General features: G+C 63.5%; 54 protein-coding genes, 1 other RNA gene and 1 pseudogene (1 of these 56 only partly in view). 10 read left to right on the plus strand and 46 right to left on the minus strand.

Features of this window, described 5'->3' with window-relative positions; all coding sequences use genetic code 11:
- The coding region (locus A7D16_RS07120) for a transposase (RefSeq protein WP_153043136.1) at positions 1-222 on the plus strand (222 nt) is incomplete at its 5' end.
- 348 nt (positions 223-570) lie between these two features.
- Here the strand turns inward: A7D16_RS07120 and A7D16_RS07125 are convergent.
- The 17 genes and pseudogenes from A7D16_RS07125 to A7D16_RS07205 all read right to left on the minus strand — a co-directional run bounded on the left by A7D16_RS07125 (position 571) and on the right by A7D16_RS07205 (position 19,434).
- Positions 571-4,068 (minus strand): glycosyltransferase, encoded by a 3,498-nt coding sequence (locus A7D16_RS07125; RefSeq protein ID WP_064631201.1) that lies wholly within the window; start codon positions 4,066-4,068, stop codon positions 571-573.
- A 244-nt stretch (positions 4,069-4,312) separates the two neighbouring features.
- Positions 4,313-5,836, minus strand: a complete 1,524-nt coding sequence (locus tag A7D16_RS07130) for an FkbM family methyltransferase (RefSeq protein ID WP_064631203.1) — start codon at positions 5,834-5,836, stop codon at positions 4,313-4,315.
- Positions 5,833-6,077, minus strand: a pseudogene (locus A7D16_RS24045) (UDP-3-O-(3-hydroxymyristoyl)glucosamine N-acyltransferase); the annotation flags it as partial. The gene A7D16_RS07130 and the pseudogene A7D16_RS24045, both read right to left, overlap by 4 nt.
- A 406-nt stretch (positions 6,078-6,483) precedes the next feature.
- Positions 6,484-7,677 (minus strand): FkbM family methyltransferase, encoded by a 1,194-nt coding sequence (locus A7D16_RS07135; RefSeq protein ID WP_239686956.1) that lies wholly within the window; start codon positions 7,675-7,677, stop codon positions 6,484-6,486.
- A 207-nt stretch (positions 7,678-7,884) separates the two neighbouring features.
- The gene (locus A7D16_RS07140) at positions 7,885-8,826 is read right to left on the minus strand and encodes a hypothetical protein (RefSeq protein WP_239686957.1); all 942 of its coding nucleotides are present in this window, start codon (positions 8,824-8,826) and stop codon (positions 7,885-7,887) included.
- Positions 8,827-8,858: 32 nt separating this feature from the next.
- Positions 8,859-9,482, minus strand: coding sequence for a UDP-3-O-(3-hydroxymyristoyl)glucosamine N-acyltransferase (locus A7D16_RS07150; RefSeq protein ID WP_064631205.1), 624 nt, complete (start codon positions 9,480-9,482; stop codon positions 8,859-8,861).
- On the minus strand, positions 9,472-10,617 hold the full coding sequence (locus A7D16_RS07155) for an aromatic ring-hydroxylating oxygenase subunit alpha (RefSeq protein WP_064631207.1): 1,146 nt from the start codon (positions 10,615-10,617) through the stop codon (positions 9,472-9,474). The genes A7D16_RS07150 and A7D16_RS07155 overlap by 11 nt, the downstream gene beginning before the upstream one ends.
- 3 nt (positions 10,618-10,620) lie before the next feature.
- On the minus strand, positions 10,621-11,271 hold the full coding sequence (locus A7D16_RS07160; protein ID WP_064631209.1) for an acetyltransferase: 651 nt from the start codon (positions 11,269-11,271) through the stop codon (positions 10,621-10,623).
- Positions 11,271-12,023 (minus strand): SDR family NAD(P)-dependent oxidoreductase, encoded by a 753-nt coding sequence (locus A7D16_RS07165; RefSeq protein ID WP_064631211.1) that lies wholly within the window; start codon positions 12,021-12,023, stop codon positions 11,271-11,273. The genes A7D16_RS07160 and A7D16_RS07165 overlap by 1 nt, the downstream gene beginning before the upstream one ends.
- A complete protein-coding gene (locus A7D16_RS07170; RefSeq protein WP_064631213.1) occupies positions 12,020-12,793 on the minus strand; it encodes an SDR family NAD(P)-dependent oxidoreductase in 774 nt (257 codons plus the stop codon). The genes A7D16_RS07165 and A7D16_RS07170 overlap by 4 nt, the downstream gene beginning before the upstream one ends.
- Entirely contained in the window at positions 12,790-13,830 is a 1,041-nt protein-coding gene (locus A7D16_RS07175; RefSeq protein ID WP_064631214.1) for a ketoacyl-ACP synthase III, read from the minus strand. The genes A7D16_RS07170 and A7D16_RS07175 overlap by 4 nt, the downstream gene beginning before the upstream one ends.
- A 5-nt stretch (positions 13,831-13,835) precedes the next feature.
- A complete protein-coding gene (locus tag A7D16_RS07180) occupies positions 13,836-14,060 on the minus strand; it encodes an acyl carrier protein (protein ID WP_064631215.1) in 225 nt (74 codons plus the stop codon).
- A gap of 64 nt (positions 14,061-14,124) precedes the next feature.
- Complete coding sequence (locus A7D16_RS07185) at positions 14,125-15,234, minus strand: DegT/DnrJ/EryC1/StrS family aminotransferase (protein ID WP_064631216.1); 1,110 nt, start codon at positions 15,232-15,234, stop codon at positions 14,125-14,127.
- Between the two features lie 118 nt (positions 15,235-15,352).
- Positions 15,353-16,837, minus strand: a complete 1,485-nt coding sequence (locus A7D16_RS07190; RefSeq protein ID WP_064631218.1) for a sigma-54 dependent transcriptional regulator — start codon at positions 16,835-16,837, stop codon at positions 15,353-15,355.
- Complete coding sequence (locus A7D16_RS07195; protein WP_005997154.1) at positions 16,830-17,213, minus strand: response regulator; 384 nt, start codon at positions 17,211-17,213, stop codon at positions 16,830-16,832. Before A7D16_RS07195 ends, A7D16_RS07190 begins: the two co-directional genes overlap by 8 nt.
- An 8-nt stretch (positions 17,214-17,221) precedes the next feature.
- A complete protein-coding gene (rpoN, locus tag A7D16_RS07200; RefSeq protein ID WP_064631220.1) occupies positions 17,222-18,625 on the minus strand; it encodes an RNA polymerase factor sigma-54 in 1,404 nt (467 codons plus the stop codon).
- Between the two features lie 221 nt (positions 18,626-18,846).
- Positions 18,847-19,434 (minus strand): response regulator, encoded by a 588-nt coding sequence (locus tag A7D16_RS07205; protein WP_221205632.1) that lies wholly within the window; start codon positions 19,432-19,434, stop codon positions 18,847-18,849.
- Between A7D16_RS07205 and A7D16_RS24050 the strand changes: the two genes are divergently transcribed.
- The gene (locus tag A7D16_RS24050) at positions 19,369-19,506 is read left to right on the plus strand and encodes a hypothetical protein (protein WP_239686961.1); all 138 of its coding nucleotides are present in this window, start codon (positions 19,369-19,371) and stop codon (positions 19,504-19,506) included. The genes A7D16_RS07205 and A7D16_RS24050 overlap by 66 nt on opposite strands.
- A 43-nt stretch (positions 19,507-19,549) precedes the next feature.
- Here the strand turns inward: A7D16_RS24050 and A7D16_RS07210 are convergent, their stop codons facing one another.
- The 19 genes from A7D16_RS07210 to A7D16_RS22980 form a co-directional block, all read right to left on the minus strand.
- Positions 19,550-20,116, minus strand: a complete 567-nt coding sequence (locus tag A7D16_RS07210) for a PilZ domain-containing protein (RefSeq protein WP_064631222.1) — start codon at positions 20,114-20,116, stop codon at positions 19,550-19,552.
- The gene (locus tag A7D16_RS07215) at positions 20,116-20,409 is read right to left on the minus strand and encodes a hypothetical protein (RefSeq protein ID WP_064631223.1); all 294 of its coding nucleotides are present in this window, start codon (positions 20,407-20,409) and stop codon (positions 20,116-20,118) included. The genes A7D16_RS07210 and A7D16_RS07215 overlap by 1 nt, the downstream gene beginning before the upstream one ends.
- Before the next feature lie 8 nt (positions 20,410-20,417).
- Positions 20,418-20,831, minus strand: a complete 414-nt coding sequence (fliS, locus tag A7D16_RS07220; RefSeq protein WP_023903949.1) for a flagellar export chaperone FliS — start codon at positions 20,829-20,831, stop codon at positions 20,418-20,420.
- A 150-nt stretch (positions 20,832-20,981) separates the two neighbouring features.
- Positions 20,982-22,307, minus strand: a complete 1,326-nt coding sequence (fliD, locus tag A7D16_RS07225; protein ID WP_064631225.1) for a flagellar filament capping protein FliD — start codon at positions 22,305-22,307, stop codon at positions 20,982-20,984.
- A 268-nt stretch (positions 22,308-22,575) separates the two neighbouring features.
- The gene (locus A7D16_RS07230; RefSeq protein ID WP_064631226.1) at positions 22,576-23,778 is read right to left on the minus strand and encodes a flagellin; all 1,203 of its coding nucleotides are present in this window, start codon (positions 23,776-23,778) and stop codon (positions 22,576-22,578) included.
- 318 nt (positions 23,779-24,096) lie between these two features.
- Complete coding sequence (gene flgL / locus A7D16_RS07235; protein ID WP_064631228.1) at positions 24,097-25,302, minus strand: flagellar hook-associated protein FlgL; 1,206 nt, start codon at positions 25,300-25,302, stop codon at positions 24,097-24,099.
- Entirely contained in the window at positions 25,302-27,176 is a 1,875-nt protein-coding gene (flgK, locus tag A7D16_RS07240; RefSeq protein WP_064631230.1) for a flagellar hook-associated protein FlgK, read from the minus strand. The genes flgL and flgK overlap by 1 nt, the downstream gene beginning before the upstream one ends.
- An 11-nt stretch (positions 27,177-27,187) precedes the next feature.
- Complete coding sequence (locus A7D16_RS07245; RefSeq protein WP_064631232.1) at positions 27,188-28,366, minus strand: flagellar assembly peptidoglycan hydrolase FlgJ; 1,179 nt, start codon at positions 28,364-28,366, stop codon at positions 27,188-27,190.
- 1 nt (position 28,367) lies between these two features.
- Positions 28,368-29,486 (minus strand): flagellar basal body P-ring protein FlgI, encoded by a 1,119-nt coding sequence (locus A7D16_RS07250; RefSeq protein ID WP_064631234.1) that lies wholly within the window; start codon positions 29,484-29,486, stop codon positions 28,368-28,370.
- Positions 29,487-29,496: 10 nt separating this feature from the next.
- Complete coding sequence (flgH, locus tag A7D16_RS07255) at positions 29,497-30,189, minus strand: flagellar basal body L-ring protein FlgH (RefSeq protein ID WP_064631237.1); 693 nt, start codon at positions 30,187-30,189, stop codon at positions 29,497-29,499.
- A gap of 38 nt (positions 30,190-30,227) precedes the next feature.
- Positions 30,228-31,013 (minus strand): flagellar basal-body rod protein FlgG, encoded by a 786-nt coding sequence (gene flgG / locus A7D16_RS07260; protein ID WP_064631239.1) that lies wholly within the window; start codon positions 31,011-31,013, stop codon positions 30,228-30,230.
- Between the two features lie 763 nt (positions 31,014-31,776).
- Positions 31,777-32,532, minus strand: a complete 756-nt coding sequence (flgF, locus tag A7D16_RS07265) for a flagellar basal-body rod protein FlgF (RefSeq protein ID WP_064631241.1) — start codon at positions 32,530-32,532, stop codon at positions 31,777-31,779.
- A 122-nt stretch (positions 32,533-32,654) separates the two neighbouring features.
- Entirely contained in the window at positions 32,655-33,878 is a 1,224-nt protein-coding gene (flgE, locus tag A7D16_RS07270) for a flagellar hook protein FlgE (RefSeq protein WP_047696172.1), read from the minus strand.
- 31 nt (positions 33,879-33,909) lie between these two features.
- Positions 33,910-34,575 carry a flagellar hook assembly protein FlgD gene (locus A7D16_RS07275; RefSeq protein WP_064631243.1) on the minus strand — a complete coding sequence of 222 codons (666 nt, stop codon included), beginning with the start codon at positions 34,573-34,575 and terminating at the stop codon, positions 33,910-33,912.
- Between the two features lie 34 nt (positions 34,576-34,609).
- Entirely contained in the window at positions 34,610-35,017 is a 408-nt protein-coding gene (flgC, locus tag A7D16_RS07280) for a flagellar basal body rod protein FlgC (RefSeq protein WP_005914451.1), read from the minus strand.
- A gap of 3 nt (positions 35,018-35,020) precedes the next feature.
- Positions 35,021-35,422 carry a flagellar basal body rod protein FlgB gene (gene flgB / locus A7D16_RS07285; RefSeq protein ID WP_064631245.1) on the minus strand — a complete coding sequence of 134 codons (402 nt, stop codon included), beginning with the start codon at positions 35,420-35,422 and terminating at the stop codon, positions 35,021-35,023.
- Positions 35,423-35,535: 113 nt separating this feature from the next.
- Positions 35,536-35,611, minus strand: a non-coding RNA gene (locus A7D16_RS07290) — sX9 sRNA.
- Positions 35,612-35,916: 305 nt separating this feature from the next.
- Positions 35,917-36,861, minus strand: coding sequence for a chemotaxis protein CheV (locus A7D16_RS07295; RefSeq protein WP_064631247.1), 945 nt, complete (start codon positions 36,859-36,861; stop codon positions 35,917-35,919).
- A 145-nt stretch (positions 36,862-37,006) separates the two neighbouring features.
- Positions 37,007-37,204: a hypothetical protein gene (locus A7D16_RS22980; RefSeq protein ID WP_153043141.1), complete on the minus strand. Its 198-nt coding sequence runs from the start codon at positions 37,202-37,204 to the stop codon at positions 37,007-37,009.
- Between A7D16_RS22980 and flgA the strand changes: the two genes are divergently transcribed.
- The 4 genes from flgA to A7D16_RS07315 all read left to right on the plus strand — a co-directional run bounded on the left by flgA (position 37,203) and on the right by A7D16_RS07315 (position 39,969).
- Positions 37,203-37,847 carry a flagellar basal body P-ring formation chaperone FlgA gene (gene flgA / locus A7D16_RS07300; protein WP_039403905.1) on the plus strand — a complete coding sequence of 215 codons (645 nt, stop codon included), beginning with the start codon at positions 37,203-37,205 and terminating at the stop codon, positions 37,845-37,847. The genes A7D16_RS22980 and flgA overlap by 2 nt on opposite strands.
- A 66-nt stretch (positions 37,848-37,913) precedes the next feature.
- Positions 37,914-38,225, plus strand: coding sequence for a flagellar biosynthesis anti-sigma factor FlgM (gene flgM, locus A7D16_RS07305; RefSeq protein WP_064631249.1), 312 nt, complete (start codon positions 37,914-37,916; stop codon positions 38,223-38,225).
- 16 nt (positions 38,226-38,241) lie between these two features.
- On the plus strand, positions 38,242-38,574 hold the full coding sequence (locus A7D16_RS07310; RefSeq protein WP_014503329.1) for a hypothetical protein: 333 nt from the start codon (positions 38,242-38,244) through the stop codon (positions 38,572-38,574).
- A gap of 168 nt (positions 38,575-38,742) precedes the next feature.
- The gene (locus tag A7D16_RS07315) at positions 38,743-39,969 is read left to right on the plus strand and encodes an ATP-binding protein (protein WP_064631251.1); all 1,227 of its coding nucleotides are present in this window, start codon (positions 38,743-38,745) and stop codon (positions 39,967-39,969) included.
- Positions 39,970-40,096: 127 nt separating this feature from the next.
- On the opposite strand, the gene A7D16_RS07320 is transcribed toward A7D16_RS07315, so the two are convergent.
- Positions 40,097-41,818 carry an EAL domain-containing protein gene (locus A7D16_RS07320; RefSeq protein ID WP_064631253.1) on the minus strand — a complete coding sequence of 574 codons (1,722 nt, stop codon included), beginning with the start codon at positions 41,816-41,818 and terminating at the stop codon, positions 40,097-40,099.
- Between the two features lie 3 nt (positions 41,819-41,821).
- Positions 41,822-43,954, minus strand: a complete 2,133-nt coding sequence (locus A7D16_RS07325; protein WP_064631255.1) for a sensor histidine kinase — start codon at positions 43,952-43,954, stop codon at positions 41,822-41,824.
- Between the two features lie 120 nt (positions 43,955-44,074).
- On the opposite strand from A7D16_RS07325, the gene A7D16_RS07330 reads away from it, so the two are divergent.
- Entirely contained in the window at positions 44,075-46,861 is a 2,787-nt protein-coding gene (locus A7D16_RS07330; RefSeq protein WP_193395450.1) for a bifunctional diguanylate cyclase/phosphodiesterase, read from the plus strand.
- A gap of 768 nt (positions 46,862-47,629) precedes the next feature.
- Here A7D16_RS07330 and A7D16_RS07335 read toward each other — a convergent pair.
- From A7D16_RS07335 to A7D16_RS07355, 5 genes are all read right to left on the minus strand, one after another.
- Positions 47,630-47,914, minus strand: coding sequence for a hypothetical protein (locus A7D16_RS07335; protein ID WP_064631259.1), 285 nt, complete (start codon positions 47,912-47,914; stop codon positions 47,630-47,632).
- A gap of 86 nt (positions 47,915-48,000) precedes the next feature.
- On the minus strand, positions 48,001-49,191 hold the full coding sequence (locus tag A7D16_RS07340) for a methyl-accepting chemotaxis protein (protein WP_064631261.1): 1,191 nt from the start codon (positions 49,189-49,191) through the stop codon (positions 48,001-48,003).
- Positions 49,192-49,338: 147 nt separating this feature from the next.
- Positions 49,339-49,953 (minus strand): high frequency lysogenization protein HflD, encoded by a 615-nt coding sequence (hflD, locus tag A7D16_RS07345; RefSeq protein WP_064631263.1) that lies wholly within the window; start codon positions 49,951-49,953, stop codon positions 49,339-49,341.
- The gene (mnmA, locus tag A7D16_RS07350) at positions 49,953-51,089 is read right to left on the minus strand and encodes a tRNA 2-thiouridine(34) synthase MnmA (protein WP_064631265.1); all 1,137 of its coding nucleotides are present in this window, start codon (positions 51,087-51,089) and stop codon (positions 49,953-49,955) included. The genes hflD and mnmA overlap by 1 nt, the downstream gene beginning before the upstream one ends.
- Positions 51,086-51,544, minus strand: coding sequence for an NUDIX hydrolase (locus tag A7D16_RS07355; protein ID WP_064631267.1), 459 nt, complete (start codon positions 51,542-51,544; stop codon positions 51,086-51,088). Before A7D16_RS07355 ends, mnmA begins: the two co-directional genes overlap by 4 nt.
- Positions 51,545-51,794: 250 nt before the next feature.
- Between A7D16_RS07355 and clpS the strand changes: the two genes are divergently transcribed.
- The 3 genes from clpS to A7D16_RS22985 all read left to right on the plus strand — a co-directional run bounded on the left by clpS (position 51,795) and on the right by A7D16_RS22985 (position 54,887).
- Positions 51,795-52,115: an ATP-dependent Clp protease adapter ClpS gene (gene clpS, locus A7D16_RS07360; protein ID WP_064631270.1), complete on the plus strand. Its 321-nt coding sequence runs from the start codon at positions 51,795-51,797 to the stop codon at positions 52,113-52,115.
- Between the two features lie 142 nt (positions 52,116-52,257).
- Positions 52,258-54,540 carry an ATP-dependent Clp protease ATP-binding subunit ClpA gene (gene clpA / locus A7D16_RS07365; RefSeq protein ID WP_064631274.1) on the plus strand — a complete coding sequence of 761 codons (2,283 nt, stop codon included), beginning with the start codon at positions 52,258-52,260 and terminating at the stop codon, positions 54,538-54,540.
- 8 nt (positions 54,541-54,548) lie between these two features.
- A complete protein-coding gene (locus A7D16_RS22985) occupies positions 54,549-54,887 on the plus strand; it encodes a hypothetical protein (RefSeq protein WP_153043142.1) in 339 nt (112 codons plus the stop codon).
- Positions 54,888-54,945: 58 nt separating this feature from the next.
- Here A7D16_RS22985 and infA read toward each other — a convergent pair whose 3' ends face one another.
- The 3 genes from infA to A7D16_RS07380 all read right to left on the minus strand — a co-directional run.
- On the minus strand, positions 54,946-55,164 hold the full coding sequence (gene infA / locus A7D16_RS07370) for a translation initiation factor IF-1 (protein ID WP_064631327.1): 219 nt from the start codon (positions 55,162-55,164) through the stop codon (positions 54,946-54,948).
- Between the two features lie 80 nt (positions 55,165-55,244).
- Positions 55,245-55,994, minus strand: coding sequence for a leucyl/phenylalanyl-tRNA--protein transferase (gene aat / locus A7D16_RS07375; RefSeq protein WP_064631276.1), 750 nt, complete (start codon positions 55,992-55,994; stop codon positions 55,245-55,247).
- Positions 55,995-56,236: 242 nt separating this feature from the next.
- A protein-coding gene (locus tag A7D16_RS07380; RefSeq protein ID WP_064631278.1) for a GNAT family N-acetyltransferase crosses the window boundary here: on the minus strand, positions 56,237-56,430 show its final stretch. 925 nt of this gene lie beyond the right edge of the window; the window shows 194 of its 1,119 coding nt (coding positions 926-1,119); its start codon lies beyond the right edge, outside the window; the stop codon is at positions 56,237-56,239.

The raw sequence follows: 56,430 nt of genomic DNA on the forward strand, positions 1-56,430 counted from the left end.
AGCGGCGCGCGAGAGATTTTAGGCGAGCAGCTCACGGTGCAGATTGCCAAGCGCAGCGAACTGCACACCTTCAAGGTCATGCCCAAGCGATGGATTGTCGAGCGTAGTTTTGCTTGGCTGGAGAAGAACCGAAGGCTATGGAAGAACTGCGAGCGCAAACTCAACACCAGCCTGCAGTTCATCCATTTGGCCTTCTTGGCACTGTTACTCAGAAGATTGTGAACAGGTTCTTACGCGGCATCCATGCCGCGTAAGGTCCCGCGACGGTGGGCGGGCAAGGACCAGCCGAGATGGTTGGTGTACGCGGTATGCGTTGTGTCTCGAGGGCGTCCGCAGTGCGGATAGATCAGTTGCGGAGCGGCGGGATCTGCGGCTTGGCTGCAGGGTCCTTGCCCGCCCACCATCGCAGGACACGCTGCAAGTACGTCCTTGTAAGCTCTTACGCGGCATCCATGCCGCGTAAGGTCCCGCGACGCTGAGCGGGCAAGGACCAGTCGAGACGGTCGGTGTGCACAGTTTCATCAAGGCAGCCGACTAACTCTCTGGCGATGGCACCGCACCCTTGACCAACTAATCCGGCAACCACGCCTTACTCCACCGATCGAGATTGCTGCCGGTCAACATCCAGTCGCGGCGAACGACTTCACGCAATGCCGCGCCCTTTGCCGCCGCAGCGGCCGAGTCGGCCAGGTGCTCGCGGATGGCGCCGATCCAGTCGCGGTAGCGGTTCTTCACCAGCGTCACCGGCAAGCTGCCCTGGTAGCAGCGCACGTCGCTGGCGATGACCGGGTAACCGCAAGCGCCGTATTCGAGCAGCCGCAGATTGCTCTTGCACGCGTTGAACAGGTTCTGCTCCACCGGTGCCAGCGCCAGATCCAGATCCAGCGCGGCCAGCGCCGCCGGGTACTGATCGATCGGCACGCCTGGCTGGAAGTGATGGATGTGCTCGCGCAGCGCGAACGGGTACATGCCCATGAACACCCATTCGACTTCGTCGCCCAGTTCGCGCACCACGTCGGCAATCAATTCCAGATCGCCGGTATGGCTGGCACCACCGGCCCAGCCGATGCGCGGCTTGCCACCCTGGCGTTCGGCGCGCGCTGGCAGCGATTCCCACCAATGCGGCGGCAGACGGTTTTCGGCCACGCGGATGTCGCTGTGCAATCCCGCGAACGCCTCGGCCAGGGCGGGGGTAGATACCACGAAGCGGTCTACCATGCTGAGCCCGCGCCGCACTGTCTTGAGAATGTCCTTGGGCATGTGCTCGCGGTGCGCATTCTTCAGCGGCAGATTGGGCAGGTAATCGTCCAGCTCGTAGACCTTGAAGGCGCGCGACAACGCCTTCATCCGCCGCATCGCCTCCAGCCGTGCCTCGCCGACCTGGCGCTGCAGGATCACCACGTCGGGATCCTGACGCGCCAGCTCGGCAATCTCCAGATAACCGTTGAACAGTACGCCTTCGACCACCCCGGCCTCGCGCAAGGCGCGTAGCGGCTGGATCACCCGATAGTGGCCGCAGCCTTCGATGTCGGCCGGCAGCGCGATCACGCTGGGCAACGGCCGCCAGGATTGCAACGGCCGCCAGCTGGCGCGCGGGTCGGCCAGCGCGAAGCCGGCGCCGGGGTCCAACGAAAACCCCGGGTTGTAGGCCGTGTCGTTGGCCATCACCGGCAGCCAACGCGTGTACATCGCCTCTTCGTCGAGTGCCGTGGCGGGCGTCGCGTCGGGCGGGTCGATCAACAACTGCGCGCGTGCCGCATACACATTGAGATAACCGGCCTGCTGCAGGCGCAGGCACAGGTCGACATCGCTCCACTGCGCCAGCGCCGGCTCCAGCGCGAAGCCGCCTGCGTCGAGAAACAGCTGGCGCGGCAGCATCAGGCATTCGCCACTGAGTGCGCTGTAGTTCTGATCCAGTTGCAGGCGCTGCAGATAGCCCGATTCGTCGAATGCGGCGCCTTCGAATGCCCGTGCCGCCGGTGCCCCCAGGCCCAGCAGCAGCCCGGCGTGGTGCACGGTGCCATCGCCGCGCAGCAGCTTGCCGGCGACTGCACCGACCTCTGGCCGCAGCCCATGGTTGAGCAACTGATCGAGCCAATCGGCCTTCATCACCGCAGCGCCAGCCGACAGCCACAGCAGCACGTCCCCACGTGCGTGCTCCACCGCCGCATTGCACACCGCCTCGCGCGATGGCTCGGCAGCAAAGCGCAGCACGCGGATCTGCTGCATGCCCAGGGTGTCGATGCCGGCCAGCCAGGCGTGCAGCCCCGGCTCGGTGGTGCCGCGATCCAGCAGCAGCACCTCGTAATGCGGATAGCCGGTGTTGGCCAGGATGCTTTCCAGGCAGCGCTCTACCTGCGGCAGGCGCCCATCCACCAGCACCAGGATGCTGACCAGCGGCTGCTGCGCATGGCGGTAGTCCACCGCATGCCGGCCGGGCGCTGCGCTGTGCACCACGGCGTCCACGTAGCCGCGTGCGCTGAGGTGGCGCGCGATGGCCTGGCGTTCGTCTTCGTCGTCATGCTGCGGCTTGGCCGATGCAATCAGCAAAGGCTCGGCGATGTGCCGAATGCAGGCCAACCCGTAACGCTCGACCAGGCCCAGCTGGTAATCCAGTTCGAATGCCGCGCTGGGCCCGCTGGGAAAGCCACCATCGGCCAACAGCGTGCGGTGCCGGAACACCCAGTGCCGCGAAAGCGTCGCCGGCGCGCTCAATAGCATGTCCAGATACAGCGCCGGCCGTAGCGCCAGACCCAGCTGGCCGTTGTCCAGCGTCATCACTTCGTCGGCGTAGACGGCCTGGCATTCGTCGGGCAAGGCGAGCATCTCCAGCGCCAGCATCAGCAGACCGCTGGCAGTGAACAGGCTGCCGGCGTCGACCAGCAGCACCCAATCGATCGCTTCCTGCGCGGCGATGACCCGATTGAGCGTTGCCAGCAGGCCGTGCTCATCGATCAGCACACCGCGCGCGCCGTGCTCGGCAACTTGCTGCGGTGCGCTGCTGATGACCCAGGGTTGATGCTGTCGATAACAGGCCACCGCATCCAGACTGGCCCGCGTTGCCGCGACCGCTGCGGCATCGCCTTGGCGGTCGATCAGCAGTACCGCGATGCGGGGGCCGCCGGCATGCGCCTGCAGGCGTGCTTCGATCAACGCTCGCTGCACTGTGCTCGGCTGGCGCACGCCCAGCCAGGTCGCCGGCGACACCCGCTCGGCCATGCCGGCGCTTTGCATCAACGCATTGACCAGATCCACCGGCTTGAACACCCGCGCCTTGTGCGGGCTGAGCGGGGCCACGCGCACCTGCCGGTTGTCGCCAGTCTCGCGCCGCCAACCCAACTGGCGGATACCCTGGCGGAAGTCTTCATGGCCCTGATCGCCGACCCCGACCTGGTCGCGGCCGGCCTGGCTGAACTGCGCGCTGGACACGCGGAAGTGCGTAAGCGGGCTGGCAAGAAACGCCAGGTTGCCGCGACGCAGCAGCTTGACGTAGATCGCCAGATCGCCGACCCAATGAATGGCCTTGCCGTTCAACATCATCAGCTCGTTGCCCAGCGCCAGCAGATCGGCGCGGCGTGCCAGCACGCAACTCGGCTCGCCAATGAAGTTGATGGTGTGGTCGGCCAGGAACGACACCAGCTCCGGCCCATCGATCAACACATCGTCGGCAAACGGAAAGCAGGTGGCCAGGATGTCCGGCAACGGCGCGCCGTCGTCGTCGATCCGCACCCGCCGCGACGATGCCAGCGCGGTGCCTGGGTTGCGCTCGATTGCCTCCACCAACTGCGCAATACAATCGGGCTGCAGCACATCGTCATCGTGCAGGAACTTGACGTACTCGCCCTGTGCTAAGCCGATGCCTTTGACCGTGCTGCCCAGCTCGCCGAGCCGGGATGCATTGCGATCGTAGCGAATGGGGAAGGGCGCATCCGCCAACCTGGATGCCAGCACCGCCTCGATGGCACCATCGGCATTGTCGTCGCAGATCACCAGCTCCAACGCCGGGTAGGTCTGTGTCAGCACGCTGTCCAGCGCTTGCGCAAAGTGCCGGGGCTTATAGGTCGGCATGACGATGCTGACTAGGGCAGAAGAGCTCAAGGGCGGTGGTCCGAGTTGATCATTCAAGAGTTATCCGATGCTAGACGAGATGCCGGCGCGAATCGGTCCGATCACCCCGGAAGTCAACGAGCATCGAACTGGCCGAGAACCAATGCAAGATGCACGCCGCTTGCATCATGATGCGTCACCACTGAGAGCAATGGCTGCGGTGGCACTGGGAGCAGGCCCTTGCAAGTCCTGACTTTTCCCGCGCTTACTCAGCCCAAGGCGGCGGTGCCGCACCGGCGACAGGTGATGCATACAGAACTAGGTCGTAGTAATGGCCGGGAGAGTGCTGACGTAGACGGAAGTGATAGCCATCGACCAATTTGTCTAGTTGTTCCACGATATCCAGCAAATCCTGGGCGTAGTGGTAGACACAAATCGCCATGCGGGGGCGCTGGCTACGGATGAGGTGAGATGCGCCTTCCAGTGCCCTGGCTTCAAATCCTTCGATGTCCAACTTCAGAAACGTCAGCTTTTCCAATTCGTCGTCCAGGCGTGTGGTAGCCACGGAGGTTTCCCCGCCCGGCGATACATGGCTGGCAACGGTGCCGGTCTCCTCGAAGCGCAGCGTCGTATGTTCGTTGGAGATGGCTTTTTTGAGGGCCTTGAAATTGTGCAGGGGGAGGGGGAGGGAGCTCGCGATGCCGTCCAGTTTCTGGAAGTTGATGCTGTCGGGTTCAAACGCTGTGATGCTTTCGTAGCGATAGCGGGATGTTTCCAAGAACTTTCGGACGATGGGGCCATGGAAGGCACCGCCATCGCAGAAATGTTCACGCTGGCCAAGCTGGAATGTGCTGCTATCGGCGTATTCTGAGAAGTACTGGTTGATGGGCGTCGCCCAGCAGTCCAACAGGAGGCTGGAGTCGTAGGTAAGGCGGAACAACAGGTTGCTGTAAAGCGTAAAGACGCTCAAATCGTCCTCAAGTCGATCCGCAAGACGCAGAAATTCGTCCAGGCGCAGAAGCGTCCGCTGACGGTATACCTGGGCAGGCTCGTATACGGCGGGCATCCCACAGTGCGCAACGGCCAGGCAGGCATCTACTCTTTCGATACCTGCTTGCTCGCAAAGCTTGCGGGCCAAGCCCGACTCTCCCGGGCTATAAGAAAAATCGATGGCCAGTGCCTGAGAATGCTGGGCCGCTTGTTCGATGAACTGGCGCGCGCTCCAACGCGGCGCCCCATGAAGGATGTCGCTGTCGCTTTGCTGGTCGTCAACGGCGGCAATGACATGGCTGGAGCGCTGGACGATCCCTGGGCCATAAATGTTGCCAATGCCCGAGCGCGGTTGGAGCAGAAAGAGAGGGCGCTGCTCGAAACCTGGGATCAGCGGATCAGCGGAAGGCTTGATGCTCAGTTGTTCAATGCCCGCGCTGGTGCAGAGGTCATTTGCAAACGCCCGTCCGCGCGGGCTGCAAGAGAAATCGATAGCGATTGCATCGGCGTACTGGCCCGCCCTGGCAATAAACTCCTGACTGCTCCAGCGCGGCGCGCCGTGAAGGCGGTCCAAGTGGATGCTTTGGTCATCAATTGCGGCAACAACATGACGCAGGCCGGCAATAACTCTGGGACCATGCGCCATGCCCACATAGGATTCGGGAGCGATGAGGAATACAGGGCGGTTGGCAATCGCCGGCAGGCGCGCAATGACGTCCTCAAGCGCAGGGCGCTCCTGCTCCGCAATACGTAGAATCCGTTGGCGAAGCTGCTCATTTCTTGAGTTCATGAACCTCATGTCCCGTAGGTATGAATGGGGGGGTATCGGGCATCGCAAGAGGTCTTGGCAGGCACGTTCTCGCAGTAGACACGTGGCCAACCAAGTTCGCAGCCTAGTCTCACCTTGACTCAGCCTTCAGGATGGCGTCGGTTCGCAGGACACTGTTGCCGCCGATCCCAACGCCGATTTGCAGACGATTCTCCATCCAGCATGAGGATTTGATGCGGCATGCCGGTCCGCGGTAAGCGCCGGCATCGATGATATTGTCGTGGTCGGCGATGGTTCGGCGCTCTTAAGAAGCCGCCATCGCTGATACGGCTTGGGCGTAGGTCAACCACATTTCGGCAGAGGTTGATCGCATCCAGACGGGTGGTGGTCTGCACCAGTGCAAAGCGGTCCGCCTTCAGGTCCAGCATCAGAATGACGATGCGCCGTCCGCCACTGGCCTGCCGCCGCTGACCGACCAATCGTTGCTGCGCCTGGCTGGGTGCGCGGAGCCTTGGGTGCCGCCCCCGACCCGGCGATTCCGCGCCGGTGCGATACCAGTCAATGCCGCGCACGCCCTGGCGGAAATCGATGTGGCTGTGCTCGCCAGTGCCCATACGGTCCGGATATTGTTTCGCCCGTGATCAGTCGGCAATCCACTTAGTTCTTGCGGCAGACAGTCAATAGAAATACAGGCATGTATCCCAACGATCTTGCGTGTGATGGCGCAGGCCGATCTTATAATCCGGATTCAAAGAGAGCGCCAAATCGCTGAGATCCAGCAAGTCGGTGGACCTGTGATAGGCAGAGATTGCCATTTTGGGCTTGCACAGTTTGATCGTCTTTTCCGCACCCCTCAGGGCTGCAAGTTCCGACCCTTCGATGTCCATTTTGATGAACGTGGGCGCATCGTCGATGATGTTGTCGATGGGGCGCACGTCGATCATGTCTGTGGGCTCGCAATCGCCACTCGAGGGCCTGATGAAGCCTCCGTGCCCACCCTCGTGCTTGAATGGAACCCTGGTTTCCGTCTCGCCAACGCCGCAGCGGTGCAGACTGATTTTAGATCCTAGAGGCGTGCCTTCATAGCGGCGCATCACGTTATTCAGTGTGCCTATGTTGAGGCGATCAGGTTCGATCATCCACGAACGCGAGAATTGGCCTTTGGTGACGCCAATAAGGCCGGTGAGGGATTCGCCGATGGAGGCACCGCAATCCACCATCTTTTCCGAATCGCCGAATCGCAGCAGACCAGAGCGGAAATACAAGGTTGTATAGGGGCGTTCAATTTCGTGGTAGTACTCCGGATCACAGGTCAGGTGGAAGTTCAGAACGGAGAACAAGGTTTGTGCAGAGTAGTCGTCGGACAAACGTTTTGCTAGACGCTGAAATCTGGCGACGTTGCGCACGATTTCCTGTCCCCAGTCGTCCACCCTGTAATCGACTCGCCCTTGCAAGCCGAAAGCGCGAACGGCCTGTTCGAAATTGATGTGGGGAATGTTGTGCTGCCGGCATATCTGATCAAAAAAGCGCTTAGATCCATCTTGTCGGCAGGTATTGAAAGCGATGATGTCTCTGGATTTTGCCAGTTCTACAAATCTGTCCGTAGAGATTATGGGCGTGTCGTAATGCAGAGCGCCGGAGTGATAGCGAAAGTCGTCCACGGAGGCAATCACGTTGCAATGCCAATCCTCTTTCAGACCTAATAAGTACCCACCGAAACCTCCAGTACCGAGGATGATCACCTTGGTGTCATCGCCATGCTTTGCAATGAGGCGGCGCACGTCCTCGGGAACACCGAACATTGGGTCATCACTCAGACCCTGGGCAGCAAGAAGAAAATTTTCCTCCATTGACTGGGGATCGATGTTCATTTTGGTTTGGATATCTGTTTGCATCATTGGGCCCTTGGTCGTGTTCGGTAAACACCGATCGGATTGTTGTAACGCGGGTCGAAATAAGGCTTGGCGGCAACGTCCTCCCGCTCGATGTAACAGGATTTGTAGGTACTCACGACGATTCTGACTATTGAAAGGGGGCATCAGCGCGGGGGCGGCGTCGGCAATGGCAACCGCGCGTGCTTAGCGCAAGTGCCGACGTAAGTCGTCCCAGTCCAGCAGGTCGGTGGCCACACCGCGCGCGGCCAGTAGGTCTGAGTACTGCTGCAAATCGTAGGACAACGCTGTCCGCAGCGAGTCGAACTTCGGTGCCTCGAAGTTGGGCTCCTGCTCGTCAAAGGGCAGGTCGCGGCTGGAAAAGCCAAACTTCACGTCATCCGTCTCAGGTACCTCGCCGATTAGCCTTGACAGGAACTTCGCGCGGTTCGCCTCCTCCTTCAGCTTGTCGAGTGACACCAGGATCAGGTCTTCCGGGCGGTACCGATCAAGGAAGCTTTTGATGCTGGTGTAGTAGAAGCTCGCCACCAGCACAGACATGAAGGGGAAGCTCCGGCGAGTCATCAGGAAAGCTGCCTCGTAATCCAGCCTGCCTGCGAAGTCTCCTTGTCGGAGTCTATCGATCTCGGCATCGAAATGCTGTTCGACGTAACCAGAGGAAACCCGAGGGAACATGCGTATGTGAAGGTTCTTCTGCTCCTGATAGATAGTGGACGCGGTGATCTTTGGCAGTCGCGTCCCATCCCGGGTTGTGGTGGTTCCTGAGGTTTTCAGGTAACTGTCGGAAAGCGCCAGCGACTCACTATCCTGGAGGGCGTTGATCTTCTTCATGCGGTAGGAGCTCCAGGTCCGCTCGAAGGGATTGCGCAGGCATAGCACGATCCGGGTGCCATGTTCGGGTAGTCGCGAGATCGCATAGGGGCTGTGGGAGTAGCCGGCGCTGGCATCCAGCCACGGCAGTTGCGCCGGTGGGGGCAGTTGCGGCTGCGTGCCGGGAATCAGGTAGCCATGCGGTTCCTTGATGTCCTCGACCAGATACTGTGCGATCCCGTTTCCGGTCAGCCAGCCGGCCAGGGTCGTGGTCCCGCATTTCTCCATGCCGGAGAGGAATATGTAGTTGGTTTTCATTGCGTAATAGGCGTGCGGCCCGGCTCCTTTCGTTACTGTCCGTAGACCAGGATGGGTTCGTCATAGCGGGTGTCGTACACCGCGCGACTGGGCACGTCCCGGTCATACAGACGTGGCCAGCCCAGTTCGCAGTGGCGGCCGATCCGGACGCCAGGGCCGACCACCGCTCCCATACGCAGGATGGCGTGCGCGCCGATCTCGGCGCCGTGGCCGATGCTGACGCCGATATCGCACCAGCACGAAGCGCGCAGATGCACGCCAGCGCCGATCTTGGCCCCGGCATGCAGCACGGTGTTGTAGTCGATACGGCTGCCCGCGGCGACCACCACGCCGTCGCCGATGAAGCAGTTGCGGCCGATTACCGCATCGGCAGCGACCACGGCCGAAGTACTGACGAAAGGCTCTAGGCTGAAGCCACGCGCCATCGCCAGCTGCATCAGCTCCATGCGCTTGAAGTTGCCGAAGCGTTCGTCGTAGGCCACGAACATGGCCCCGTCTGTCGGATTCTGTCCATCCAGCACGCCAAGATCGAACTCGTGTTCCGAGTCTTGTGGCACGTTGATCCTGATGACAGTCTCATCCTGGCGTGCCTGCTTCCATGCGTGAAAGGCCAGATCGAGGTATTCGCTACTGCCGATGATCCACCTAGATTTCATGTTCGGTCTCCATCAGCTGCGTATACCAGCGTTCGACCAGGCGATTCATGGATTCGTAGGCACCCTGGGTGGGTAGCGGAGCGTCTGTGTGCAATGCTGCCTGCACCCGCTCCATGATGTCCACGTCTTCGCCTACCACCACCTTACTGCCGTGCATCTGTGCCAGTAGTACTTGGCTGGAAGAACCGTAAGGCTGTTTCTTGCGTGCGCTAAACCAATAGATTTCCAGATCGGTCCGGTCAGGAGCGATGGGGATGTGGTGTTCCAGGGTGAAGGAGTAGCCGCCATTGGAACTGGCGATATGCATGTTCGGGAAGGCCAACCAGTTGAAGTAGGCGTCATTCGTGCCCCAGCGTTCCACTTTCTCGTGCCAGCCGAAGTGCTGAAGGTTGGGTATGGGGGCTTCCGGGCCGCCGAAACTGAAGCGGCGCATCTCGCGCTTCAAGGCAGCGGGCGAGCTGTTTTGCAACGCTTCCATGGACTCCTTGGCTTGTTCTTCGTTTACTTCGGCAAAGAAGCTGACAGTCTTGGCCAAGGTCTTAGGGTGGACGAAGCGCGGGTGATTGGCATCCCGAAGATTTTCGTAAGCGAGCTTCCAGTTGTACCGGCCACGCCATGTGGTCACCATGACTTCAGTGTCATAGGCGCTTGAACTACTTTCCAGCAAGGCGATGAAGTCAGGCGAAAACTGCTCCTCGATGGGCATTGGATTGAGATCGAGGTTGACGAACAGCAGGTTGCCGATGGCGCGAAGTGAAAATTCGCGCAGCTTCAAGTTGTCCTTTTCACTATCGTCCAAGCGGTAAATCGCATCGCAGTCCGGGATGTTCTTTACCCGGCCTTGGTCGTCGTAACTCCAGGCGTGGTAGGGGCACACAAGAGGCCGGCAACCGATAGCACCGCTTTGAATCAATGCACTGCGGTGGAGGCAGACGTTCTCGAACGCACGCAGTTGGCCGTGGAAGTTCTGGATCACCACGGGAATGCCCGCAATCTTGCGGGTGATGAAACAGTTGTTCTCCCGCAGTAGCGTCTTGAGCCCTGCAAACAACCAAACACGACGGAAGATCTTGCGCTGCTCACGCTCAAAGATCTCCTGCGACAGGTAGTACTTGGGGTGCATCCGTGAGCGCATGGATCAGTCTGTCGGTATGTTTTTGTGGAACACAATTTTGGCTGGATTGCCGAACACCGTGGCGCCGGCCGGCACGTCCCTCAGAACCACCGCACCGGCTCCGATGACCGCGCCGTCACCGACCTTGACGCCTGGCATCAAGGTGGCGCGTGGGTGCACGGTGACGAAGTCGCCAATCTGCACGCCGCCGCCCATGAATGACATCGCGCCAATGTGCACGTAGTTACCGATCCGTACGTCGTGCCCGAGCATGCTCTGGGCATGGATAGTGACAAAGTCGCCCATGCGCACGTCCGGCCCGGAATGGACCATTAGGCCAAAGAAGCAGCCCTGGCCGAAATGCACCCGCCTACCCATGCGGAAGTCGGTACAGATGGGAATGAATCGCCCGCCTTTTTCGAGGATCGGCAGAGCGTAGCGGTGGCGGTCATAGGGATTGCCCATCGCACAGACGAATACATCACCAAGCTGTGGCAGGTAGCTCATCGGATCGCCAATGATCGGCGTGTCGACACCGTAGCTGTCCAGGATATCGGCGCGGCTGTCCAGGAATCCGCCGATCAGCCAGTCTTTGCCATGCCCGGCATCGCCACGCATTTGCTCCAGGACTTCGCGGCCCCAGCCGCTGGCGCCGATAATGAGGACGCGTTCCATCAGAGCACCGCCCCACCGTCCATGACCAGGCTGGTGCCGGTGACCCAGCGGCTGGCGTCGGACAGCAGATAGACCGCAGCGTTGGCGACATCTTGTGGTGTGCCCAGACCCAGCGGATGGCGCGCGCGTTGCTGGTTCAGTGGTTCGTTGAGACCGGTGTCCTCGCCCCAAAGGCGCGGAGTGGGCACGACCGATGGCGAAATCCCGTTGACTCTCACGCGGTGCTTCGCCTGTTCCAACGCCAAGCACCGGATAATGCCCAGCAGGCCGGACTTCATTGCCGAGTACGGCCCCACGCCGCGTGTCCCAATATGCGCAGAGGTGGACAGCATGAACACGATGGAGCCTTGCGCATTGATGGCATTGGCCTGCAGCAGACGCTGGGTCAGCATGACCGGTGCCAGGAAATGCACCTGGTACATGCGCGTCATCAGTTCTTCCTTCAGCTGGCGGATCGGCGACAGCATCTGCCCGCCGAAGCAGTGCACCAAGCCGTCGATGCGCTGGCTGGCTTGCACCAGGCGTTCCCGTTCCTCCGAAACAGTGAGGTCGGCCTGCACCTGTACATGCCCGTCGCCGGCCAGTTGCGCATAGGTTTGCTGGAGACGTTCGGCATCGCGACCGCTGATGACCAAGCGCGCGCCGCGCCGCGCGCAGGTCAGTGCAATTTCCTGGCCAAGGCCGGACGATGCGCCGGTGACCAGGATGGTCTTACCAGTCAGGGAAAAGGCTTCGCGAGTCGGATTGCTCATGCGTAGATGTCCATCGGCACGGTCAGGCCACCATCTACGACGAAGTAATTGCGTGTGACCCAGCGACTTGCGTCGGACAAATAAAATACCGCTGCATATGCCACGTCTTCTGGTTCGCCCAATCCCAGCGGGGTCAGTTTGGCGTGCTCGTCGATGTTGCCGCCGCTCTGGTTGAGGCCATCGAGCATTGGCGTGCGCACATAGCCGGGGGCGATGCAGTTGGCGCGGATGCCCTGCCTGGCCACTTCCAGCGCCAGAGTCCGCATTGCACCGAGCAGTGCTGCCTTGCTGGCAGAGTAGGCGGCAGTGGCGACAGGTCCGACGTGCGAGCCGATCGCAGAGATGAAAAGGATCGAGCCGTTAGCCTTGAGGCGCTTCTTCGCCAGCAGGCCGCGCGTCAGCAGCAGTGGTGCATAGACATTACTGGCAAAGGTTTCGTCCAGATGCGCACGGTTGATCATCCGGAATGGTGCTAGCCGGGCGATACCGGCCGCGTGCGCGACGCCATCCAGGACGCCGACCGACGCTACGAGATGGTCGATATCATCCTGCTTGTCCAGGTTGGCGATGACCTGCTCATGCCCTGTGCCTTCAAGTGTGGCGAAGGTCTCGGACAAGCGGATTTGGTCGCGGCCGCTGATGACCAATTGAGCGCCGATCTGCGCGCAGCTCAGCGCGATCTGTCGTCCAATCCCTGATGATGCACCGGTGACCAGGATACGTTTGCCCTGCAACGAGAACGGGTCGTTCGGATCGAGGGCGGCAGTCACGACTCGATCAACTCCGGAAACACCGCGCCTTCGATATCAATCAGACAGGTGCCCCAAGACAACCCGATTCCGAAGCCCGAAAGAAGTACACGCTTGGGCCCAGATTCCAGCTCCTTGTTGATGCGCGCGGTCATGGTCACCGGCAGCGATGCGCCGCTGGTGTTGCCGAAGTCGCGCAACGTGGAGGGTACTTTTTCCACCGGCAGGCCGAGCTTCTTGCGGATGGTCTCGTTGATCATTCGGTTGGCTTGGTGGAACACGAAATAATCGATGTCATCCTTGCTTACACCGGAATACGCGATCAATTTTTCGACTGCGGGAGGAACGCGCTGGGTCGAGAAGCTGAGCACGGCGGTGCCGTCGAGTTGCAAATCGGTGGCCTGATGCCAGCGATCCTTCTCGTTTTCACGATAAGGCAGCAAGTGTTGAATGGCGACCGGCTCGCGTTGCCCGCCCACCGGCAGGATGATGGCTTTGTAGCCGCTGCCGTCGCTGTTGAGGTCGAAATACATCGGCGGCGCGTCGGCGTTGAACTCCAGCGCGGTGGCAGTACCGGAATCGGAAAAGATCGGGTCTTCCAGATTCGCACTGCGGTCACCAACCAGCAGCAGCCCTTTTTTGACGCCGCCGGCGGCGATCATCGAGCCGAGCAGGTTGATGCCGAACGGGTAGGCCGAGCAGCCCAGGTTGACGTCGAAGGCGACCGTGGCATGCGACAGGCCGAGCCGGTCCTGCAGGATGATGGCGGTGGCCGGAATCGGATAATCCGGCGACTGCGTCACCACGATCAGTGCATCGATCTCCTCACGCTTCCACTGCAGTTTTTCCAACAATACCTCAGTCGCATCGAAGGCCAGGTCCGAAAAGCACTGCCACGGCTGGGACATGCGGCGCGTTTCGATGCCGATGTTGCGCACCAAGCGCTCACGCTCGGAACGGATCTGCGGCCGGCAGTCGGTGAGATTGGACACCACACGCTTGGGCACGCATGTCGCCATGCCGGCAAAGCGGACGTTGTGCAGCGTGGAGGTCGGCATGGTGCTTACGCCTCGGTCAGTTTGTAGAGGTCGCCCACGGTGATGGCAGTGGTGAGATCTTCGCCGGTGATGGTTTTGCCGTATTCCATGTCGAACATCACGATCACGCCGAGCGCCGCCAGCGAATCCCATTCCGGCAATTCGAGCAGCACGGTGTCCAGCGTGACCTCCACCGGCTCCTGGAAGTCGGTGGCGGAGATGAAGTTCTCGATAAACGTTGGCTGGGTCATGCGGTCTCGCCTGGTTGCCTGTTGGAGATGCGGGGAGTGAGAAGGAACGTGGTGCGTAGTGCAGTCATGTCGCCTGTTGGCCGGCGATCAGATCGGCAATGGTATCGACCTGGTCGCGGGTCAGGCCAGGAAAGATCGGCAGGCACAATACCTGTGCGGCCACCGAGCGCGCGACCGGCAGCCATGCCGGCGCCGAGGAGGGCAGGGCACGATACATCGGGAAATCGCTGATCAACGGATAGAAGTACCGCCGCACCAGGATGCCGTGCTCGCGCATCACTTGGTACAGCGCATCGCGCGACAGCGGGTAGTCGTCCTGCACCAGGATCGGAAAGTAAGCATAATTTGGGCTGGAATGCGCGTGCCGCGCCACACAGCGGATACCGCGCACAGCGCTCAACCGTTGCCGGTACTGCGCATCGATGGCGCTGCGCTGGGCGATGGCGTTGTCGATGTGCTGCAGCTGCAGCAGGCCGAACGCCGCGCTGATTTCATTCATCTTGCCGTTGATGCCCGGTGCCACCACCGTGGTTTCGTCGACGAAGCCGAAGTTCTTCAAATGCCCGATGCGCTGGTAGGTTTTTTCGTCGGGGCAGACAATGGCGCCGCCTTCGAAGGTGTTGAATACCTTGGTCGCATGAAAGCTCAACACGCTCAGGTCGCCGTGGCGCAGGATCGAGCCGCCATCATCGCGCACGCCGAAGGCATGCGCGGCGTCGTAGATCACCTTGAGGTTGTAGATGTCGGCGATGCGCGTGATGGCCGTCGTATCGCACGCAGTGCCATAGCAATGCACCGGCATGATGGCGGTGGTCTGCGGCGTGATGGCCGCTTCGATCTTCGACGGGTCCATGTTGAGCGTCACCGGGTCGATGTCCACGAACACCGGGGTGATGCTTTTCCACAACAGCGAGTGCGCAGTGGCAACGAACGAGTAGGGGGTGGTGATCACTTCGCCGGTGATGCGCAGCGCCTGCAGTGCGGTGATCAACGCGGTGGTGCCGTTGGTGAGCAATGCCAGATGCGGCACGCCCAGGTAATCGCACAGTGCGCGTTCGAGTGCGCGGTGCATCTCGCCACCGTTGCTGACGATGCGGCTGGTCCAGATCCGCTCCAGATAGGGCAGAAATTCTTCCAGCGGCGGCAGCAGCGGACTGGTGACGGGGATGGGCATCAATGCCTCGGCTGGTGCTGGTGAAGGTCGGGATTCCGTCGCAGCCGGCAGCTGCGAACGGAGTGATCCTGCTGAAGCAAGCGCTATGCCAGCGAGCGGAACCTGAGCGTGGTTGCGCTCAGTTGGCCAACTCGGTCTGCTCGCGGTCGATGCCGTACTTGCGGAGTTTCTCCACCAGCGTGGTGCGGCGCAGGCCGAGCAGTTGGGCGGCATGCGCCACCACGCCCTGGGTGCGTTCCAGCGCTTCGTTGATCAGCGCCAGTTCGATGTTGGCCATGTGCCCGCGCAAGTCGATGCCGTCGTCCGGCAGGCTGGACGTGGCCGCCGGTTCGGCATCGGCCGTCTTGGGCTGCAGCGTCACCACGTTGCTCGGCAGATCGCTGACTTCTACCGGTGCCGCTACGAGCGCCGGCTCGGGTGGCGGCTCGACCGGGATGGCCGAGGCGAAATCGCCGCGATACCGTGCCGGCAGATCCTGCACCCGCACCAGCCCGCCCGGATGCAACACCGCCAGGCGCTCCACCAGATTGGTCAGCTCGCGCACGTTGCCGGGCCAGTCGTAGCTGCGCAGCGCCTGCAGGGCTTCGTCGGCAAAGCGCACTTCGCCGCGGCCGGTACGCGCCAGCTGCCCGGCGATGGTCTGCACCAGAATTGCCAGATCGTCCACGCGCTCGCGCAGCGCCGGCATCTCGATCGGAAACACGTTGAGGCGATAGAACAGATCCTCGCGGAACTGGCCGTCGCTGATGCGGGTTTCCAGGTTGCGGTGGGTGGCGGCGATCACGCGTACGTTGCAACGGATGGTCTGCCCACCGCCGACGCGTTCGAAGCTGCGCTCCTGCAACACGCGCAGCAGCTTGACCTGCATCGGCAGGCTCATGTCGCCGATTTCGTCCAGCAGCAGCGTGCCGCCTTCGGCCATCTCGAAACGGCCCTTGCGGGTGGTCAGCGCGCCGGTAAAAGCGCCTTTTTCATGCCCGAACAGTTCGCTTTCCAGCAGGTCCGGCGGGATCGCGCCGCAGTTGATCGCCACGAACGGCCCATCGCGGCGCGGCGAATGCTGATGGATGGCGCGTGCCACCACTTCCTTGCCGGTGCCGGATTCGCCCAGTACCAGCACGGTGGTGTCGAACGCGGCTACCTGGTCGATCAACCGGCGCAGGCGGGTGACCGCCTCGCTGTTGCCGGTCGGCCCGGTGTCCTGTTGCACGCCGGCCTGATGCTCTGCATCCAGCCGCTTGAGGCTTGCGCGGCGCAGCAGGGCTTCCAGCTGCGTATGCCGCAACGGCGTGTCCAGGGTCCAGACATTGGCTTCGTGCAGGCCGTGGGTCTGCGCGAACGCGCTCGGGCTGCCTTCCATCAGCAGTACCGGGGGCGGCAACTTGGCGTCGGCCAGCCAGTCGAAAAATTTATCGGCCTGCGCAGCATCCTGCGCCGAGCCCACCATTACCGCCATCCATTCGTCGTGGCGATGACGGCCAGGATTGATGTCGGCGCCGTCGGTGACCCAGCGTGGATTGAAGTCCATGAACTCGAGCAGCGACACGGTGCGCTCGGCGCGCACGGCGTCACTGTCGATCAACAGAATGCGGGACTCACTCATTCCTGGCTCCTTCCGTCAGGCCCTCCAGGATTGGCATGACTTCCTGGATATAGGACAGCTTGCTGACAAAGTTGTCAGCACCCGCGCGAAGAGCGTGTTCACGATGCTCGGCATCGTCGAAGTGGCTCGCGATGACAATATACGGCGGATCGTCCTGCGTCTTGATCAGACGCGTCGCCTGCAGCCCGCCCATCTCGGGCATGGCCAGGTCCATCAGCACGACATTGGGGCGCAGCGACTCAGAGCGCTCGATCGCTTCCAGTCCATTGGCGGCACTGCCCACGATGTTGAGCCACTCCACTTTGCGAAAATGACGCATCGCAGCGTTGATGAAGCCCTCGTGGTCGTCGACCAGCAGCACGGTGAGTTTGCTCATAGTAGTCCTTATCCTGCCCGGGCAAGCAGCGGTTTGTTGGTGCGGCGGCGCTCGCGTGCCGGGGCGATGTCGAGTTGTTCGCGGTACTTGGCAACGGTGCGCCTGGCGATATTAACGCCCTGGCGCGACAGCAATCCGGCGATGGCTTCGTCGGCCAGCGGCCGGCCGGCCGGTTCGCTTTCGATCAAACGGCGCACCATCGCCTTGACGGCCTGGCCGGAGACGCTGGCGCCTTCCAGCCGCACCGCGAAGAAGTGTTTGAGTTCGAAGGTGCCACGCGGGGTCTGAATGTACTTGCCAGTGGTGATGCGTGAAATCGTCGATTCGTGCATGCCGATCTCGTCGGCGATTTCCTTCAGGGTCAGCGGCGCCATCGCTTCTTCGCCGCGCGCCAGGAAGGCGGCCTGGCGTTCGACGATGGCGCGCGTTGCGCGCAGCAGGGTTTCGTAGCGCATCGATAGCCCGCGGGTCAGCCAACGCGCTTCCTGCAGCATGTCGCGCAATGGCTGCGCCGCGTCGCCGGCTTCGGCCAGCGCGCGTTCGTGCACCGGGTTGATGCTGACGCGATGGGTGGTGGCCGGATTGAGGGCCACGCGCCAGCTGCCATCGGCATGCCAGGCGAGCACATCCGGGATCACGCTGGCGTTGCTTTCCTGCAGCAGGTCGTCGCCCGGGCGCGGCTGCAGCGACAGGATCAGCCGCACCGCCTCGCGCGCATCGTCCACTTCGGCATCGTGCGCACGCGCCAGCACCGCGTAGTCATGCGCGGCCAGCAGTTCCAGGTCGCCATCGAGGATGCGCGCGGCCAGATGGCGTGCCGGCACGCGGCCGGGCAGGGCGGTCAACTGGGCCTGCAGGCACTCGCGCAGATCGCAGGCGGCCAGGCCGGCCGGGTCGCCGTGCAGCAGCCGCTGGCGGATCGCTTCCACCGCCTGCACGGTCATCCCCAGACGGGTGGCGCCCAGCTGCTGCAGCGTGGCCAGCGCTTCGGTCAGGTACCCTGCGTCGTCGGTCTGCTCCAGCCAGAACGCAGCGGCCCCCAATGCCGCTTCGTCCAGGTCCAGCGCCAGCTCGCGCAGGATGCGCACATGCGGGTCGGTGGACTCACCGGCGGCCACGCGCTGCATGCGGTCGTCGTCGCCATCGTTCCAGCTGCTGCTCTGCACGTCCCACATCGTGCTTTCCGGCAGCTCGTCGAACGCGGCGATATCGCTGGCGCCATCGTCGTTGGTGGTGGCCGCGTCCCCGTTGTCGGCCAGCTCTTCCAACTCCAGCAACGGATTGGTTTCCAGGGCACGACGGATTTCCAGTTCCAACTGCATGCCGTCCAGTTGCAACAGACGGATCGACTGCAGCAGCTGCGGGGTGAGGTGCAGTTGCTGGCCAAGCTGGGCGGAAATGGTCGTCTTCATGGAAGCGCTTCCGAAGGGCGCTGCGTGCAGCAGCGATGGAATGCATCTTGCAGGACAACGCGACGGGTTTCTAATCAGGGAGTCAGGTGAGGTGACTCATGATTTTCCCGACAGTCTGTCAGGAACTTCCTGACATTGCAGGCGGGCTCAAGCATGCCCGACGGAATCCTGTCACGGTTTTTACCGTCGCTGGCCTGACGGCACGCACCGGGTTCGGCGCGTCAGACCAGCTCGTTGTGGTGTTTGGCCGCCAGCAGCACCAGGTCGTTGGCGCGACGGCAACCGAGCGATTCCATCATGCGTGCGCGATGGGTTTCGACCGTCTTGACGCTGATCCCCAGGTCGGCGGCGATTTCCTTGTTGCTCTGTCCACGGCCGATTTCGCGCAGGATCTCGCGCTGGCGCGGCGACAAGGCAGCGATACCGACCGGTTTTTCGCGGCCCAGCATCGGCGCGATCATCTTGGACGAGATCTGCGGGCTCAGGAACACCTGGCCGGCAGCGGCGGCGCGCAAGGCCAGCTCCAGCTCCAGCGGTGCGGCGTCCTTGACCACGAAACCAACCGCGCCACGATCGAGTGCGTCGCGCACGTGCACCGGGTCGTCATGCATCGACATCATCACCACATGCGTGCGTGGCGCGGCGCGCAGCACGTCGGTCATGGCATCCAGGCCGCTGCGGCCGGGCAGGGATAGGTCCATCAACACCAGGTCGGGCCGGTGCAGGGATGTCATGTCCAGGGCTTGTTGCGCGTTGCTCGCTTCGCCCACGACATCAATGCCGGCGAAAGTTTGCAGCAGCCTGGACAGGCCGGCACGTACAAGGGTGTGATCGTCGACGATGATGACTCGCACGGCGCAGAAGAGACCTATTTTCAGTAAAGGGCACCTTAGCTGACCCGGCGCCCCGCGCCAACCATCGGGATCAGCGTTGGCGACGGGCGTCGGCGATCTGACGGCGATGCAGGCGAAACAGGTGACGTTCCAACGCGTCCTGCAGGCCGGGTGCGAGCGGGGCAAACCGCAGCCACAGCCAGGAATCATGGCCGTCGCTAGCGCTTGCCAGCACTGTGGCAGGAAGCTGTACCAATTCAGGAAGCCAGTCGGAGGGCTGCAGGCAAACGCTGCCCGCCGTGCCCGGCGCGTGGGTGGTTGCGCAACTCAGGCGGATTCCGCGCACCGACCAATGCACCATGCCCTGGGTCAGGCCGCTGTCGCCCTGGCGCACCAGGCGACCGATCAGCGCCAGCATCAGATCGAGTTTGGCATCCATGCGCTGCACCAGCAGCGGCAGTTCGCCGCGGTCTTCGCTGGTTTCGTCGCTGCGCAGGTCTTCGACCTGGCCAAGGCTACGCAGCAGCGTTTCTGCGGCGCTGTGCGCGCCGGCATCGCTCCCGGCGCGGAAGCCGGACGGCAGCTGCAGTTCGCAGCTGAGCGTGTCGGCAAACAGCTCGGCATCGGCGGATGGCGCGAGTGTGCCGAGCGCGGACATCAGATCCGGCCGACCCGGGCGTAGGCGCGGCTGGCCGAGGACGAGGTGCGCTGTGCGCGGATCAGGTCCAGCAACTTGCGCTGACGCTCGCGCATCATCCGCATCAGGTCCTGGTGCATCGTCAACAAGGTCTGCAGCGCGTCGCGGTCCTGTTGGATATCCACCTGCTGCGCGTATTGGCGCAGGTGCAGGTCGTGGGCGTCCAGCATCAGCGGCATGTCCTCGAACTCCTCTTGCGCCATGGCGATGCGGAGGTCGGCGATTTCTGCTTGAAGGCTTTGCACGCTATGCATGGCAGGACTCACGAAACGGCGGAAAGACCGCGTTGTTCGAGGGGGATGGAGTTCCACGCCGAGTCGATTTCGCTGAGCAACTCCAGCGCTTCGGTCAACGCAGTCTCGTCGTTGTGCAGGTTGGCTGCGGTCAGCCGCTGCATCACGTAGTCATACAGGGCAGAGAGGTTACCAGCGATCTCGCCACCGGCTTCGTGATCGAGCGAACCGTTCAAGTGACCGACGATCGCACAGGCCTCGCCAATGGCCTTGCCCTTGCGCGCCTGGTCGCCCTGCGCCAGGCAGGCCTGGGCCAGACGGATGCGCTGGCAGGCACCGGCGAACAGCAGCGACACCAGCTTGTGCGGGTCGGCTTCGGTCACGCTGGTGGACACGCCGACCTTGCGGTATTGCTCGGCATACTGACGATTGGAACCGTACATGGATGACTCCTCAATGGGCTGACCTTCGCTGGTCCCGGAGCGCTGTGCTCCTGCGACGACGCTCCTGCCGGAAGGCAAGGCCGAAATCACGATAGGCCCTTCTTGTATCGGCAAGACCCTTGCGGGACTTGAGGATCGTCATCACGGAAATCAGCTTGTCAGCAGGCTGCTGAGCGAACTGGTGCTGCTCTGCAGCTTGCTGATCATGGTTTCCATCGCGGTGAACTGGGCGGTGTAGCGGTCGCTGAGTTTTTCCATGCGTGCATCGAGATCGTCCAGGTCCGATTCGTAGCCCTTGATGGTCTTGTTCAAGCTGTCCGAACGCAGGGTCAGGGTGCCGTTGGTGACGTTGACGTTGCTGTCGAGCAGCTTGGTCAGGGTGCCGCCGAACTTGCTGTCCTTGCCGAACACCTCGGCTGCGGCGCCGCCGTCGGACGCGATGGCGGTGTCGAACTTGCCGCCGTCGAAACTCATCACGCCATCCTTGTCGATGGTCAGGCCAAGCGCCTTGAGTTCGTTGACGTTGCCGCTGACCTGGCCACGCAGCTGTTGCTGCAGGCCGCGTACCAACGAGTCGCCGGTCAATGCCGAGGCGGTACGGGTTTCGGCGTTGTAGCTGCTGCTGTTCTTCAACAACGTGTTGGCGGTGTTGTAGGCCGCGGCGAAGGCAGTGAGGTTGCCCTTGAGGCCGCTGGTGTCGGCTGCCACGCCCAGGTTGAACTTGGTGCCTTCGGCAGCCTTGGTGAGGTTGAGCACCACGCCTGGCACGATGTCGGTGACGGTATTGGAGCTGGAAGTGCGCTCGAAGCCGTCCACGCGCACCAGCGCGTCGGCCGCGGCCACGGTCTGGTTCAGCCCGCCGGTGACGCCAGGCCCGTAGGTGAGGCTGCTCAGGCTGGGGTCGCTGGCACTGACGGTCAGCGCGCCCTTGGTGCCCGAATCCACTGCATTGAAGACCAGATGCTGGCCATCGTTGGCGGTAATCACGCTGGCGGTGACGCCCTTGCCGCCGGCGGCCTTGTTGATGGCCGCAGCGATATCGGTGAGCTTGTCGGTGCCGCTGATGTCCACGGTGACGCTCTGGTCGCCGTAGCCGATGGTCAGCGTGCCGCTGCCCACGGTGGCATCGGCAGTGAATGCGCCGGATGCCAGCTTCTGCGAGGTCGCCAGCGACACCACTTCCACCGAATAGTTGCCCGGCGCCGCCGAGCTGGTGGTGGTGGCGGTGAAGCCGGCATCGGTCGGCACCGTGGCCTTGTAGGCGTTGGTGTCGGCGCTGCTGACCACCTTGTCCAGCGCAGACTTGAGCGTGGTCATGCTGCTCTTGATCTGGCTGATTGCCGACAGCTGCGTCGTCGCAGCGGTGCCGGCCTTGTTGATGCGTGCCTGCTCGGGGTCTTTCTGCCGGGACACCAGGGTGGACACCACGGTAGGGATGTCCAACCCGGAGGCGGAAGTGCTGATCACCGATGCCATGTTGCATTCCTCGTCTGGGCGTCCGAAACAGACGGACGCATGGGATTACGTGACGGGTATCGGCCGCATCCGGGAGGACTTTAGCGGCAGCGATGGATCACGCTCACGGATGAAGTCATGCAAGTTCCGTACCCGCACAGGGCCGGCGGCCGGCGTCAAAAACCCGCTTGGTCACTGTGCCAGGGCAGCGGCCACAAAAAAGCCCCTCCGAAGAGGGGCTTTGGACTGCGCGGAGCGCTGCCGCACTGCTGCGGCAGATGACTGCAAGTTACTGCAGCAGGCTCAGCACGTTCTGCGGAACCGACTTGGCCTGGGCCAGCATCGCGGTACCGGCCTGCTGCAGGATCTGCGTGCGGGTCAGTTCGGCGGTTTCCTTGGCGTAGTCGGTGTCGGAAATGCGGCTACGCGAGGCCGACAGGTTTTCCGAGGTGGCGCTCAGGTTGGCGATGGTGGAGGTGAAGCGGTTCTGCACCGCACCCATGTCGGCGCGCGAGGAGTTGACTGCGGTCAGCGCCTTGTCGACGATTTCCAGGGCCTTCTGCGAACCGGCAAAGGTGGAGATGTCCAGGTTGGTCAGCGTGACTGCGGTGGAGCCGGAGGCTGCCGAAGCGGTCTGCAGGCCGGCGCCGACCGTGACACCCGTAGCGCCGGTGGTGCTGCCCATGGTCAGCGAGGTGAAGTCCTGACCGGCCTTGAGCGATTCCAGCTTGAGGTTGCCGCCGGTGTCGATCGAGGCATACATGCCGGTCTGGTCGAGCTTGTCGTTGATCGCTGCAGCGACCTTCTTGTTGATGGTCGCTGCATCGTCGCCGTTGGCAACCTTCACGTCGCCGATGGTCACCGTCTTGGCGCTGCCGCTGGCGTCGTTGAATGCAAGCGAGATACCGGTGATCGAACCCGATGCGGTCGCGGTGCCGGTTACGCCTGCGCCAGAGACAGCGGCAGCGAAGTTGGCCTTGCCCAACGCGTCCACGTTGGCATCGACGATGGTGTTGATGCCGATGGTCTGGCCGGCGTCGGCGCCGACCTGGAACAGCGCGCCGGAGAAGTCGCCGTTCAACAGCTTGGTGCCGTTGAAGTTGGTCTGGTTGGCAACGCGGTCGATTTCGGCGGTCAGCTGCTTGACTTCCGAGTTCAGCGCGTCACGGTCGGTCTGCGAGTTGGTGGCATTGGACGACTGCACCGACAGCTCGCGGATACGCTGCAGATTGTTGCCGATTTCCACCATCGCGCCTTCGGCGGTCTGGGCCAGCGAGATACCGTCGTTGGCGTTGCGCGAGGCGACGTCCAGGCCACGGATCTGGGTGGAGAAGCGTTCGCGAATCGCCAAGCCCGCGGCGTCGTCCTTGGCACTGTTGATGCGAGAACCGGAAGACAGACGCTGGATGCTCGTCGACATGCTGGCGCTGCTGGTGTTGAGGTTACGCTGAGCGTTCAGCGACATTACGTTGGTGTTGATTACCTGTGCCATTTTGATTTCTCCTAAGCGATTTTTCCGGCAAGGGGGACTTGCCCGGAGCCTCCGCAGGGGGGCCATCAAGTTGGCCGTTGCCGCTGCTGAGATGAATAACGGCGATGTATCGGGAACCTTTAGCGGAATTCAGTATTTTTTTACTGTTTTTCTGCGTCAGGACGAACTACGTAAGCGTTGCGTATCAAGGGGTTTGGTTTATTCGGCAGCACCCCGCCAATCTTTAGCGCTGGTATAACTCTTCGAAAAATAAACTCCGTCCGCCTGCGCAAGTGCCCACGCGCAGGAGCGAAGAAAACCCAGGTTTTCTGCGGCAAATCAGCGGATCAGGTTGAACAACGACGACGACTGCATCTGCTGAAAAATGGTCTGAGCGGCCTGCAACGAGGCCTTCTCGAGTTGGTACTGCCCGATCGCCGAGGCGTAATCCAGGTCGCGGATCGACGACAGGGTGGTCTTGAGCGTGACTTCGTTGGATTCGAGCAAGGCGTTGGCATTGTCGATCGCCGACAACTGCGCGCCACCGGAGGCGCGCGCATCGATCATCTTCGAGGACGCCTGCGCGATGTCGCGCATCGACGACTGCAAGGTGTTGATCATCGACGCCTTCTGCGGCGGGGTCAGCGTGTCCGAGTTCAGCGCGCCGACCAGATCGTCGATGGTGGAGAACACGTCCTTGGTGGTGGAAGCGCCAATCTGGAAACTGTCGCCTACCGCCGGTGCGCCGCTGATGCGCATGCGCACGCCGGCCGCGTTGATGTCTTCGCCGTCTTTATAGGTGCCGGTGCCGACCACCGCATTGGTGCTGTCGCGCACTTCATAGGTGTTGGCAGCGGTGAACTGCACGCTGTAGCTGCTGCCATTCCAGCTGCCGGTGCTGGCATCGCGGCTGAAATCCAGCAGCAGCCCGGTCCCGGTGTTGGCGGCGTTGGCGTGCGCGTCCACGGTGCCGTCGCCGGTGCGGATGCGCATGAAGATTTCGCTGCCGGGCAGGGTGTCGCTGACAAAGGTGTCCGGCGCCACTTCTACCTGTTTCTGGGTCTGGTCGCCGTTGTAGGTGACGTTGCCACTGCTTTTGATGAACGGTGCGCTGCCATCGGCAGTGCCGCCGAACAGATAGCGCCCGGTGCCGTCGGTGCTGTTGGCCAGGCTGACCATGCTGTCGCGCAACGCGGTCAGCTCCGAGGCGATCGCCTTGCGGTCGTCGGGGCTGAGCGAGGAATTGTTGGCCTGCACCGTCAACTCGGTGACGCGCGCCATTTTGTCGCCGGCCTGCGAGAGTGCGTTTTCCTGCAGGCCCAGGCGGTTCTGCACATTGTTGGCGTTTTCGCCAAAGCGCGTGATCGCGGCCAGCGCGCGATCCAGGCCCACCGCGGTGCCGGCGGCAACCGGGTCGTCCTTGGCGGTGACCAGGCGCTGGCCGCTGGACAGCTGCGATTCGAGCTGGTTCAGCCGCGCCTGCTTGGCCCCCATCGAGGCGACCGACTGGCTGTACATCATGCTGGTGGAGATACGGTCGGTCATCAGCGTACGGCGCCCAGGATGGCTTGGAAGATGGTGTCGGCGGTGGAAATCATCTGTGCGGCGGCCTGGTAGGCCTGCTGCAGCTTCAGCATGTTGGCGGCTTCCTCATCGAGGTTGACGCCGGAAATCGAATCGCGGCTGGCTTGCGCCTGGTCGTTGATGACCTTCTGCGCATCGGCCGAATAATTGGCCGCGCGCGCAGCCGAACCGACGGACGTGGTCAGGCCCGACAGCGCGCCGTTGAGCGTGACCGTGCCGCCGCTGAGTGCCTTGGCATCGTCGATCTTGGCCAGCAATTTGGCATTGCCGTTGTCGCTGGAGCCGGCGCCGGTCGGGCCGACGCCGAAGGTGTCGCCGGCCTTGGGGGCGCCATCCAGCGCGAAGCTCCAGCCGTTGGCGCTGATGGTCTGGCCGGCGGTGTAGGCGAACGGGCCGGTGCCATCGATGGTGTATTGGTTGGCGTCGATGAATTCCACCGACGCCGGCGCCAGCAGCCCCGGGTTCTGCGCGTTGGTGACCTTGACGTCGCTGATCTTGCCGGTGCCCAGGTTGGCCACCGTGGCGGTGGCCTTGACCGGGGTGGCCGCGGCAATGCGCGAGGGGTCGGTGATGGCCACCGACAGGGTGCCGGCCAGGCCAGCGGTAGGCTGCAGCAGGAACTTGTCGCCGTTGGCCGGCGTGCCGCCCACCACCATGCTCACGCCATTGAGCACCAGCGGGTTGGCCGGGGTGCCGGTGCCGGTCATCGGCACCGCAGAGCCGGTGCTGGCGTTGGTGGCCTTCCAGTTGGTGCCATCGAAACTGAGTGTGACGTTCTGGCCGTCCACCGCGCTCATGTTGCTGAAACTGGCGCTCAGCGAGGCGCTACCGGTGTTGTTCGGGTTGGCAGCGGTGGTCGGCGAACCGATGTTGAAGAAGTTGCCGCCCATCGCGCCATACAGGTCCATACCCTGGCTGTGGCCGGCATTGAAGGTGCTGGCCATGCCTACCGCCAGACGGCCGAGTTCGGCCTGGGTCGGTTCGAGCACGCTGCTGCGGAATTCCAGCAGGCCGCCGATCTGCCCGCCCAACGAATTGGCGCTCAGGCTGACATTCTGGCCCTGGGTCTGCATCGCCACCTGCAGCTTGGTGGGCTGGTACGGGTCGGCGACGGTGGTGAGCCTGGAGGAGGTGGTGCCCACCACCAGCGCCTGGCCGCCGGCGGTGAAGACGTTCATGAAGCCGCCGTCCTGGATCACCGCAGTGCCGCCGGTGTAACCCACCAGTTTGGTCACCAGCGCATCGCGTTGATCGAGCATGTCCGGCGCTGCGTTTTGCGCACTGTTGCCGATAGTGCCGTTGAGCTTGGCGATCTGCTGCGTCAAGCGATTGACTTCGTCCACGGACGAGGTCAGTCCGCTGTTGACCTCATTGCTCAGGCTGTCCATCTGCCCGTTGAGCTGCTTGAAGCGCGTCGCCAGCGAGTTGCCGCTGTCGAGCATGCTCTGGCGCTCGGCGGTGGAGGAGGCATTGGACGAGACCGCGCTGGTGGAGTCGAAGAAGTTCGACCACAGCCCGGCCACGTTGGTGGCGGTATTGGAATACAGCGCGTCCACGCGGTTGGACAGCGAGGACAGCTGCTGCAGGCGTGAGAGTTCGCCGCCGCTGTCGAGCAGGCGCGAAATGGCCAACTGGTCGGCCACGCGGCCCACGTCGGTGATCTTGGCGCCATTGCCCACGAACGCGTAGCCCATGTCGGTGGGCGTGCGCGTTGCAAATTCCACACGTTGGCGGCTATAGCCTTCGGTATTGATGTTGGCGACGTTATGGCTAACGGTCGACAACGCCCGTTGGAAGGCGATGAGCGCGCTGGTCCCGGTGGACATGATGGACATGGGCGTTTACCTCAACGACGGATGGTGCCAAGCCCGGCAGGCTCGGCGGTACTGGCGTAACGGTTGGACAGATCTGCCGCTGCGTTGCCGATGGCGGCGACCGCACGGTCGATGGTCGGGCCGTTGGCGATTGCGGCGATCTTGGCGGCGTAGCCTGGATCGGTGGCGTACCCGGCCTGTTGCAAGCCGCGTGCAAAACCGCGGATATCGGTGCCGGCCTGCAGTGCGCCCTGGTAGCGGCTGTTGTTTTTCAACAGGCGCACATAGTCGGCAAAGCTTTCCTCGGCCGAGCCGTAGGCGCGGAAATCCGCGGTTTCGGTGGTCTTGACGCCGTTGACGTATTCGTGGGTGCCGGTGGTGACCTTTGCGCCGTTCCAGCCGGTGGCCTTGATGCCGAACAGGTTGTTGGAATCGCCGCCATTGCCGATGCCGCGCCGGCCCCAGCCGGTTTCCAGTGCGGCCTGCGCCACCAGCGCGCGCGGGTCCACACCCAGTTCGCGTGCGGCTTTTTGCGCATGCGTCCAGATCTTGGCGACGAAGCCTTCCGGGGTGCGTTCGCCCAGGCTGGCCGCGGCGCTGCTGGCGGCGCTGGCATTGACGGCGGCATTGGCGTCGGCCGCGTCGCTGGCGGCTACATCGGCCCAGCGGTCGTTGGCCGACGGCCAGCTCAGTGCGGCCGCATCGTCACCGCCGGATTCGCCAGCACCGGTGCGCCCGGCAATCAGGTCCAGCACCTGGCTCATGCCGACGCCGCCCAGCGCACCTGCGCCGAGCTTGGCCGCCGCGCCCAGGGTTGCGCCGATGCCGCTGGCCGCGCCATCGCGGGCGGGCAGCGGCAACGAGGCATCGCGCTTGCCGGCAACCAGCGAATAGGCCTTGGCCGCATCGGCGGTGCTCAGCGAGGTGTTCAAGGCCGGGCCGCCGGTGTCGCCGCTCAGCTGCTTGGAGATCATCGCCGACAGGCCCAGGCCCTTGCCCTCGGTCAACGCCTTGGCCATCTGCTGGTCGTACATTTCGCGGAACATCTGGTTTTCGCCCGGAAACATCGGGTCGCCGGAGCTGGCGTCGCGCATGCTCTTGACCAGCATCTGCGCGAACTGGCCTTCGAGCTGACGGGAGACCTTGTCGATCTTTGCCGGATCGGCCTTGGTGCTCGGATTGAGCTCAATGGGCGAGGCTGCGATACGCATGTCAGATCACCTCCAGCTCCGCCGTCAGCGCGCCAGCCTGCTTCAGGGCTTCCAGGATGGCGACCAGGTCGCCGGGCGCCGCGCCCACTTCGTTGACTGCGCGGACAATCTGATCGAGCGTGGTGCCACCTTCGAACTTGAACATGCGGCTGCCTTCGGAGGTGGCCGTGATCGTCGATTGCGGCGTCACCGCGGTGCGGCCGCCACTGAAGGCGCCCGGTTGGCTGACGTTGATGTTTTCGCTGATGGTCACGGTGAGCGAGCCATGCGCGATCGCCGCCGGCATCACCCGCACCAGCTGGCCGATGACCACGGTGCCGGTGCGTGCGTTGACGACGATCTTGGCCGGCGCGTCGCCGGGCGAGAGTTCGACGTTTTCCAGCCGCGACAGCAGGCCGATGCGCGCGCCCGGGTCGGTCGGCGAGCGCACTGCCACGGTCACGCCATCCACCGCACGTGCGGTGCCGGCGCCGAAGCTGCTGTCGATCGCCGCAACCATGCGCGAGACGGTGGTGAAATCGTTCTGGTGCAGGTTGAGGGTGATCTCGCCGCTGCCGGCAAACACGTCCGGCAGCGCGCGTTCGACGGTCGCCCCGTTCGGGATGCGGCCAACGCTGGGAATATTGACCGACACCCGCGAGCCGTCCTTGCCCTGCGCGCCGAAACCACCGACCACCAAGTTGCCCTGGGCCATCGCGTAGACCTGGCCGTCGGCGCCTTTCAACGGTGCCATCAGCAACGAGCCGCCGCGCAGCGACACCGCATTGGCGATCGAGGAGACCGTGATGTCGATCGGCTGGCCGGGCTTGGCGAACGGCGGCAGCTCGGCGTGGATGGCTACGGCCGCGACGTTTTTCAGCTGCGGGTTGACGTTCGCCGGAACATTGACGCCCAGCTCGCCGAGCAGGTTTTTCAGGCTCTGCACGGTGAAGGGCGCCTGGCTGGTGCGGTCGCCGCTGCCGTCCAGGCCAACCACCAGGCCGTAGCCGACCAGCGCGTTGCCGCGCACGCCGCCGACCTGGGCGAGATCCTTGATGCGTTCGGCCGAGGCCGGTGCGGCGATCGCGCACAGCGCGACAGCGGCAACGAGCAGACGGAAGGGCAGGGAAGACAGGTTCATGGTCGCAGGCTCAGTAGGGCGACAGACGGGAATTGAAGAAGCGGCTCAGCCAGCCCATTGCGTTGGACTGTGCGATCGCGCCGCGGCCGCCGTAGGCGATGCGGGCGTCGGCCACCTTGCTCGAGGGCACGGTGTTGTCCGGAGAGATGTCGGCGGCGCGCACGATGCCTTGCACCTGGACCAGCTCGTCGCCCTGGGTCAGGCGCAACTGCTTCTGCCCCTGGACCACCAGGTTGCCGTTGGGCAGGCGCTGCATCACGGTGACGGTCACGCTGCCCTGCATGCGGTTGCTTTGCGCGGTGTTGCCCTTGCCGTCGAAGCTGCGGTCGCCGTTGGTGGAGTTGCGCAGCACATCGGTGCCGTTGACGGTGAGCGGCACGCCGAGCAGCGTGGGCGTACTCATGTCCACGGTGTCGGCCTTGCTGATGCTGGTGTTTGCGGTGGACGAGGCGGTGGTGCTTTCCACCAGGTTCACCGTCAGCAGGTCGCCGACATCGCGGGCGCGGCGGTCGCCATACAGATTCAGGCTCGGGCCGGCGGCGTAGATCGCACCGGCGGTGGGCTGCGCGGTCGGTGCCACCACCGGTACGATCGGCGCCAGTTCGGCGAACGGCCGCACATCGCCGGCTGCCACGCAGCCACCCAGCAGCGCGCTGCAGGCAATGGCGAAGCACAGAGAGGAGAGAGAGGGCAGGCGGGACATGGCGTGAGTTCCTGAGAAGGCGGCGAGCGGCGAGCCGATCAGACGTTGTTGTTCAAGTAACCGAGCATCGAGTCGGTGGTGGAGATGGCCTTGGCATTCATTTCGTAGGCGCGCTGGGTCTCGATCATGCTCACCAGTTCTTCCACCGTATTGACGTTGCTGCCTTCCAGCGCGCCCTGCACGGTGGTGCCCAGGCCATTGAGGCCGGGGGTGCCGTTCTGGGCGGGGCCGGAGGCGGTGGTTTCGACGAACAGGTTCTCGCCCTTGGACTGCAGGCCCGAGGGGTTGATGAAGTCGGTCAGCGTCAGCGCGCCGATTTCCTGCGCGGCGGCCTGGCCGGCCAGGGTGACGCTGATGGTGCCGTCGTTGCCGATGGTCAGCGACTGCGCGCCTTCCGGCACCTGGATGCCGGGCTGCAGCGGGTAGCCGCTGTTGGTGACCAGCTCGCCCTGCGCATTGATCTGGAAGGTACCGTCGCGGGTGTAGGCGGAGGTGCCGTCGGGCATCTGCACTTCGAAGAAGCCGCGTCCGTTGACCATCACGTCGAGCGCGCGGCCGGTCTGCTGCTGGCTGCCCTGGTCGAAGCCCTTGAAGGTGGACACCACGCGCACACCGGTACCCAGTTGCAGGCCCGTGGGCAGCTGCGTCTGCGCGGAGGTCGAGCCGCCCGGCGCACGCACCTGTTGATACAGCAGGTCTTCGAACGCGGCACGGTCGCGCTTGAAGCCGGTGGTATTGGTATTGGCCAGGTTGTTGGAAATGACCGACATGCGCGTCTGCTGCGCATCCAGTCCGGTTTTGGCGACCCACAAAGCCTGATTCATGACCCGATTCCTCGTTAGACCCGGGGATGTGTTCCGGGCACGGGTGGGTATATGCACGTGGCGTGCCAAAGCGGTGTCGGATTTCTGCCGGGTGTGCGTAAGATCACGGGTGGCGATGCCGGCTGCCGGCTCGTCCAGGTGCCTGGGGACACCATCACAGCGGGTCTGGGTTGGACCGCCTCGGCAGTTTGCAAGCGGCAGTCAAGCGGTGGCAGCGGCGGAAGCTGGCGGCAGAGCGGTACATCGTTGGTCGGTCAGGGCGGTCCCGCACTTGGCTGGCGCTCGCCTGACGGCAAGTGCAGTTGGTTTTGCCGGTCGCGAGTTGCTTGTCTGGAGCTCAGGGCTAAAAGCCGGGTCGGTCGAGGGCGCGATGCCCTCACCGCTCGCGGGACACGCCGCAAGTACGTCCATGTAGGCTCCGTGGCGGCATCCATGCCGCCAGGGGTCCCGCAATCGGCGAGGACACCGCACCAGAAAGATTGCTGGTCGCTTTGTTAAAAGCCATGCACACCGACCATCTCGACTGGCCCTTGCCCGCCCACCGTCGCGGGACCTTACGCGGCATGGATGCCGCGTAAGAGCCTACATGGACGTACTTGCGGCGTGTCCCGCGATGGTGGGCGGGCAAGAGGACCCTGCAGCAAACCCGCAGAAGTGAGCGACTTTTAGTCGTTCACAAGACAAGACAGGGACGTACTTGCGGCATGTCCTGAAATGGTGGCCGGGCAAGGGCCCTGCAGCGAAGCCACAGAGTGAGCCACGTTTAGCCGTTCAGCCGCATCATCGAATTGGCCGATTGTGCATTGTCGTCGCCGTTTTTGATGATCTTGACCTGCATTTCGAACTGCCGCTGCAGCTGGATCATTTCCACCAGCGCGCCGGCGGCGTCCACGTTGCTGCCTTCCAGCATGCCGCTGTTGATGGTCTTGCCGGTGGCCACCGCAAATGCCTGCGCCGGGTCGGTGCTGGTGTTGCGCATCAGCCCGTCCGGGCGCCGCGTCAAACGATCGGCGGGCGCATCGACCACCTTCATCTTGCCGACGATGGCCATGGTCTGCGGGCCTTCGCCCTGCGGGATGATGGAAATGCTGCCGTCGCTGCCGATTTCCATCGCCTGGTGCGGCGGAATCGTCATCGGGTTGCCGCCTTCATCCAGCACGGCGTGCCCATTGGCGGTGACCAGCTGGCCATTGGCGGTAAGCGCCAACTCGCCGTTGCGGGTGTAGGCCTCGCTGCCGTCGGGCGACTGCACCGACAGCCAGCGGTCCTGTTGCAGCGACACGTCCAGCGGATTGCCGGTGACCTGTTGATGGCCCTGGCTGCGATCGAAGCCCTGGTCCACATGCAGCGCATCGATCCGCGACGGATAGCCCTTGCCCTGGATCTTGAACGCTTCGGTGTTGGCCAGCGCGGCCTTGAACCCCACCGTATCGACGTTGGCGAGATTGTGCGACACGGTGCTCTGCGCCTGCAGGGAAGCGCGGGCACCGGTCATTGCAACGTAGAGGGCTTTGTCCATGGGGAACTCCGAAAGGCCGGAACCGGGGACCCGGGGCCGGGGACCCGGAAAAGCAACAGCGCCGGTGTATTGGCGTTTGCTTTTCCGGGTCCCCGGCCCCCGTTCCCGGGTCCCGAGTGTCATCAACGAATATTGATGATCGTCTGGGTGACCTGGTCCTGGGTCGAGATCATCTGCGAGTTGGCCTGGAAGTTGCGCTGGGCCACGATCATGTTCACCAGCTGCTCGGTCAGGTCCACCGTGGAGGCTTCCAGCGAGCCGGACTCGATCTGGCCCAGGTCCGAGGTGTCGGGGGCGCCTACGCGGGCTGCGCCGGAGGTGTAGCTTTCGGCCCACATGTTGTTGCCCTGCGACTGCAGGCCCTGCGGATTGACGAAGCTGGCCAGCGACACCTGGCCCAGCGGCTTGTCGGCGCCGTTGGAATAGCGCGCGAACACCACGCCGCTGGTGTCGATGCTGATCTCGTTGAGCTTGCCGCTGGCGTAGCCGTCCTGGCGGGTGTCGCGCAGGGCGAAGGCTTCGCCGTACTGGGTGGAGCCGCTGACATTGAGCTGCATGTTCAGCACGCCGGCACCGGTGCTCGGGGTGAACGGGTCCATCGCGATGATGCCGTTGGCCGGGGTGGTCAGCGCGCCGGTGTCGGAGAACTGCAGCGTGGTCGGCGCGCCAACTGCGGCGCCGTCAACATAGTTGTGCACCTGCCACTCGTTCGGGTTGGCGGTCTTGACGAAGTAGGAGGTCTGCACATGGCTGACACCCAGCGAGTCATAGACGTTGATGCCGCCGGTGGAGTGGCTATAGGTCTTGTCGTCGGCCGGGCTGAACGGGGTCACCGTCGGTGCGGTGGCGTTGCCGGGCAGGGTGAAGGCCAGGTTGACCGTAGAGGTCGACTTGGGCGGGCTGTCGGTGGTCAGCAGCTGCAGGTCCGACAGGCGTCCCACATCGAAACCGTTGCCGCTCGGGTTCGGTGCAAACACCTGCAGGCGTGCGCCCTGCGGGTTGACCACATAGCCGTTGGCGTCGGTCTGGAAGTTGCCGGCGCGGGTGTACATCTTGGCGCCGTTGGAGGACACGGTGAAGAAGCCTTCGCCGGAGACCGCCAGGTCCAGGCTGCGCCCGGTCGGGTCGATATTGCCCTGCGAGAACTGCTGCGCCACATTGCTGACGCGCACGCCGGAGCCCACCGCGTTACGCGACAGGCCGTAGCTGGTGCTCTGGAACATGTCGGCAAACTCGGCGCGCGATTCCTTGAACCCGGTCGTGTTGACATTGGCGATGTTGTTGGAAGTAACGTTCAGATCGGCATTGGCTGCGTTGATGCCGGACAACGAGGTATTGAAAGCCATGGATGAGTTCCTTTAAGTGTCGGTTGCCGGCTCAGCTGACGCGGAGCACGTTGGCGAGCGGGGAAGTGCCTAGCCCGGTCAGGTTGAGATACAGGCCGTCCGAGCCGATCGTGACGCTGTCCACCGGTGCGTCGACGTAGGTGGGCAACTTGCTTTTGGAGCCGGCGGTATCGGTTTGGGTTGCGGTGATGCCGTATTTGCCGGCCGCCATGCGGTTGCCATTGGCGTCGGTGCCATCCCAGGCAAACGACACCTCACCGGCGGCGCTGGCCGGCACGCTGAGCTGTTTGACGAACGCGCCGTTGGCATCGGTGATTTCGAAATTGACGAAGCCAGCCGACGTGGCGGCGACCACGCCCTTGGCCGAGCCGGTGGCATCGATCGCCACCTGTGCGGAGGGCACCAACACGTTGTGGCCAACCAACGCGGCGCCCTTGAGCACCTGGTCGGCATTCATCGAATCGGAGAAATTGCCGACCTTGGTATTGAGGTCGCCAATGCCCTGCACGGTGGAGAACTGCGCCAACTGGCCCAGAAACGCGCTGTTTTCCATCGGTTTGAGCGGGTCCTGGTGCTGCAGCTGCTCGGTCATCAATTTGAGGAAGTCGGCCTGGCCGAGTGCTTCTTCCTTCTTGGCGACGGTGCTGCTGGTGCTCAGGCCGAGAGTCTTGTAGAGATCGCTGCCGATCGTGCTCATCTGGAGTGTTCCGTTAGGTAAGGGCTAGGACGGGTCAGCGGCCCATGGTCAGGGTCGCGAGCGCCAGTTCCTTGGCGGTATTGAGCATTTCCACGCCTGCCTGGTAATTGCGCGAGGCGGAAATCATGTTGACCATCTGCGAGACCGGGTCCACGTCGGGCGAGAACACGTAGCCATCGGCATCGGCCAGCGGGTGGCCGGGCTCGTAGCGACGGATCGGCGGCGCGTTGGTGGTGGTGATCTCCTTGACGTTGACCGAGGTCAGGCTGGGGTCCTGACGGCTTTGCTGGGCCTGGAAGATCGGCTCGATCGGCTTGTAGGTCGCCTCGGCAGAGCCCGCCACCGAATCGGCGTTGGCCAGGTTGGAGGCGATGGTGCTCAGGCGTACCGACTGCGCATGCAGCGCCGAGCCGGCCACATCGAAAATGGGAAGGTTGCTCATGACTTATTGGCCCGTGATCGCGGTGAGCATCGAGCGCACCTTGGATTCGAGGAAGCTCAGCGACGCGCGGTATTCCAGCGCGGCGCGGCCGTAGGCGGCGCGTTCGGCGTCGGGATCGACGGTGTTGCCGTCGAGGCTGGGCTGGTCGGATTCGCGGGTGATCTGGAACGGGTTGAGCCCGCCGCCACCGCCCACTTCATAGTGCTTGGCGTCGGTGGCCTGCAGCAGGCCGCCATCCTGCACGCCCTGCGCCGACTTCAGCGCCGCTTCGAAGTTGAGGTCCTTGGCCTTGTAGCCAGGGGTGTCCACATTGCTCAGATTGCTGGCAATGAGCTTCATGCGCTGCTCGCGCAGCGCCAACGCGTCGCCATGGACGCCGAGGAATGAAGAGAAGGGACTGGACACGGTGCTCTCCCGCGAAGTGTTGCAAGGGAGGAAGCAATGTTTGTGCCAAATCGAGGTGTTACGCGTGCGGAGCTGGCAACACATCCGCAGTGCCCGACCGACGGTCTTGGAGCGGTTAACAAACGTAACGCGCAACCGTCAGGTGGGTGCGTCCGTCGCGCTCAGGATCGAAGTGCTCGCGTGGTACAGGTCGCTTCGATCACCGGCCGCGCTCGCCTGGCAGCTGCGCAGTGGATTTGTGAATTGCTCTAGCTGCCAGACCTCACCAAGCGTGCTGCTGCCCGGGTAGCTGTTGCCGCTGGCAGTGCAACTTGCAGGCCAACCAGGATCGTCTGGCGGGAAGTAACTCAGCGCAGCGTGTGATCAGCTGCGCCGAAAGCGTTTTTAAGGCGCGTGCTTGCGTACGGCAACCACGTGTATTCCCAGGCCTGTCGGAAGACAGGCGTTGCTGGTTCTGGCCGTCACCGGTGGGGTGGAACGGCCGCGCAATTGGATCAGGCCGCTTCGGCAACCACTTTCAGGCGGGCCAGCACATAGTCGGCCAGCTCGTGCGCGCTGTACTTGGCCACGAAGGCGTTGGCGCCGACCTGCTCGACCATGGCGTTGTTGAACACGCCCGACAAGGAGGTGTGCAGCAGCACGTACAGGCCCTGCAGGCCCGGCGTGCGCCGGATTTCCGTCGTCAGCGTATAGCCGTCCATCGCCGGCATTTCGATATCCGAGATCACCATGGCGTAGCGGTCGGCCGGGTTTTCGCCCGATGCGGCCACCTGTAGCAGGTGGTCCAGCGCCTGGCGGCCGTCCGACAGCAGGGTCGCCGAAACGCCGAGCTGGTCGAGCACGCTGCGGATCTGCTGACGCGCCACCCGCGAATCGTCCACCACCAGCACCTGGAACTGGCGGTCGTAGGTCACCAGCTGCAGCGACGGGTCCAGTTGCACGTCCTTGCTGACCTTTGCAATGTCGGCCAGCACGCTTTCCACGTCGATGACCTGGATCAGTTCGCCCTGGAAGCGCGTCACTGCCGTCAAATAAGTGGCTTCGGCGCCAAGTTCCGGCGGCGGGTGGATGTCTTCCACCGCGATATTGACGATGCGCTCAACCCCGCTGACCAGGAAACCCTGGACCGAGCGGTTGAACTCGGCCACCACCAGGTAGCCGGGGCCGTTTTCGGAGTGCGAATCGCGTTCCGGGTGGCCGATCGCCAGGCCCAAGTCCAGCACCGGCACCGAGCGCCCGCGCACGTCGGCCACGCCGGCGAACTCGGTCGGCAGGCCCGGCACCTGGAACAGTTCCGGGCGACGCAGCACTTCCTGGACCTTGAAGACGTTGACGCCAAAAAGCTGGCGTCCGCCCAGCCTAAACAGCAGCAGCGCCAGTCGATTGTGGCCAGCCAGTCGCGTGCGCTGGTCGATGCGGTTGAGCAGATCGTGGGTCATGGGGCAGATATCGACAGCGCCCCTGAGAAACTTGAGGGCTTTGTGGTTGGTCGGGGACGTTGTCGGGAATGGGGAGTCGCAATGGCGCCGGGATGAGGTGATTTGGGATTAGGGATTCGCTCAAAAGCGTGCACTAGCCAGTTGGTCAGGTCGCTGCTGCTTCTGCACCCTTGACAGTTTCAGTGACAGGTATCGGATAGATCCGGCGGGTGAAAGGGCCTCGGCAGCGGATAAATGAATCACCCGCGAAGCCGCTTTCACGAATCCCGAATCCCAAATCCCGGCCAAAAACAGGCACACCTCTTGCACTGTCTTCCGGGTCTTCCTCCGGATCTGGTCCCATGCGCCTGCTCCTGCTTGTCATCTTGTTGGCTGCCGCTCCGGCCTGGGCCCAGAGCTACCAGTCTGTCGATTCCATCCGTGCGGCCGCGCTGGCCACCGTCGGGCCCGATGCCGAAGCCGAAGCGACGCTCGACCCGGGGCTGCGCATGCCGGCCTGCCCGATCGCGCTGCAGGCGCAGCCCACCGGCACCAATACGGTGGAAGTGGCTTGCCCGCAGCCGGCCGGCTGGCGCCTGTTCGTGCCGCTGAAGGTGCGCCGCAATCAGGATGTGCTGGTGCTGCGCCGGGGCATCAGCGCTGGAGAAACCATCTCGCTGGCCGATATCAGTATCGAGAAGCGTGACGCCGCCCGCATCGTCGGTGCGGTACTGGCCGACCCGGTGGCCGCAGTGGGCAAGTCGGCCCGCCGCATCCTGCCGGCCGGTTCGCTGCTCTCGGCCAATGATCTGGTGACGCAGCGGCTGGTACGGCGCGGCGACACGGTCCCACTGGTGTCGCGCAACGGTGGCCTGGAAGTGCGCATGAGTGGTCGCGCGCTGTCCGATGCCGGCGAAAACGAACGGGTGTCGGTGGAGAATTCGTCCTCGCGCCGGGTTGTGCAGGGCATTGTTGAAGCGAGCGGAACCGTTGTGGTCTCCAGGTAAAAATTTTCTATAAAGTTTTTTTTCTGGGTGCCGTTATCCCCTACGACCTGTAGAGGAGTTCCTGACATGACCCAGAAAATCGAAGGCAATCTACCGACCGCTGCCACCCTTCGTACCGCGGCCACCAGCAGCAAGATCGCTTCGGCCGGCGAAGATCGCGCGTCCCCGATTGCAGCCTTACCGCCCACCGACAGCGTCAAGCTGACCGGTGAAGCCACCAATCTGCAGAACCTGCAGCGCGAGCTTTCGCAGTCCTCGGCGATCGACACCGGTCGCGTGCAGGCGGTGAAGGATGCCCTGCAGAACGGCAGCTATTCCATCAACCCGGATGCCATCGCCAGCCGCATGATGGATCTGAATCAGCAACTGGCGGGTTGATCCCCGACTTAAAAGGATGAACGTGAACGAGTTCCTGCAACGTCTCAGCGACGCGCTGGCCGGCGAACGCCAGGCATTACTCGAGAACGACATCGATGGGTTGATGCGACACACGCAGGACAAGCTGTCGGCGCTGCGCGCGCTCGAAGCGGCAATGCCTGCAGGCGAAGAAGAGCGCCTGCGTGAGCTGGCCGAAGCCAATCGCGCCAACGGTGCGCTGCTGGCACGCCGGCGGCGCGAAGTGAACTGGGCGCTGCGTCACCTGGGCCGCACCGAAAGTGCGCCGTCCTACGACGCCAAGGGGCAATCGAGCGTGTTGCGCGGCGGCCGTTCGCTGGCAGTCGCCTAAGTCGCCAAGGCGTTTTTTGCAGCACACAGGGCTGCAGATAACGCGGCATGCGTATGGGAGCCGGCTTGCGTTGCGCGGCCTGCGACACAGCGCCGGTAATGCGAAACGGCGATACGGCGCGTCAACGGTTCGGCGTATATTGGGGCATCCTCTCCGCCGCCTGCTCCCGTGACCGCCAAGTTTTTTCTCAATCAAGCCTTACTACCGTCCCCGGACATCCTGCGCGCCTTTGGCGACCAGATGCTGGAGGGCGTGCTGCTGTTCCGCGCCGACGGAAAGCTGATTCTGGCCAATGCCATTGCACGCCAAAGCCTGTGCAAGGAAGACCCCGCCGACGATCGCAACCTGGGCGAGCGGATTTCGCAGGTGTTGCCATCGGACGCACTCAATCAGGCGCGCAGCAAGGGCAGCTGGACCGGCAGCCTGCCGGTGGCCGACCGGGTGGTCATCGCGCATCTGTATTACAACGAAGAGCACGGCCTCGGGCATTTTCTGGCGTTGTTCCACAACATCGAAGGCCAGCAGGATTACGAGCGCGAGCTGCAACAACGCCACGCCGAACTGCGTCAGGCCTATCTGCGTTTGAACGGCGCGCAAGACAAACTGCTGCAGTCGGAAAAAATGGCCTCCATCGGCCAGTTGGCCGCAGGCGTGGCGCACGAAATCAATAATCCGATCGGCTATGTGCACTCCAATCTGGGCAGCCTGCAGGAATATCTGCGCAGCCTGTTCACCCTGATCGAGGCGTATGAGCGCGCGCTGCAGGCGCCGGACCCGAAGGCGCTGATTCCGGAAATCGACGAGATCCGCAACCGCGCCGATATCGACTTCATCAGCCGCGACCTGCCGCAATTGATGGCCGAATCGCGCGAAGGCATCGAGCGGGTGACCCGCATCGTGCGCGACCTCAAGGACTTCTCGTACTCGGACCGCTCCGAGTCGTGGAAGATGGTGGACCTGCACGCAGGTCTCGAATCCACGATCAACATCATCTGGAACGAGCTCAAGTACAAGGTCACCCTGGAGCGCAATTACGCCGAGCTGCCGCTGGTGGAGTGCCTGCCGTCCGAGCTCAACCAGGTGTACATGAACATGCTGCTCAACGCCGGCCAGGCCATCGTCGAGCGCGGCACGATTACCGTCACCACCGGCCGCGACGAGGCGGAAAACGTCTGGATCCAGTTCCAGGACAGCGGCGCGGGCATCGCCCCGGACCTGCTGCAGCGCATCTTCGACCCGTTTTTCACCACCAAACCAGTCGGCAGCGGCACCGGCCTGGGCCTGTCGATTTCCTACGGCATCATCAACAAGCACCACGGCCGCATCGATGTCGAAAGCACGCCGGGGCAGGGCGCCAGTTTCAGGATCGTGCTACCGATCCGGCAGCCGCGCTGACGCGCTGGGATTGGTTGTTCGGGATTCGGGATTCGCAACAGCCGACATTGCCGTCGCTGATCGTCAATGCGCCGTCTGACCCGATGGCGCCGCTCCGCGCTTTTGACCAATCCCGAATCCCAAATCCCTATTCCCGGCCGTTCCGCAACTCATCATGGGTGCGGAATGCCTGGCGAATATGCTCACGCAGCTCGTCGTCGTTCCAGGGTTTGGTCAGGAAGCGGTAGATCGCGCCGCGGTTGATCGCTTCGGTCACCGTGGCCAGATCCGTGTAGCCGGAGAGCACCAGGCGCACGGTGTCGGGGTAGAGCATCTTGACCCGGCCCAGGAACTCGGTGCCGCTCATGTCGCTCATGCGCTGGTCGGACAGGATCACCTGCACATCGTTGGTGGCGAGCAGGTCGAAGGCATCGCGCACATTGCCTGCCGCCAGAATCCGGTAGCCGTCGCGACGGAACAAACGCACCAGCGAGCGCAGCACGTTCTCTTCGTCGTCCAGCAGCAGCAACGTGCGGTCGGGGCGGCTTTCGGCAAACGATTCCGGGCGCAGATAGCGGCGCCGTAGCGCCATGCCGGCGGACTCTGCCGACATCGGCTCGCCAAACAGGTAGCCCTGGAAGATGTCGCAATCGTTGCGCCGCAGAAAGCCCAGCTGCGCCTGCGATTCCACACCGTTGGCGATCACCGTCATGCCGAGCTGGTGGCCCATGGCGATGATGGCGCGCGCAATCGCCGCCTCGCGGCTGCCAGCCGGTGCGCTCTTGATGAAGCTGCGATCGATCTTCAGCCGGTCCACCGGATAGCGCACCAACGCGCTCAGGCTGGAATCGCCGGTACCGAAGTTGTCCAGACTCAGGCTGATGCCTTCGTTGCGCAGGTTGGCCATCGTCTCGTGGACGAAGTTGACGTTGTTGGTCAACGCGCTTTCATTGATCTCCAGCGTGACGAATTGCGCCGGCACGCCGGCGGTTTGCAGCATCGCCATCACTTCGTTGAAGAAGCCCGGGCGTAGCAACTGCAGCGTGGAGACGTTCACCGCGATGCTGAAATCGTCGAAGCCCTGGTCGCGCCACAGCCGCGCCTGGCGCACCGCGTTTTGCAGCACCCATTCGCCGATCTGCACGATCACGCCCAGGCGCTCGGCGGTGCGCATGAAACGCTCCGGCACCAGCATGCCCAGGGTGGGCGATTGCCAGCGCAGCAGCGCTTCCATGCCCACGATGCGGCCGTCGCGCGCACTCACCAAGGGCTGGTAACGCAGGCGCAATTCGCCATGCGGAATCGCATCGACGATCTGCCGCGCAATGATGCTTTCGCTATGCGCGTTGGTCGCCGAATTGCGCGTATACAGCCGCACCGTATTGCCGCCTTCGCGCGCGGCCTGGTAGGTGGCTTCTTCGGCGTAGTCCAGCAACGTGGACAGCGAGGTGGAGTGTTCCGGACACAGGCTGATGCCGACCTTGCCGGTCATGAACAAGGTATACGGCAGCACCGACAGCGGCAGCTCCAGTTGCTGGCGGATCTCTTCGGCGAAGTCTTCCGGCAACGGCGTGTCTTCGCGACGCACCGCCACCACGATCATTTCATCGCTGCCGTGGCGCCACAGCTTGCCGCGCGTTCCGAGAAATTCCTGCAGGCGGCGCGCTACCAGCGTGAGCGCCTGGTCACCGACTTCGCCACTCATGTTCTCGTTGATCGAAGCGAAGTGATCGATGTCGATGTGGAAGATCATCAGCGGCGGGCCGCCGGACGCGGCCGCATCCACCAGATGCAGCAACTCGGGGTTACCCGCGCCAAGTCGTGTGGGCTTGACGATTTCCAGTCCGGGCGGGATTACAGGGCTCCACATGACTCAACGTCCACCATCGTCGTGGACGGACTCGCCGACCGGGTGATAGGGCAGGCGCAACGTCACGCGCGTGCCTGCTCCGGGGGCTGATTCTATCGCGAGCGTGCCGCCGACGGTTTGCGCACGCTCACGCATCACGATCAGCCCCAGCCCGCGCGGACCCTCCGGCTCGAAGCCGTCGCCGTCATCGCTGACTTCCAGACGGAAACTGTCGCCGTCGATCGATTGCAGGCTCATGCGCACCTCGCCCGCACAGGCGTGCCGCAGCGCATTGGTGAGGCTTTCCTGCGCGATACGGAAGCAGGCCTGTTCGATCTCGTTGCCCGGCCGTTCGTCGAGCGCCTGAATGTCCAGCTCCAGCCGCACCTGTGAGGCGCGGAACAGCATCGACGCCTGCCAGCGCAATGCAGCTTCCAGGCCCAACGCATCGAGTTGTGGCGGACGCAACAGCATCGACAGATTGCGCAGCTTGGTCACCGTGCTGTCGGCCAGCGATACCACTTCCAGCAGATCCTCGCGGCGTGCATCGGCGTCCAGCTCGTCCAGCGCTGCATGCGCGGACAGCTTCATCGCAGTGATCGCTTGCCCGATATCGTCATGCAGATCGCGCGAGATGGCGCGGCGCTCGTCTTCCTGCAGCGAGAACAGCCGCTTGGCCATGGCCTGCAGTTCGGCATTGCTCTCGGCCAAGGCATCGCGCATGCGCTCGGGTTCGCTCAGGTCGCGCACCACCAGCAACTTGCAGCTGCGTCCGCCATAGCGGATATCGCCTGCCGACAGACCGGCGTAGAAGGTGCTGCCATCGCGACGGCGCATGGCGCGTGCGCTGGAGACCGGCTCGTTGCGGTCGCTGCCTGCGCGCAGATACTCGCGTACCACCGGCAGGTCGCTGTCGCCGACCAGGGTCTGCAGCGGTTCGCCCAGAATGGTCTCGCCCTGAAAGCCGAACTGGATCGAACCGGCGGCGTTGGCATACATCACGTGCTCGTCGGCCAGGATGAGCACACCGTCGGGCAGTACGCGCACCAGTTCGCGGAATTGTTCCTCGCGTTCGCGCAGTAGGCGGCGCGACTGTTCGCGTTCGCTCACGTCCTGCAAGGTGCCGTGCACATGGCGTGCGCCGCCTGGGCTGGTCACGCTCTCGGCGCGCAGATGCACGGTGCGCGGTTGCGAATCGCCACCAGTCAGCGGCAGCAACACATCGATCTGCACCTCGCCACCGGTGCACATGTCTTCAATCATGCGTTCGATGCGCGCCTGGGTGGCGCTGTCGGAGGCGGTCAGCAATTCTTCCAGCCGATGCTCGCGACGGTGCATCGGCACGCTGCGCCCCAGCAGGCGATACACCGCCGGCGAATAGCGGCCCAGACCGGTTGTACGGTCCAGCTGCCACGAACCCAGCCGTGCGATGCTTTGTGCTTCTTCCAGACGCTCTAGCGCCTCGTCGCGCAGATGCTGCGCCTGGCGCTCTTGGTTACGGTCCACCGTGACCACCAGGCGGGCAGGGCCGCTGGTCAGATGCAGCTGATTGCTGCGCACTTCGACATGGCGTGGCCCGCTGCGCGTCAGCAGCTCCTCGTTCAACACGCAGGTGGCATCTCCTTTGCCCCGAATCTGCGCAATGACCTCTTCCAGCCGTTCACCATCGGCGTTGGGCCAGATCGCCTGCAGCGTCTGCTGCAGGAATTCGTCGCGTTCCCAGCCGAAAAATTCCAGCGCCGCCGGATTGGCATCGAGGATGCGCATGCTGGCCAGGTCGTAGATGAAGGCCGGGCTGGGCAGGGCCAGGAACTTGGCCTGCAGCAAGGCCTCGGACTGCGCCAGCTGCGCGTGCTCGTCCACGATCAACCTCATGAAGCGGCGCAGCACCAGGTGAATGACGATGCTCGACACCACCAGAAAGCTGGCGTCCGACCAGCGCTCCGGCATGGCGGCGCCGGCCAGGTTGAGCAGCCGGTTGCCCAGCAGCAGCCAGACCACACCGACCAGCAGATACAGGCCGGTCAACGTCCACAGGCCTTGCTGCAGGCGCTCGGCGAGGCGGAGGCGGGACACGGGGGCAGACGAAAACGCGGGCGCGGCGACGGGCTGTTGCATGGATCCGCGGACGACCTTGGGTGCTGGCGATACGGCCATCTTAGCCGTAAGTCGGTCCGGTTCGGTCCAGCTCGAAACAGGCGCCTCAACTAATCGACGACACGGCCGTTATCCATTGCGACTCCGAAGGCCGGGGTCGATTCTTCGGAGTGTTCCAGAGTGGACTCAGGCGTCATTGCAAGCATGCTGCAGCACCCGCTGACCTCGGCGGTGGTGTTGTTGGATGCGCATGGCCAGCCTCTGGCGGCCAATCGCGTTGCGCAGTCCCTCGGATTGCCTGCAACCCTTGGTGCATACGCCGAAGTGTTGGAAAGCAGTCGCGCCCAGGTGGCCGACAGCGGTGGCATGGCTCCCTGCGTGTTGCCGGGGACCGGCGGCGGGCGGCTGGAAGGCTGGCTGCGTGCGGTCAGCGACGAACATGGCCAGGTCATGGCGTTCACCTTGAGCATTCCCGAGCCGATGGGCGCCGATGGCACCAGCCGCTGGGAAATGGGCCTGGACAGCGCCGATCACGGCCTGTGGGACTGGGACATTCCGGCCGACGTGGTGTATCGCTCGGAGCGCTGGACCCGCATGCTCGGCTATTCAGAGCAGCCGCTGCCGAACAACCTCACCGCCTTGTCCGGGCTGATTCACCCCGAAGACCACGCGCATGTCAGCGCCGCGGTGCAGGCGCATCTGGAAGGCCGCACCGACACCTACGTGGCCGAATTCCGGCTGCGCCAGCACGATGGGCAGTGGCGCTGGATCCTGGATCGCGGCCGCGTGGTCTCGCGCACTGCCGACGGCCGCCCGCTGCGGATGGTCGGCACGCATACCGACGTGCACCATCACAAATTACTTGAGCAGCAGCTGCGCGAGCAGCAGGCCCAGCTCGAAGAGGCCCAGCGCATTGCCAGCATGGGCAGCTGGAGCTGGGACTCGCACCAGGACGTGCTGTGGGTGTCGCAGGATTTCCTGCAACAACTCGGCATGGCCCAACTGCGTCTGCAAGGCATTCGCGACATCCTGCGTCTGCTCGGTCGGTCTTCGGTTGCGCAGCTGCGCAGCGCCTGGCGCAAGATCAAGCATGAAGGCATGCCGGTGCATTTCGAGCTGGAAATCAACGGCCTGCCCGGCGCCAATCCGCATCACCTGCGGGTGTGGGCGCAGCCGGTGTTCGACGGCGACGGCAGCATGGTGCGCGTCCTTGGCCAACTGCAGAACGTTACCGAGCAACGCCAGACCGACGCACTGATCCGCTGGCGCACCGAATTGCTCAACCGCGTGTCTGCGTTGGGCAAGATTGGCGGCTGCGAGATCGAGGTCGATACCCGGCGCATGCAATGGACCGAGGAGTGCTACCGCATCCACGGCCTGCGCAAGGAAAACATCACCCTGGAGCAGGCGCTGTCGCTGTACACCCAGGATTCGCGCGACGCTTTCGAAGCGGCGCTGCTGCGCATTTCCGATGGCGGCCTGCCCGAGCAGCTGGAGCTGTGCTTCTATCGCAACTCCGGCCAGCGCATCTGGGTACAGGTGCTGATCGAGCTGGACCGTCGCGAAGGCCTGCCGCCGCGGTTTGTCGCCTTGTTCCGCGATGTCACCCGCGAACGCGAAGCCAACGAACGCATCGAGCTGCTGGCCCATTACGACCGCCTGACCGGCTTGCCGAACCGCTTCCTGCTACGCGAGCAGGCAGAGAACGCCATTCGCGAAGCAAACGAGCGCGGCCAGGTGATGGCGATGCTGCTGATCGATCTGGATGGCTTCAAGAGCATCAACGATTCGTTCGGCCATGCCACCGGCGATAACCTGCTCAAGCTCGCCTCGGCGCGCCTGCATCAACATCTGCGCAACAGCGATCTGTTCGGCCGCTTCAGCGACGACGAGTTCATCGTGCTGTTGCGCGATATGTCCGAGCCCGAAGATGCCGGCCACGTGGCGCGCAAGCTGATCGCAGCGCTTGGAGAGCCGTTGCGCAAGGAACATGTCACCCTCAAGCTCGGTGCCAGCATCGGCATCGCGCTGCAGGGCGATGGCCTGTCGGACTTCGACAGCCTGCTGCGTGCCGCCGATGCGGCGATGTATGCGGCCAAGGAATCCGGCCGCAACACCTTCCATTACTACAGCCAGGACGTGCTGCTGCGTGCGCAGCGCCGCCTGGAGCTGGAGCACGCGCTACAAGGCGCGCTCGAGCGCGAAGAGTTCACGCTGGTCTACCAGCCGCTGGTCAACACCGTGGGCGATGCATCGCCGGCGATCGAAGCGCTGATGCGCTGGAATCGCCCTGGCCATGGTCCCTGCAGCCCGGTCGAATTCATACCGATTGCCGAAGAATGCGGCGAAATCGTGCGCCTGGGCGAGTGGGTCATCGGCGAAGCCTGCCGCCAGGCGGTAGTCTGGGATCGCGCCGGCCTGCATTTCAGCCGCGTTGCGGTGAATGTCTCTGCAGTGCAATTGCGCGAACGCGGTTTTGCCGAGCGCGTACTGGAAATCTGCCGCGACAACGGCTGGCCGCCGTCACGTCTCGAGCTGGAATTGACCGAATCCGCATTGATCCGCGATTCCGATTCGCTGCGCCGCTGCTTCGAACTGTTCGAACAAAACGGCGTGCTGCTGGCGGTGGACGACTTCGGCACCGGCTTTTCGAATCTGCATTACCTCAACCGCTTCCCGGTGCAGCGATTGAAGATCGACCGCAGCTTCGTGCAAGGCATGCTCGACGATGCCAACACGGCCGAGGTCACCCAGGCCATCGTGCATCTGGGTCACGCGCTGGGCATGCAGGTGGTCGCCGAAGGCGTGGAAACCGTGCAGGAAGATGCACTGCTGCGTCAGCAGGGCTGCGACGAGATCCAGGGCTATTTCTACTCACGCCCGCTATCGCCGCGCGATATGGCGCAATGGCTACGCGAGGCCGAAGCCGGTATGCGGCTGGGTGCACGGCTGGTGATTGCCAGCTGACGCAGTGCGCAGCTTTGCAGGCGATCAAGCCGCATTTCAGCGGCACGATGCGTGATCCATTCGCCTTGCCCAACGACTTGAAGACAACGGCGATCTCGGGTCGCCGCGATAGTTAGGTGCAGCCAAACACGGCGCAACCAGATGGTAGGTAACCTCACCCCAGACGGGACATGCCGTGACGGCAGCTGCCTGGTGGCATCACTTGCGCCAATGGTTCCGCAATTGGTAAGGACACCGCACCAGACAATGAGTCGGTCGCTTTGTTAAAAACTGTCGTTCGTCGCGTTGCGGAGCTGATCGTCCACGCGCCGATCCAGGTGCCCTATGTCCTACCTTGCTCGCAAACATACACACCAAGATCCCGATGGGTCCTTGCCCGCCCACCGTCGCGGGACCTCGAGCGGCATGGATGCCGCGCCAGAGCTACAAGGACGTACTTGCAGCGTGTCCTGCGATGGTGGGCGGGCAAGGGCCCTGCAGCCAGGCAGCAGGTGCCCAATGCCCTCGCGCCACGTCATTCCAATCGCATCGCGTCGATCGACGCACCACGTTCTGTCGAAAAATCGTCGTGCAGAGGGGCAGGGGATGAGGTCACCCTGATGCTGCAATCGATCGGTTCCGCGTGCGCACAGTCACGCTTGGTGGAACGGCTGGATGCAACAGCGCATTAATGGCTAAGGAGCGGCGCAAGTGCGTCAAACCCGGGCAGCGGAAACAAACCAGCGGGGGCGCCTGCCGAGTCACGCCCCGCTGCTTGACGCATGCGCCTTATCGCCCCGACACGCCAACTGCCGCGCCATCCAGACCCAGATCCCAGGCCACGGTTGCGAACAACAGCTCTTCTTCGCTGCAAGCGCGGTGCGGGTTGATCAATGCCTGCAACTCCGCGCGTGCGCAGCGCTCCAGCCGTTCCAGCGCGGCCGGCATACGGACGCGGCGCAGCGCAGGCTTGGCCGCATCGCTTTGCGCGATGCGCTCGGCGTGTGCGGCGGCCAGTGCAGCGGCCTGCAGCGCGGCGGTGGAAGTGTCGATGGTCGGGGCAAGAAGTGACATGAGCGGAACACCAGGTCGTTACGGAACGACAAATCCCCGGAAGGCCGGGGAATGTCGGAATCAGCAGCTGCGGGGCGGCATCGGTCTTAGAACAACTCGACCGTACCGGCACCCATGCCTTGCTGTGCCACCGGCTTGTGCGGCGGGCGTTCCCACTCCACGCGCATGTCGCGCAGGCGGTTGGACACCTTGGCCAGCGCGGCGACCAGATCGCTGTCGTACACGCCGCCATTGCGATGCAGCAGTTCCTGCAGCGCCACCGCTTCGCGGTTGATCGCGGTGAGGCGATCCAGGTGGGTGTGGATGCCGCTCAGCGTCTGCGTGGCGATGTCCTCGAACTGCAGGGCACGCACCGCTTCGGCCACGCTGCCATCGATGGAACGTGCGCACTCGGAGATTTCGCGCATGCCATCGCCCAACGAGGCGTTGATCTGGGCGACGTTCTCCAGCATGGCGGCCGATTCATGGCGCGCCTCGCGGGAGCGGTCCATGTGACGCGATGCCAGCTGCGAGACCGTTTCACGCACCTTGGCGATCGATTCCTTGGAGCTGTGTGCCAGCTTGCGGATCTGTTCGTTGAAGGTGGTGGAGCGTTCGGACAGGTTGCGCACCTCGTCGGCGACCACCGCGAAGCCGCGACCGGCTTCACCGGCACGTGCTGCTTCGATGGCGGCGTTCAGGGCCAGCAGGTTGGTCTGGTCGGCGATCGACTTGACGTCTTCCAACAGCGCGAAGATGCCATCCAGATGCTGCGCCATCTCATCGATGTGATGGACGGTGTTGGTGCTTTGGCCGCTCACCTGTTCCAGCGCTTCCACCAACTGCTCCATGCGGGAGCTGGCGTGCTGGGCGAAGCGGGCGACGTCGACGCCGGCACTGCCATCGTCACCGGCGCGGTCGACGATGCGGGCCAGTGCCTGGCTTTGCTGGCGCGACTTGCGGTTCATCGCTTCGAAGCTGCCACCAAGACCGGACACGGCCTGGCGGATCAGTTCACGGGCACGCTCGACTTCCGAGCGCGAACCGTCGACTTCATTGCTGACGAACGTACGCAGTTCGTTGAGCAGTTGGTCCTGCTCGCGCAGGATGCGTGCCTGGTCCGGATTAGGCCGGAACTGGGAATATGTCACCCAGGCAGCGAAACCCAACCAACTAAGGGTCATGGTCGCCAGAATCGCCCAGCGCACCGAAGCGGGCCAGTCGAATCCGACAGCGAAGGGATACAGCAAAGTCAGGGCCAAAGGAGCGGCTAGACGGATGAGTGGACGTGAATACATGGGCGTTCTCGGCAGAGTCACGGTTGCTGTATCGGCACTCCCCCCATTGTCTTTAGCGACGATCGCCATCTCGTCCTGCCCATTCAACCCCTGTTGGCGCGTGTCAGCGGCCGCTAGCGCGGCGCTGGCAGCGGTTTTTGGCGCTGTTTAGCGCAGCGCGCGGTCCACCGCTTCGAGCATCGCGCGCTTGGCGAACAGGAAATCCCACAGGCTGCCGCCCATCTGCCGCCACAGCACCGCCGAGCGCACCGCTGCCAGCAACAGGGCGCGAATCTCCGCAACCACCCCGGCCTGGCCCAGATAGTGCGGGTTGCCCTGCACCATGACCTTGGGCCGCAGGTGGCTGATGGTTTGCGCATATAGCCCACCCAGCGCACTGAGCACATCGGGGTGTGCGCTGTCGTTCAGGTGTTGCGCCTGGCGGGCAGCGGCGTCGATCCCGGCGGACACCGTGGCCACGGTCGCGGTGTCGCGCACAAACCGGCGTTCCAGCTGCAGCACCGCCAGCGCCAGGCGCGGCAGCACCTCGTCCTGGCCCTGGTTGCGGAAGTAGTTGTGCAGCAGGCGCAGTCCGGGCGCCAGCGCCGCAGACGAGCCGTACACCGCCTCCGGCGAGGACGCGTCCACCCGGAACACGCTGTCCATGGCGGTACGCACCGTTGCCGCTTCCGAATGCCCGGTTTCGGCGATCCGCCGCACCTGCTGCAGGGCCTGGGCAACACCGGCAAGCGCCAGCACACGGTGATCCATGGAAACACTCATCAAGCCACTACCTCAGAAGAAAAAGAAGATCCCGCTAACTGGCGTTCCAGCGGTGCATCGGTGGCCGCGATGACCGCGCCGCCCAGGCATTCCTCGCCGTCGTACAGCACCAGCGACTGTCCGGGCGTCACCGCCCGCTGCGGCCGCTCGAAGCGCACCTGCACGCTGCCATCGTCCTGCACCTCCACCGTGCACGGCTCGTCGGGTTGCCGGTAGCGCGTCTGTGCGGTGCAACTGAAGCTGCGTGCCGGCGGCGCCCCGGTGACCCAATGGGCCTGCTCGGATTGCAGCCAGCGCGATTGCAGCAGCGGGCTGTCACGGTCCTGATCCACGTACAGCACATTGCTCGCTACGTCCTTGCCCACCACGTACCACGGCGCGGCGGCACGCCCGCGCACGCCGCCGATGTTCAGCCCCTCGCGCTGACCCAGGGTGAAATAGAACACCCCCGGATGTTCGGCAATGCGCTGCCCCTGCGGGTCGCGGATCTCGCCGGTGCGCGCAGGCAGATAGCGGCCCAGAAACTCCCGGAAATCGCGCTCGCCGATGAAGCAGATGCCGGTGGAATCCTTCTTGGCATGGGTCGGCAAGCCGGCGTCCTGGGCAATCCGGCGCAACGTGCTTTTTTCCAGATCGCCGATCGGGAACAGGGTGGCGGCCAGTTGGGTCTGCCCCAGTTGATGCAGGAAATAGCTCTGGTCCTTGCCGCGGTCGGCGCCACGCAACAGGCGCCAACGTCCACCGCTGTGTGCGACCTGCGCGTAATGGCCCGTGGCAATGCGTTCGGCACCCAGCGCCTGCGCTGCATCGAGAAAATGCTTGAACTTCACTTCGCGGTTGCACAACACGTCCGGGTTGGGCGTGCGCCCGGCCGCGTACTCGGCCAGGAAATGCTCGAACACGCCGCTCCAGTATTCGCCGGAGAAGTCGCGGAAATGGAACGGGATGCCCAGCACGCCGCAAACTGCCACTGCGTCGCGGCGGTCGTCTTCGGCGCGGCAATCGCCGCTGCCGTCATCGGCCCAGTTCTGCATGAACAGCCCGGCGATCGGCTCGCCTTGCTGCGCCAGTTTCCATGCCGCTACAGACGAGTCCACGCCGCCGGAAACGCCCACCACAATGCGCGGCGTACTCATGCGACGTGCCGGACCAGCGACAATGGGTAGCGCTGCCCGGCCAGGTAGTCGGCCACCACCTCCCACACCAGCGGGCTGCGCAGGCGCTCGGTCGAGGCGCGCAGTTCATCCGGTGTCATCCACAGCGCGCGCACCACGCCGGTGTCCAGGCTGCGTTCGGGGTGGTGGGTCAGCGCATCGGCCACGAACGCAAAGCGCAGAAAGCACTGGCCGCTCGGCGCGACCCACTGGTAGGTGCCAATGAACTGGGTCAGCTGCACGTCCCAGCCGGTCTCCTCCAGGGTCTCGCGCACTGCGGCATCCAGAAGGCTTTCGTTGGGCTCCAGATGGCCGGCTGGCTGGTTCAACAGCAGGCGGCCACCAATGGCTTCTTCTACCTGCAAGAAGCGGCCGTCGCGCACGACAACCGTGGCAACGGTCACATCCGGATGCCAACGTTGCTCGGGCGCACTCATCGGGGCTGCTCCTGCCGGGGCGGCGCGTTATCCGCGGCGCGCAAAGTGATGCACGTCACCCGGCGCCAGACATGCAGGCGTGCACCACATCGCGCTGCGGGCATGGGTGCAATTGCGCTAGACGACGGCGCCAGCGGCAGCGCGGTCATGGAATCGGTCATCAAGGGCCAGCCAGGGGATCGGACACAAATTGTGCGGGGCGCAGCGCAAATCGTCCAATGCGTGCAAGGTTGAACCGTATAATGGCTGGATGCCTCGGAATACCTCACACGAACACGACCACGGCCTGATGGTCGAAGCCAGCAAGCCGGAAGTGGCGCCACCGCCGCGTTACCAGGTGTTGCTGCTGAACGATGACTACACTCCGATGGACTTCGTGGTGACCGTCCTGGAACAGTTTTTCAACCTGAGCCTTGAGCAGGCCACCCAGGTCATGCTGCACGTCCATACCCGTGGACGGGGCGTTTGCGGGGTCTACAGCCGAGAGGTCGCCGAGTCCAAAGTGGCCCAGGTCAACGAATTTTCTCGTATGAACCAGCATCCGCTGTTGTGCACGATGGAGCAGACCTGAGGCACCCGCCAGATCATTCCAGCAGCGCAACAGTGTGGCTGCAATCACGTGCTAACGCCGTCTGAACATGCCTATCCGATAGGGTTGTGGAAAATCCCAATAAAAGCCGCATATTGTTGGCAACAGCCGTTCGGAGTTATCCATGTTCAGCAAAGATCTAGAGCAAACAATCGGCCAGTGCTACAAGCGAGCACGCGAGGCGCGTCATGAGTTCATGACCGTCGAGCACCTGCTGCTCTCGCTGCTGGACAACCCCTCCGCGCAGGCCGTACTCAAGGCCTGCGGCGCAGATCAGGTGCGCCTGCACAACGATCTGGAACAGGCCATCGAGGCCTCGGTTTCGCGTTTGGCAGAAGACGACGGGCGTGACACGCAACCCACGCTGGGTTTCCAGCGCGTGCTGCAACGCGCCGTCTATCACGTGCAGTCCTCGGGCAAGAAGGAAGTCACCGGTGCCAACGTGCTGGTGGCGATCTTCGGCGAAAAGGATTCGCATGCGGTGTATTTCCTGAATCAGCAGGACATCACCCGCCTGGATATCGTCAATTACCTCTCGCACGGCATCGCCAAGCTGGGTGAGGACGGCGAGCAGCCGTCTGCGCCGGATGGCGAGTCCAAGAGCGAAGGCGGGGAGGGCGAGGCCAAGGGCGACGCACTGGCCGAGTTCGCCACCAACCTCAACGAACAGGCGCGCAACGGCAAGATCGACCCGCTGGTCGGCCGTGCCGACGAGATCGAGCGCACCATCCAGGTCCTGTGCCGTCGGCGCAAGAACAACCCGCTGTACGTGGGTGAGGCGGGCGTGGGCAAGACCGCGATTGCCGAGGGTCTGGCCAAGCGCATCGTCGATAACGACGTGCCCGAAGTGCTCGCCGATGCGGTGATCTTCTCGTTGGACCTGGGCGCGCTGGTGGCAGGTACCAAGTACCGCGGCGATTTCGAAAAGCGTCTCAAGGGCGTGCTGGCCGCACTGAAGAAGGTGCCCAATGCGGTGCTGTTCATCGACGAAATCCACACCATCATCGGTGCGGGCTCGGCCTCGGGCGGCACGATGGATGCGTCCAACCTGATCAAGCCGGCGTTGTCGTCGGGCGAGCTGCGCTGCATCGGCTCAACCACCTTCCAGGAATACCGCGGCATCTTCGAGAAAGACCGTGCGCTGGCACGTCGCTTCCAGAAGATCGACATCGTCGAGCCGACCGTGGGCGAAACCTTTGAAATCCTGCAGGGCCTCAAGCCCAAGTACGAGGCACATCACGGTGTGACCTACGCCGACGACGCGTTGCAGGCGGCGGTGGACCTGTCGGTGAAGCACATCGGTGATCGTTTGCTGCCGGACAAGGCGATCGATGTGATCGACGAGGCCGGCGCGCGCCAGCGGCTGCTGCCGGAGGGCGAGCGCAAGGAACTGATCGATATCGAAGAGATCGAAACCATCGTCGCCAAGATGGCGCGGATTCCGGCCAAGCAGGTCAGCGCGACCGACAAGGACGTGCTGCAGCACCTTGAGCGCAACCTGAAGATGGTGATCTTCGGGCAGAACCCGGCGATCGAGACGCTGGCCGGTTCGATCAAGCTGGCACGGTCCGGCCTGGCCAACCCGGAAAAGCCGATCGGCAATTTCCTGTTCGCCGGTCCTACCGGTGTGGGCAAGACCGAGGTCACCAAGCAACTCGCGCTGCAGTTGGGCATCGAGCTGGTGCGTTTCGACATGTCCGAGTACATGGAAGCGCATTCGATCAGCCGCCTGATCGGCGCGCCTCCGGGCTACGTCGGTTTCGATCAGGGTGGCTTGCTGACCGAGAAGGTCGTCAAGACGCCGCACTGCGTGCTGCTGCTGGACGAAGTGGAGAAGGCGCATCCGGACATCTTCAACATCCTGTTGCAGGTCATGGACCGCGGCATCCTCACCGACACCAACGGGCGCGAGGCCAACTTCAAGAACGTGATCCTGGTGATGACGACCAATGCCGGCGCCACCCAGGCGTCGCGTCGGTCGATCGGCTTTACCAAGCAGGATCATTCCACCGACGCGATGGAATCGATCCGCCGCGGCTTCACGCCCGAGTTCCGCAACCGTCTGGATGCGATCGTGCAGTTCCAGCCACTGGCGTTCGACCACATCCTGCGGGTGGTGGACAAGTTCATCATCGAGCTGGAAATGCTGTTGCAGGAAAAGCACGTCTCGCTGTCGGCCACCCCGACCGCGCGCGACTGGCTGGCCCAGCATGGCTTCGATCCGCTGATGGGCGCACGCCCGATGTCGCGCGTGATCCAGGAAAAGATCAAGCGCCCGCTGGCCGACGAGCTGCTGTTCGGCAAGTTGGTGGAAGGCGGCCGGGTCAACATCGACGTCAAGGATGGCGAGCTGCTGGTCGAGGCGCATCCGGAGCCGGAGCGTCTGCTGCCTGCAACGGTTGATTGATCGCAGCCTTGATGGTCAAAAAAAAGCCGCTCAAACGAGCGGCTTTTTTTGTGGGCGCCTGCGCGCGTAACGCGCTCGCGAGCCAGAATTGGTTTGGACCCGACCAAAGCACGCCCGCGTTGCCTGGCGCCGCCGAACTCACAGCGTCCGGCGAGTTATTCGGTCGCTCTCAGGTCGCTGCAGCGCTGCATCGCCTCGCGCCATATGGCAGGGCTCTGCTCAGCTCGACAGCTCAGCCGCTGCCGGTGCCGGTGCCTGGCGCGTCCGATGAATTCGAACCCGCACGGCGCGAGGCAATTCGGCGTAATGAAGAGAAGCCGCCCATCAAAGCAAGTTTCAAGCAATAACTCGCAGGCACAACAAAAAGCGGCCAGTGGCCGCCTTGCGTCTCAGCACCAGAACCGCTTACTTCATGCGGTAGGTAATACGACCCTTGGTCAGGTCGTAGGGAGTCATCTCAACTTTGACCCGGTCGCCGGTCAGGATGCGGATGTAGTTCTTGCGCATACGGCCGGAGATGTGGGCGATGATCTCATGCCCGTTTTCCAGCTTGACCCGGAACGTGGTGTTGGGGAGCGTCTCGCTGACGCTGCCTTCGAATTCAATGGAGTCGTCTGTCGACATGTAATCCTGTGCAATCACGGCTGGCCCGACAGGGCCGTAAGGAAAAGCAGTTTACGCCCCATCTCCCCGCGGTGCAAATTTTATGTTAAGCGGGCTTCACCAAACGCGCTCGCAAGGCGTTCGCCGTAGCGTTCGGACCAGGTGCCGGGAGCCGCGGGTCGAGCTACTTGCAGCTGTACTTGCTGCAGGAACTGCGCACGCGGCAAGCGCTGCGCCCCCAGAGTGAGCAGGTGCGGGTTTTCCACCTGGGCGTCGAGCAGCGGCCAGCCTTCTGCATGCATATGCGCAGCCAGCGCGGCCAATGCCACCTTGGAGCCGCCGCTTTCGGCACTGAACATGCTTTCGCCGAAAAACATCTGCCCGATCGCCACGCCGTAGATGCCGCCCACCAGGCGCGCGCCGTCGAAGACTTCGAACGAGTGCGCATGGCCCAGCCGATGCAACGCGATGTATGCGTGCTGCATCGGCGCAGTGATCCATGTGCCGTCCTGGCCTGCGCGTGGAACCGATGCGCAGGCGTCGATCACCTGGTCGAAGACAGTGTCGGCACGTACCGTCCAGCTGCTGCTGCGCAGTTGGCGCCTGAAGCGCGACGACAGGTGTAGCGCATCGGTGCGAAACACCATGCGCGGGTCCGGGCTCCACCACAGGATGGGCTGGCCTTCCGAAAACCACGGGAAGATGCCGTGCGCATAGGCATTGAGCAACCGCTGCGGCGACAGATCGCCACCGATGGCAAGCAGGCCGTCCAGCTCACGCAAGGCCTGTGTGGCCGGCGGAAAAGGAGCCGCCGGATCGGCATCGAGCAGAAAGGGAAGGTGGCGCGACATCTGCGCAGTTTAGAGTAGCTGACAAGCCGACTGCGCAGCGCCTGGTGGGCACGACCGGTGCCCCGAATCGGCATGATCAACGCGGACACTCCCGGTTGCTGCGGGCGGTCTACGCCTACCTGACGCCTGTTCGCTACGTGTTGGTTATGTTGCGGAGCTTGCAGCAGTGCGTCCTTCGACAGGGTGGCGCCTTGCAAGCGGCTGGGCACCTGAGCGACACCCGCCGTTACCGGCGCCTTGGATCAATCGCGGAACGGGCTGTGCTCGGACAGCTCGCGTGCGTGCCGGGCGACAGCGTCGCGCTCGTCTGCGCACCATTGCGCCAACGGTTCGCGAAAGCCCGGGTCGGCGATCCAGTGCCGGCTGCGCACCAGCGTCGGCAGGAAGCCGCGCGCAATCTTGTGCTCGCCCTGCGCGCCGGGCTCGAAGCGGGTGA

The organism is Xanthomonas nasturtii (assembly GCF_001660815.1).
GTDB lineage: Bacteria > Pseudomonadota > Gammaproteobacteria > Xanthomonadales > Xanthomonadaceae > Xanthomonas > Xanthomonas nasturtii.

Excerpts from the sequence above, each read along its gene's own strand:
- A7D16_RS07320 (WP_064631253.1), bottom strand. The coding sequence starts at position 41,818 with ATGTGGAGCCCTGTAATCCCGCCCGGACTGGAAATCGTCAAGCCCACA.
- flgK (WP_064631230.1), bottom strand. The coding sequence starts at position 27,176 with ATGTCCATCATGTCCACCGGGACCAGCGCGCTCATCGCCTTCCAACGG.
- flgA (WP_039403905.1), top strand. The coding sequence starts at position 37,203 with ATGCGCCTGCTCCTGCTTGTCATCTTGTTGGCTGCCGCTCCGGCCTGG.
- fliD (WP_064631225.1), bottom strand. The coding sequence starts at position 22,307 with ATGGCATCGGTGATCAGCACTTCCGCCTCCGGGTTGGACATCCCTACC.
- clpA (WP_064631274.1), top strand. The coding sequence starts at position 52,258 with ATGTTCAGCAAAGATCTAGAGCAAACAATCGGCCAGTGCTACAAGCGA.
- A7D16_RS07135 (WP_239686956.1), bottom strand. The coding sequence starts at position 7,677 with ATGAACATCGATCCCCAGTCAATGGAGGAAAATTTTCTTCTTGCTGCC.
- mnmA (WP_064631265.1), bottom strand. The coding sequence starts at position 51,089 with ATGAGTACGCCGCGCATTGTGGTGGGCGTTTCCGGCGGCGTGGACTCG.
- fliS (WP_023903949.1), bottom strand. The coding sequence starts at position 20,831 with ATGTACGGTTCCAATCGTCAGTATGCCGAGCAATACCGCAAGGTCGGC.
- A7D16_RS07150 (WP_064631205.1), bottom strand. The coding sequence starts at position 9,482 with ATGAAATCTAGGTGGATCATCGGCAGTAGCGAATACCTCGATCTGGCC.
- A7D16_RS07250 (WP_064631234.1), bottom strand. The coding sequence starts at position 29,486 with ATGAACCTGTCTTCCCTGCCCTTCCGTCTGCTCGTTGCCGCTGTCGCG.
- flgE (WP_047696172.1), bottom strand. The coding sequence starts at position 33,878 with ATGGCTTTCAATACCTCGTTGTCCGGCATCAACGCAGCCAATGCCGAT.
- A7D16_RS07175 (WP_064631214.1), bottom strand. The coding sequence starts at position 13,830 with ATGCCGACCTCCACGCTGCACAACGTCCGCTTTGCCGGCATGGCGACA.
- A7D16_RS07125 (WP_064631201.1), bottom strand. The coding sequence starts at position 4,068 with ATGCCGACCTATAAGCCCCGGCACTTTGCGCAAGCGCTGGACAGCGTG.
- A7D16_RS07275 (WP_064631243.1), bottom strand. The coding sequence starts at position 34,575 with ATGAGCACGATCGGCAGCGATCTCTACAAGACTCTCGGCCTGAGCACC.
- clpS (WP_064631270.1), top strand. The coding sequence starts at position 51,795 with ATGCCTCGGAATACCTCACACGAACACGACCACGGCCTGATGGTCGAA.
- A7D16_RS07190 (WP_064631218.1), bottom strand. The coding sequence starts at position 16,837 with ATGAGTGAGTCCCGCATTCTGTTGATCGACAGTGACGCCGTGCGCGCC.
- A7D16_RS07310 (WP_014503329.1), top strand. The coding sequence starts at position 38,242 with ATGAACGTGAACGAGTTCCTGCAACGTCTCAGCGACGCGCTGGCCGGC.
- A7D16_RS07295 (WP_064631247.1), bottom strand. The coding sequence starts at position 36,861 with ATGACCCACGATCTGCTCAACCGCATCGACCAGCGCACGCGACTGGCT.
- A7D16_RS22980 (WP_153043141.1), bottom strand. The coding sequence starts at position 37,204 with ATGGGACCAGATCCGGAGGAAGACCCGGAAGACAGTGCAAGAGGTGTG.
- A7D16_RS07340 (WP_064631261.1), bottom strand. The coding sequence starts at position 49,191 with ATGTATTCACGTCCACTCATCCGTCTAGCCGCTCCTTTGGCCCTGACT.
- A7D16_RS07165 (WP_064631211.1), bottom strand. The coding sequence starts at position 12,023 with ATGAGCAATCCGACTCGCGAAGCCTTTTCCCTGACTGGTAAGACCATC.
- A7D16_RS07230 (WP_064631226.1), bottom strand. The coding sequence starts at position 23,778 with ATGGCACAGGTAATCAACACCAACGTAATGTCGCTGAACGCTCAGCGT.
- flgH (WP_064631237.1), bottom strand. The coding sequence starts at position 30,189 with ATGTCCCGCCTGCCCTCTCTCTCCTCTCTGTGCTTCGCCATTGCCTGC.
- A7D16_RS07195 (WP_005997154.1), bottom strand. The coding sequence starts at position 17,213 with ATGAGCAAACTCACCGTGCTGCTGGTCGACGACCACGAGGGCTTCATC.
- A7D16_RS07245 (WP_064631232.1), bottom strand. The coding sequence starts at position 28,366 with ATGCGTATCGCAGCCTCGCCCATTGAGCTCAATCCGAGCACCAAGGCC.
- flgL (WP_064631228.1), bottom strand. The coding sequence starts at position 25,302 with ATGACCGACCGTATCTCCACCAGCATGATGTACAGCCAGTCGGTCGCC.
- A7D16_RS07140 (WP_239686957.1), bottom strand. The coding sequence starts at position 8,826 with ATGAAAACCAACTACATATTCCTCTCCGGCATGGAGAAATGCGGGACC.
- A7D16_RS07325 (WP_064631255.1), bottom strand. The coding sequence starts at position 43,954 with ATGGCCGTATCGCCAGCACCCAAGGTCGTCCGCGGATCCATGCAACAG.
- A7D16_RS07210 (WP_064631222.1), bottom strand. The coding sequence starts at position 20,116 with ATGTCCGCGCTCGGCACACTCGCGCCATCCGCCGATGCCGAGCTGTTT.
- flgM (WP_064631249.1), top strand. The coding sequence starts at position 37,914 with ATGACCCAGAAAATCGAAGGCAATCTACCGACCGCTGCCACCCTTCGT.
- hflD (WP_064631263.1), bottom strand. The coding sequence starts at position 49,953 with ATGAGTGTTTCCATGGATCACCGTGTGCTGGCGCTTGCCGGTGTTGCC.
- infA (WP_064631327.1), bottom strand. The coding sequence starts at position 55,164 with ATGTCGACAGACGACTCCATTGAATTCGAAGGCAGCGTCAGCGAGACG.
- A7D16_RS07160 (WP_064631209.1), bottom strand. The coding sequence starts at position 11,271 with ATGGAACGCGTCCTCATTATCGGCGCCAGCGGCTGGGGCCGCGAAGTC.
- flgF (WP_064631241.1), bottom strand. The coding sequence starts at position 32,532 with ATGGACAAAGCCCTCTACGTTGCAATGACCGGTGCCCGCGCTTCCCTG.
- A7D16_RS07215 (WP_064631223.1), bottom strand. The coding sequence starts at position 20,409 with ATGCATAGCGTGCAAAGCCTTCAAGCAGAAATCGCCGACCTCCGCATC.
- A7D16_RS07355 (WP_064631267.1), bottom strand. The coding sequence starts at position 51,544 with ATGAGTGCGCCCGAGCAACGTTGGCATCCGGATGTGACCGTTGCCACG.
- flgG (WP_064631239.1), bottom strand. The coding sequence starts at position 31,013 with ATGAATCAGGCTTTGTGGGTCGCCAAAACCGGACTGGATGCGCAGCAG.
- rpoN (WP_064631220.1), bottom strand. The coding sequence starts at position 18,625 with ATGAAGACGACCATTTCCGCCCAGCTTGGCCAGCAACTGCACCTCACC.
- aat (WP_064631276.1), bottom strand. The coding sequence starts at position 55,994 with ATGTCGCGCCACCTTCCCTTTCTGCTCGATGCCGATCCGGCGGCTCCT.
- A7D16_RS07130 (WP_064631203.1), bottom strand. The coding sequence starts at position 5,836 with ATGAGGTTCATGAACTCAAGAAATGAGCAGCTTCGCCAACGGATTCTA.
- A7D16_RS07335 (WP_064631259.1), bottom strand. The coding sequence starts at position 47,914 with ATGTCACTTCTTGCCCCGACCATCGACACTTCCACCGCCGCGCTGCAG.
- A7D16_RS07180 (WP_064631215.1), bottom strand. The coding sequence starts at position 14,060 with ATGACCCAGCCAACGTTTATCGAGAACTTCATCTCCGCCACCGACTTC.
- flgC (WP_005914451.1), bottom strand. The coding sequence starts at position 35,017 with ATGAGCAACCTTCCCATTTTCGATGTGGCCGGCTCGGCGCTGCATGCG.
- A7D16_RS07155 (WP_064631207.1), bottom strand. The coding sequence starts at position 10,617 with ATGCGCTCACGGATGCACCCCAAGTACTACCTGTCGCAGGAGATCTTT.
- A7D16_RS07185 (WP_064631216.1), bottom strand. The coding sequence starts at position 15,234 with ATGCCCATCCCCGTCACCAGTCCGCTGCTGCCGCCGCTGGAAGAATTT.